The organism is Methylobacterium sp. E-045, assembly GCF_022829685.1.
Lineage (GTDB): Bacteria > Pseudomonadota > Alphaproteobacteria > Rhizobiales > Beijerinckiaceae > Methylobacterium.
Map to the genome: position 1 here is coordinate 1 of NZ_JAKSYE010000094.1, position 57,524 is coordinate 57,524.

At 66.5% G+C, this 57,524-nt stretch carries 44 protein-coding genes and 5 pseudogenes (1 of these 49 running past the window's edge); 17 read left to right on the forward strand and 32 right to left on the reverse strand.

Annotated features, from left to right (window positions below; all coding sequences use genetic code 11):
• A pseudogene (locus MKK51_RS18100) lies at positions 1 to 350 on the forward strand (IS21 family transposase); the annotation flags it as partial.
• Here the strand turns inward: MKK51_RS18100 and MKK51_RS18105 are convergent.
• A pseudogene (locus MKK51_RS18105) lies at positions 335 to 788 on the reverse strand (transposase); the annotation flags it as partial. The pseudogenes MKK51_RS18100 and MKK51_RS18105 overlap by 16 nt on opposite strands.
• 984 nt (positions 789 to 1,772) lie before the next feature.
• Here MKK51_RS18105 and MKK51_RS18110 point away from each other — a divergent pair.
• Positions 1,773 to 3,029, forward strand: coding sequence for a hemolysin family protein (locus MKK51_RS18110; RefSeq protein WP_243979588.1), 1,257 nt, complete (start codon positions 1,773 to 1,775; stop codon positions 3,027 to 3,029).
• Positions 3,030 to 3,524: 495 nt separating this feature from the next.
• On the opposite strand, the gene MKK51_RS18115 is transcribed toward MKK51_RS18110, so the two are convergent.
• On the reverse strand, positions 3,525 to 3,794 hold the full coding sequence (locus tag MKK51_RS18115; RefSeq protein WP_279601207.1) for a hypothetical protein: 270 nt from the start codon (positions 3,792 to 3,794) through the stop codon (positions 3,525 to 3,527).
• Between the two features lie 280 nt (positions 3,795 to 4,074).
• Here MKK51_RS18115 and MKK51_RS18120 point away from each other — a divergent pair, with 280 nt between their 5' ends.
• From MKK51_RS18120 to MKK51_RS18140, 5 genes are read left to right on the forward strand one after another with little or no spacing between them, the layout of a single operon-like run.
• On the forward strand, positions 4,075 to 4,605 hold the full coding sequence (locus MKK51_RS18120) for a sigma-70 family RNA polymerase sigma factor (protein WP_243979324.1): 531 nt from the start codon (positions 4,075 to 4,077) through the stop codon (positions 4,603 to 4,605).
• Complete coding sequence (locus MKK51_RS18125; protein ID WP_243979326.1) at positions 4,602 to 5,393, forward strand: anti-sigma factor family protein; 792 nt, start codon at positions 4,602 to 4,604, stop codon at positions 5,391 to 5,393. Before MKK51_RS18120 ends, MKK51_RS18125 begins: the two co-directional genes overlap by 4 nt.
• Positions 5,394 to 5,402: 9 nt before the next feature.
• The gene (locus MKK51_RS18130; RefSeq protein WP_243979328.1) at positions 5,403 to 6,515 is read left to right on the forward strand and encodes a catalase family peroxidase; all 1,113 of its coding nucleotides are present in this window, start codon (positions 5,403 to 5,405) and stop codon (positions 6,513 to 6,515) included.
• Positions 6,512 to 7,060, forward strand: a complete 549-nt coding sequence (locus tag MKK51_RS18135; protein WP_243979329.1) for a cytochrome b — start codon at positions 6,512 to 6,514, stop codon at positions 7,058 to 7,060. The genes MKK51_RS18130 and MKK51_RS18135 overlap by 4 nt, the downstream gene beginning before the upstream one ends.
• 29 nt (positions 7,061 to 7,089) lie before the next feature.
• Positions 7,090 to 8,223, forward strand: a complete 1,134-nt coding sequence (locus MKK51_RS18140; RefSeq protein ID WP_243979331.1) for an FAD-dependent monooxygenase — start codon at positions 7,090 to 7,092, stop codon at positions 8,221 to 8,223.
• A 201-nt stretch (positions 8,224 to 8,424) separates the two neighbouring features.
• Here MKK51_RS18140 and MKK51_RS18145 read toward each other — a convergent pair.
• Positions 8,425 to 8,523 (reverse strand): annotated as a pseudogene (locus tag MKK51_RS18145) (amine oxidase); the annotation flags it as partial.
• 103 nt (positions 8,524 to 8,626) lie between these two features.
• Here MKK51_RS18145 and MKK51_RS18150 point away from each other — a divergent pair.
• Positions 8,627 to 8,755: pseudogene (locus MKK51_RS18150) on the forward strand (IS481 family transposase); the annotation flags it as partial.
• A 98-nt stretch (positions 8,756 to 8,853) separates the two neighbouring features.
• On the opposite strand, the gene MKK51_RS18155 reads toward MKK51_RS18150, so the two are convergent.
• The 10 genes from MKK51_RS18155 to MKK51_RS18200 form a co-directional block, all read right to left on the reverse strand.
• Complete coding sequence (locus tag MKK51_RS18155; RefSeq protein ID WP_243979333.1) at positions 8,854 to 9,615, reverse strand: SDR family NAD(P)-dependent oxidoreductase; 762 nt, start codon at positions 9,613 to 9,615, stop codon at positions 8,854 to 8,856.
• Between the two features lie 22 nt (positions 9,616 to 9,637).
• Positions 9,638 to 10,801 carry an acetyl-CoA C-acyltransferase gene (locus MKK51_RS18160; protein ID WP_243979335.1) on the reverse strand — a complete coding sequence of 388 codons (1,164 nt, stop codon included), beginning with the start codon at positions 10,799 to 10,801 and terminating at the stop codon, positions 9,638 to 9,640.
• 292 nt (positions 10,802 to 11,093) lie between these two features.
• Positions 11,094 to 12,656 carry an AMP-binding protein gene (locus MKK51_RS18165; RefSeq protein ID WP_243979337.1) on the reverse strand — a complete coding sequence of 521 codons (1,563 nt, stop codon included), beginning with the start codon at positions 12,654 to 12,656 and terminating at the stop codon, positions 11,094 to 11,096.
• Positions 12,657 to 12,750: 94 nt separating this feature from the next.
• Entirely contained in the window at positions 12,751 to 14,238 is a 1,488-nt protein-coding gene (locus MKK51_RS18170) for an aldehyde dehydrogenase family protein (protein ID WP_243979339.1), read from the reverse strand.
• Positions 14,239 to 14,443: 205 nt separating this feature from the next.
• Positions 14,444 to 16,132 (reverse strand): MFS transporter, encoded by a 1,689-nt coding sequence (locus MKK51_RS18175; protein WP_243979590.1) that lies wholly within the window; start codon positions 16,130 to 16,132, stop codon positions 14,444 to 14,446.
• A gap of 169 nt (positions 16,133 to 16,301) precedes the next feature.
• Complete coding sequence (locus tag MKK51_RS18180; RefSeq protein ID WP_243979341.1) at positions 16,302 to 18,026, reverse strand: AMP-binding protein; 1,725 nt, start codon at positions 18,024 to 18,026, stop codon at positions 16,302 to 16,304.
• A gap of 129 nt (positions 18,027 to 18,155) precedes the next feature.
• The gene (locus MKK51_RS18185; RefSeq protein WP_243979343.1) at positions 18,156 to 18,929 is read right to left on the reverse strand and encodes an enoyl-CoA hydratase; all 774 of its coding nucleotides are present in this window, start codon (positions 18,927 to 18,929) and stop codon (positions 18,156 to 18,158) included.
• The gene (gene mmsB / locus MKK51_RS18190) at positions 18,929 to 19,828 is read right to left on the reverse strand and encodes a 3-hydroxyisobutyrate dehydrogenase (RefSeq protein WP_243979352.1); all 900 of its coding nucleotides are present in this window, start codon (positions 19,826 to 19,828) and stop codon (positions 18,929 to 18,931) included. The genes MKK51_RS18185 and mmsB overlap by 1 nt, the downstream gene beginning before the upstream one ends.
• 95 nt (positions 19,829 to 19,923) lie before the next feature.
• Positions 19,924 to 21,003 (reverse strand): enoyl-CoA hydratase/isomerase family protein, encoded by a 1,080-nt coding sequence (locus MKK51_RS18195; RefSeq protein ID WP_243979354.1) that lies wholly within the window; start codon positions 21,001 to 21,003, stop codon positions 19,924 to 19,926.
• Entirely contained in the window at positions 21,003 to 22,145 is a 1,143-nt protein-coding gene (locus MKK51_RS18200) for an acyl-CoA dehydrogenase family protein (protein ID WP_243979356.1), read from the reverse strand. Before MKK51_RS18200 ends, MKK51_RS18195 begins: the two co-directional genes overlap by 1 nt.
• Before the next feature lie 328 nt (positions 22,146 to 22,473).
• Here MKK51_RS18200 and MKK51_RS18205 point away from each other — a divergent pair, with 328 nt between their 5' ends.
• Entirely contained in the window at positions 22,474 to 23,367 is an 894-nt protein-coding gene (locus MKK51_RS18205; protein ID WP_243979358.1) for a LysR family transcriptional regulator, read from the forward strand.
• A 113-nt stretch (positions 23,368 to 23,480) separates the two neighbouring features.
• Here MKK51_RS18205 and MKK51_RS18210 read toward each other — a convergent pair whose 3' ends face one another.
• From MKK51_RS18210 to MKK51_RS18255, 10 genes are all read right to left on the reverse strand, one after another.
• Positions 23,481 to 24,446 (reverse strand): hypothetical protein, encoded by a 966-nt coding sequence (locus MKK51_RS18210; RefSeq protein WP_243979360.1) that lies wholly within the window; start codon positions 24,444 to 24,446, stop codon positions 23,481 to 23,483.
• A gap of 321 nt (positions 24,447 to 24,767) precedes the next feature.
• Positions 24,768 to 26,471 carry a methyl-accepting chemotaxis protein gene (locus MKK51_RS18215; RefSeq protein ID WP_279601208.1) on the reverse strand — a complete coding sequence of 568 codons (1,704 nt, stop codon included), beginning with the start codon at positions 26,469 to 26,471 and terminating at the stop codon, positions 24,768 to 24,770.
• Between the two features lie 507 nt (positions 26,472 to 26,978).
• Positions 26,979 to 28,424, reverse strand: a complete 1,446-nt coding sequence (locus MKK51_RS18220) for a carbohydrate porin (protein ID WP_243979364.1) — start codon at positions 28,422 to 28,424, stop codon at positions 26,979 to 26,981.
• Between the two features lie 73 nt (positions 28,425 to 28,497).
• Entirely contained in the window at positions 28,498 to 28,893 is a 396-nt protein-coding gene (locus MKK51_RS18225) for a YybH family protein (RefSeq protein ID WP_243979366.1), read from the reverse strand.
• Between the two features lie 90 nt (positions 28,894 to 28,983).
• Positions 28,984 to 31,302 carry a LamG domain-containing protein gene (locus MKK51_RS18230; protein ID WP_243979368.1) on the reverse strand — a complete coding sequence of 773 codons (2,319 nt, stop codon included), beginning with the start codon at positions 31,300 to 31,302 and terminating at the stop codon, positions 28,984 to 28,986.
• Between the two features lie 80 nt (positions 31,303 to 31,382).
• Positions 31,383 to 33,020, reverse strand: coding sequence for a branched-chain amino acid ABC transporter permease (locus MKK51_RS18235; RefSeq protein WP_243979370.1), 1,638 nt, complete (start codon positions 33,018 to 33,020; stop codon positions 31,383 to 31,385).
• Positions 33,021 to 33,024: 4 nt separating this feature from the next.
• Positions 33,025 to 33,906: a branched-chain amino acid ABC transporter permease gene (locus MKK51_RS18240; RefSeq protein WP_243979372.1), complete on the reverse strand. Its 882-nt coding sequence runs from the start codon at positions 33,904 to 33,906 to the stop codon at positions 33,025 to 33,027.
• Complete coding sequence (locus MKK51_RS18245; protein WP_243979374.1) at positions 33,903 to 34,640, reverse strand: ABC transporter ATP-binding protein; 738 nt, start codon at positions 34,638 to 34,640, stop codon at positions 33,903 to 33,905. Before MKK51_RS18245 ends, MKK51_RS18240 begins: the two co-directional genes overlap by 4 nt.
• Positions 34,637 to 35,398 carry an ABC transporter ATP-binding protein gene (locus MKK51_RS18250; RefSeq protein WP_243979376.1) on the reverse strand — a complete coding sequence of 254 codons (762 nt, stop codon included), beginning with the start codon at positions 35,396 to 35,398 and terminating at the stop codon, positions 34,637 to 34,639. The genes MKK51_RS18245 and MKK51_RS18250 overlap by 4 nt, the downstream gene beginning before the upstream one ends.
• 4 nt (positions 35,399 to 35,402) lie before the next feature.
• Positions 35,403 to 36,689: an ABC transporter substrate-binding protein gene (locus tag MKK51_RS18255; RefSeq protein WP_243979378.1), complete on the reverse strand. Its 1,287-nt coding sequence runs from the start codon at positions 36,687 to 36,689 to the stop codon at positions 35,403 to 35,405.
• A gap of 516 nt (positions 36,690 to 37,205) precedes the next feature.
• On the opposite strand from MKK51_RS18255, the gene MKK51_RS18260 reads away from it, so the two are divergent.
• The gene (locus MKK51_RS18260; protein ID WP_243979380.1) at positions 37,206 to 38,174 is read left to right on the forward strand and encodes an AraC family transcriptional regulator; all 969 of its coding nucleotides are present in this window, start codon (positions 37,206 to 37,208) and stop codon (positions 38,172 to 38,174) included.
• 244 nt (positions 38,175 to 38,418) lie between these two features.
• Here the strand turns inward: MKK51_RS18260 and MKK51_RS18265 are convergent, their stop codons facing one another.
• The 3 genes from MKK51_RS18265 to MKK51_RS18275 form a co-directional block, all read right to left on the reverse strand.
• The gene (locus MKK51_RS18265) at positions 38,419 to 40,860 is read right to left on the reverse strand and encodes an EAL domain-containing protein (protein WP_243979381.1); all 2,442 of its coding nucleotides are present in this window, start codon (positions 40,858 to 40,860) and stop codon (positions 38,419 to 38,421) included.
• Positions 40,861 to 41,594: 734 nt separating this feature from the next.
• A complete protein-coding gene (locus tag MKK51_RS18270) occupies positions 41,595 to 41,957 on the reverse strand; it encodes a VOC family protein (RefSeq protein ID WP_243979591.1) in 363 nt (120 codons plus the stop codon).
• Between the two features lie 583 nt (positions 41,958 to 42,540).
• Positions 42,541 to 44,229: a methyl-accepting chemotaxis protein gene (locus tag MKK51_RS18275; RefSeq protein WP_243979592.1), complete on the reverse strand. Its 1,689-nt coding sequence runs from the start codon at positions 44,227 to 44,229 to the stop codon at positions 42,541 to 42,543.
• Between the two features lie 703 nt (positions 44,230 to 44,932).
• Between MKK51_RS18275 and MKK51_RS18285 the strand changes: the two genes are divergently transcribed.
• The 3 genes from MKK51_RS18285 to MKK51_RS18295 all read left to right on the forward strand — a co-directional run bounded on the left by MKK51_RS18285 (position 44,933) and on the right by MKK51_RS18295 (position 46,743).
• The gene (locus tag MKK51_RS18285; protein WP_243979383.1) at positions 44,933 to 45,136 is read left to right on the forward strand and encodes a hypothetical protein; all 204 of its coding nucleotides are present in this window, start codon (positions 44,933 to 44,935) and stop codon (positions 45,134 to 45,136) included.
• Positions 45,137 to 45,149: 13 nt separating this feature from the next.
• Positions 45,150 to 45,560 carry a hypothetical protein gene (locus tag MKK51_RS18290; RefSeq protein WP_243979385.1) on the forward strand — a complete coding sequence of 137 codons (411 nt, stop codon included), beginning with the start codon at positions 45,150 to 45,152 and terminating at the stop codon, positions 45,558 to 45,560.
• Between the two features lie 94 nt (positions 45,561 to 45,654).
• On the forward strand, positions 45,655 to 46,743 hold the full coding sequence (locus MKK51_RS18295; RefSeq protein WP_243979387.1) for a UV damage endonuclease UvsE: 1,089 nt from the start codon (positions 45,655 to 45,657) through the stop codon (positions 46,741 to 46,743).
• A 51-nt stretch (positions 46,744 to 46,794) separates the two neighbouring features.
• Here MKK51_RS18295 and MKK51_RS18300 read toward each other — a convergent pair whose 3' ends face one another.
• The 4 genes from MKK51_RS18300 to MKK51_RS18315 form a co-directional block, all read right to left on the reverse strand.
• The gene (locus MKK51_RS18300) at positions 46,795 to 48,951 is read right to left on the reverse strand and encodes a TonB-dependent hemoglobin/transferrin/lactoferrin family receptor (protein WP_243979389.1); all 2,157 of its coding nucleotides are present in this window, start codon (positions 48,949 to 48,951) and stop codon (positions 46,795 to 46,797) included.
• Positions 48,952 to 49,138: 187 nt separating this feature from the next.
• Positions 49,139 to 49,945, reverse strand: a complete 807-nt coding sequence (locus tag MKK51_RS18305) for a heme ABC transporter ATP-binding protein (protein ID WP_243979391.1) — start codon at positions 49,943 to 49,945, stop codon at positions 49,139 to 49,141.
• Positions 49,938 to 51,014 (reverse strand): FecCD family ABC transporter permease, encoded by a 1,077-nt coding sequence (locus tag MKK51_RS18310; RefSeq protein WP_243979393.1) that lies wholly within the window; start codon positions 51,012 to 51,014, stop codon positions 49,938 to 49,940. The genes MKK51_RS18305 and MKK51_RS18310 overlap by 8 nt, the downstream gene beginning before the upstream one ends.
• Entirely contained in the window at positions 51,007 to 51,927 is a 921-nt protein-coding gene (locus MKK51_RS18315) for a hemin ABC transporter substrate-binding protein (RefSeq protein ID WP_243979395.1), read from the reverse strand. The genes MKK51_RS18310 and MKK51_RS18315 overlap by 8 nt, the downstream gene beginning before the upstream one ends.
• A 458-nt stretch (positions 51,928 to 52,385) precedes the next feature.
• Between MKK51_RS18315 and MKK51_RS18320 the strand changes: the two are divergent.
• A pseudogene (locus tag MKK51_RS18320) lies at positions 52,386 to 52,850 on the forward strand (IS1595 family transposase); the annotation flags it as partial.
• Positions 52,851 to 52,873: 23 nt separating this feature from the next.
• Here MKK51_RS18320 and MKK51_RS18325 read toward each other — a convergent pair.
• Entirely contained in the window at positions 52,874 to 53,614 is a 741-nt protein-coding gene (locus MKK51_RS18325; protein WP_243979397.1) for a hypothetical protein, read from the reverse strand.
• 620 nt (positions 53,615 to 54,234) lie between these two features.
• On the opposite strand from MKK51_RS18325, the gene MKK51_RS18330 reads away from it, so the two are divergent.
• Positions 54,235 to 54,423, forward strand: a complete 189-nt coding sequence (locus tag MKK51_RS18330) for a hypothetical protein (RefSeq protein ID WP_243979399.1) — start codon at positions 54,235 to 54,237, stop codon at positions 54,421 to 54,423.
• Between the two features lie 526 nt (positions 54,424 to 54,949).
• Here MKK51_RS18330 and MKK51_RS18335 read toward each other — a convergent pair.
• Complete coding sequence (locus tag MKK51_RS18335) at positions 54,950 to 55,237, reverse strand: hypothetical protein (RefSeq protein WP_243979401.1); 288 nt, start codon at positions 55,235 to 55,237, stop codon at positions 54,950 to 54,952.
• 281 nt (positions 55,238 to 55,518) lie between these two features.
• On the opposite strand from MKK51_RS18335, the gene MKK51_RS18340 reads away from it, so the two are divergent.
• Together MKK51_RS18340 and MKK51_RS18345 are read left to right on the forward strand one after the other, a co-directional pair.
• Positions 55,519 to 57,186: an OFA family MFS transporter gene (locus MKK51_RS18340; RefSeq protein WP_243979403.1), complete on the forward strand. Its 1,668-nt coding sequence runs from the start codon at positions 55,519 to 55,521 to the stop codon at positions 57,184 to 57,186.
• Between the two features lie 182 nt (positions 57,187 to 57,368).
• Positions 57,369 to 57,524, forward strand: the 5' portion of a protein-coding gene (locus tag MKK51_RS18345) for an HdeD family acid-resistance protein (protein ID WP_243979404.1). The gene runs 1,347 nt beyond the window's last position; 156 of the gene's 1,503 nt are visible here — the first part of the coding sequence; it begins with the start codon at positions 57,369 to 57,371; its stop codon lies off the right edge, out of view.

Genomic DNA, 57,524 nt, shown 5'->3' on the forward strand with positions numbered 1-57,524 from the left:
CACCCTCCCTGTGGGCCGGGCCGACCAATTCGACAGCAGCCACCAGGTCTGGCGGACAGGGGGAACGCCCTTCACGGTCTAGGTCTCGCGACTCCGATTCTTGCACACGAGCATGCTGTTTGTGCGGGCCTATCCACGCGAGAGGCAGGAGATGGTGTTCGACCCCAACGATGCGCTCGCACTACCTCGTCGATCCGGTCGCCTGCACGACGGGCTCGGGCTGGGAGAAGGGGCAGGTCGAGAACCAGGTCGGGCTGGTGCGCGAGCGCTTCTTCACCCCGCGTGTCCGGGTAAAGAGCTACGAGGAGCTGAACGCGCTCCTGCTCGATCAGGTGTCTAGGGTGGCACGCACCGGCAGGTGGGATTGCTCAACCAGCCGGATGATCTCCAGCTTCTCGGGGGCCGGGTACCTCATGCCTCGTCGCCCCCAGCCCCGCTCATGCTTTTTTTTAAGCAGACGGTGCTCCAGGACGAGATCGGCTACGACCTCCTTCAAGCGCCCCCGCTTCGCGACGTAGATCCCGCACCTCGTCCGTGGTGGCCGCACGCGCCGTGTCTCCCGACAGGCGCGTCTTACCAGCCTCCAGGAACTCCTTGGACCAGCCGTAGTACGTCGAGGCGGCGATCCCCTCGCGCCGGCACAGTTCGGCGATGCTGTCCTCGCCGCGCAAGCCTTCCAGCACCACGCGGATCTTCTCCTCGGAGGAGAACTGCCGACGTGTGGCCCGACGGATGTCCTTGATCACCGCTTCTGCCGGCATCTTGGCCGGTCCGGATGTCTGCTTCATCTTCGCTCCTTAGGGGCTACGATGAATCAGCCATCCTCCGTTCGTGAAGACCCTCAATCTGTCCCACAGTTGCTGACGTCGGACACAAAGGTCGCCGATACGAACAGACGGTCGCGGCGAGCACGGCGCGGTCGTGGCTCAGGTCTGCGCGGCGGCGCGCACCTCCGCGTCGAGCGGGGTGTCCCGAAGAGCCGAGTCGTTGGCTGGATATGCCGCTATGGTCAAAGGCATCCCCAAGACTCCAATCAGAAACCTTGCCATGCTCGCTGTCGCGCGCCATGTACACGCCAACGTAGCCGACGCGGGTGCGACGCGGGCTACCGGACGTGACGACGCTGTAGCTAGGCGTTATCTGGCGGATTATCCCCCCCTCTCCGCCACTTGCCTGTTTGAGGCGGTTTCCCCCGGACTTTTAGCCATTGTGATCGCTCAACTTTTCCGGCTGAGGCGGTTGACACGGTTTCGCTTAATCCCCTCTGATACCCCCGCACCCGCTGGGGTGAATGCTGGGGGTTTGGCGGACATATAGCTCAGACGGTCAACAAGCTGAACACGCTGACGTCGGTCGCACGACCTCTCCGGGGAAGTACGGCGACGGGGATGGCCGGCCTGCCCCCATGTGGTGGCCCAGGTGCAATTTTAGGGGCAGGGTCTGCATCAATACAGTAACATAAGGGTCGATGATAAATGGATCGGCATTCTAGAGCGTAGAATGTTGGTATGTGAGGGCCGATTTGCCTTTGCGATGGGGCGCTGCCGATTTTTGTGCGATGTCGTGCCGATTCTGGTAACAGGTCACGCACAGGACTACCCTCGGACACGACCGATGGCCCTCGCCGTGCAGCCGCTCCGAATCGGATCTCGCGAAGCGGCAGGCGACGATGGCTTAGCGGCGGTGAATGAAGGCGTCATTCGAGGAGGGTTACGGCGATTTCCGAAGGTGCATGGTCGACCGTGCTGGGACTGGTGGCAGTCCTCGTGCTGGTGTTCGCCAACGGGTTCTTCGTTGCCGCTGAGTTCGCCCTCGTCTCCGTTCGCCGCTCTCGGGTCGCGGAACTCGTCAGCGAACGTCGCGCGCATGCCGGCGCGCTGCAACGGGCGACCGACCGGCTCGATGCCTATCTCGCCGCGACCCAGTTCGGCATCACGTTGTCGTCCCTCGCTTTGGGATGGGTCGGTGAACCGGCCCTTGCCCATCTCGTCGAGCCTGCGCTGACGTGGCTGCCGATCGGGCTCAGTTCGGTCGCCTCCCATACCGTCGCGGTCGTCGTCGCGTTTTCGATCATCACGTCCCTGCACATCGTGCTCGGCGAACTCGCCCCGAAGAGCCTCGCCCTCCAGCGCAGCGAGCGCACGGCGCTGGCCGTCGTCCGCCCCCTCAGCCTTTTCCTCCTCGTCTTCCGGCCTGCGATCCTCCTCCTCAACGCCCTCGGCAATGGGGTGCTGCGCCTCTGCGGCCTCCAACCGGGACATGGCGAGGGATCGCTTCATTCGACGGCCGAGCTCAACCTGCTGATCCAGGCGAGCCAGGAGGCGGGCCTCATCCGCGAGGTTCAGCAGGAGGCCGTCGAGCGCATCTTCGCCATTGGGGAGCGAAAGGTGCGGGACATCATGACCCCACGTCACGAGGTGTTCTGGGTCGATCTGGATGACCCGCGAGACGTGGTTCTCAAGGCGATCCGCGACTGCGACCACGCCCAGGTCGTCATCAGCCGCGGAGAGGTCGATGAACTCGTGGGGATCGTGCGTAAGCAGGACCTGCTCGACCAGGTTCTCGACGGCAAAGCCATCGACCTCGCCGTGGCCACGCAGCCGCCCATCGTCGTGCACGAAAGCATGACGATCCTGGCCGTCCTCGAGACCTTCCAGAGCCAGCCTATGCGCATGGCCGTGGTGGTGGACGAATACGGGACGTTGGAAGGGATCGTCACGCAGACGGATCTCCTGGAAGCGATTGCGGGCGACATCCCCGAGGTGGGCGAAGAGCCCGACGTCGTCGAACGCGCAGACGGTTCGCTTCTGATCGACGGCATGATGCCTGCCCGGCAGGCCTTCGAGCGCCTTGCACTCCCGGAGACGCCTGACAGCGACGATTTCACCACCCTGGCCGGCTACGTCATCTTCCAGCTCGGACGGATCCCCGGCGTCGGCGATGCCTTCGATGCAGGAGGATGGCGCTTCGAGGTGGTCGACATGGACGGGCGTCGCATCGACAAGGTCCTCGCCAGCCGGAGGCACTGACGACGTACGGCAAGCTCCTGACGCAGCGCGCTGGACCCGGCGTGGCATTCGCCGACAGCTAACGGACGCCGTCGTCGAAGGCCGCGGGCGAGGGCCAAGCGGGCGATGGCGAGCAACGGATCGAGATGGCCGGTGGAGGGTGTGGCGGCAAGAAGGGTCTCCTGCGATACCCGTTGCGACGAAGGAGACGTGATGGACGGCCGCACGCGCCGCGCTGACCTTGCGCTCGGCGGTGAATGACCAAATTCCATTCCGTTGCCATCGTCTGGGCCCTGCCGATGAGTGCAGCGTTTCATCGACGCGCGGGAGAGTTACGTCCGTAACTTCGATACGCCGGCCATCCCTCCCCATCGAATCCGCGAGCGGGCGACCGTCGCCGGTTCCTCGCGTGATGACCGTGTCTGGACCACGGTACCGGTCTCAACCCGATGGCCTTGACTGGATGGAGGCGAGAGGTCCCGAGCGCGGGCTCACGCGCGCCCGGGACGAGCCGGTTCAGTTCGGGATGAGTTCCCGAGCGGGACCGCCGGTCTCCTGGCCACGGGCCTGGGCATAGCCCGGCAGAGCGGGGTTCTTGGCATTTCCGCTGTCGGTGTCCGGCCCGCCGAGCCAGTACGCCGACGGCGCCGGCGCCGGGATCGAGCCGGTGATCGCCGGGCTTTCCGTCCGATGCGTGACGGTCCGGGCCTGGGAAGCTCCGGTCAGGGCTGCGAGCGTGCAGGCGGATGCGAAAACGACGGCCGAAACGGTCTTGATTATCGTCATGTCTGGTCTCCGGTGGTTCCTGCTCGATCTGATCTCGTCGAGCAGCGATGCCGGACAGACGACGTCTTCGGCTGCTTATTCCATGCCCTGTCGAAAAATTCCGTCATCATGATCGAGACCCTATCGCCCGAACGAATACTCGATGCCGCGTGCGAAATTTTTCGTGCGGACGCGGAATAATCACGATTTCGTAGCGTCCATGCCTCTGTAGCCGGCCCCGGAGCACGTTCGGTCCGGCGAGCGTACCGACGGGAGCCCCGCCCATGCCAGGAGACAGGAGATGATGGACATGATGCGCCTCATCGAGCCGCTGATCCCGGCCCTGCGCCGCTACGCGCACGCCCTCCTGCGCAATCCCACCGATGCCGACGATCTGGTGCAGGATTGCCTCGAGCGGGCCGTCGCCCGCTGGCACCAGCGCCAGGCCGACGGCGATGCGCGGACCTGGCTCTTCGCCATCCTCCACAATCTCGCCGTGACCCAGATGCGCCAGCGCGCCCGCCGCGGCGCCCACATGCCGATCGAGGACACGGCGGAGGCGAACCTCGCGGTGGCGCCGACGCAGGAGAGCGGCCTGCGCCACCGGGACCTGATGACGGCGCTGGACGCCCTGCCGGAAGAGCAGCGCAGCGTCCTGCTTCTCGTGACGGTGGAGGGTCTGTCCTACGCCGAAGCGGCGGAGGTCCTCGCCATCCCGACCGGAACCGTGATGTCACGCCTGTCCAGGGCCCGGGACCGGATGATCCAGCTCATGGACGGCGCCGAAGCCGCCACTCCTGTCAAACGCCCGCTCCTGCGGAGGGTGAAATGACCATGCGTCCGATCGGTGACGACGATCTCCAGGGCCTCGTGGACGAGCGGCTCGATACGGCGCGGAAGCGCGAGGTCGAGGCCTATCTCGATGCCCATCCCGAGGCGCGGGCGCGGGTCGAGCGCATGGTCACCCTGCGCGAGGAGATGCGGGCCGCCTTCGCGCCCATCGCCGCCGAGCCGGTTCCGGCCCGGCTCAACCTGCCGCGGATCGTCGAGGCGCGCCGCCGGCCGGCCCGGTCGGCTTTGCAGACTCTTCCGATCTGGCGGGCGATGGCGGCGGGGCTTCTGCTCCTCGTCGGAGGCGCCGGTGGCTGGGGCCTGCGCGAAGTGGTGTCGCCCGTGCCCACCGGGATCGAGGCGCTGGCTCAGTCCGCCAGCATGAACTACGCGGTCTACGCGCCCGACCACACCCGCCCCGTCGAACTCGCCGCCGCCGACCGGGACGAACTCGCCGGCTGGTTCTCCGCCCGGATGAAGCGGCCGGTGGCCGTGCCGGATCTGAGCGGCTCCGGCTACCGCCTCATGGGCGGACGTCTCGTCGCCACGCCGCAAGGACCCGCCGGGCTGCTGATGTACGACGATGGGCACGGTGCGCGCTTCGTCATGCTGATGCGGCCCATGAGCGTTCCCGGCGATGCGCCGATGCGCGCCCACACGACGGAGACGTCGAACGGCTACGCCTGGGCCCAGGACGGGCTGGGCTACAGCCTCGTGGGTGCGGCCGACCCCACGATCCTGCACCCGCTCGCCAACGAGATTCGCCGCGCCACCGCGAACGCCGTCTGAAGGCCCGACATGTCCCTCCTGAACGACCTGACCGGGGCCGATCCGGCCTTGAGCCCGCGTGCCGCTTGTCTCCGCCTCGCCGCCATCGGGGTGCTCGTCGCCGGCACGACGGGGGCCTTCGCCTATGCCGGCGGCTGGCTCTCTCCGGGAGACCTGACCCAGGCGCGGATCGTCGACCGCTTCGAGCAGGTGAATGGCCCCCATCCGGGCTTTCGGCGCAATCACGCCAAGGGGCTCTGCCTCGCCGGGCGCTTCGAGAGCAACGGCCGGGGCGCGCGCGTGTCGACGGCGTCGCTCTTCGCTGCGGGACGGGTCACGCCCGTCACCGGCCGCATCGCGCTGGCGGGCGGCCAGCCCTACGCGGCGGACGCGGCCACGACGGTGCGCAGCCTCGCCCTACGCTTCCACCTTCCCGACGGCGAGGAATGGCGCACCGGCAACAACGACATGCCGGTCTTCCCGGTCCGCACCCCGGAGGGGTTCTACGCGCAGCTTCTCGCCGCCAAGCCCGATCCGGCCACGGGCAAGCCCGATCCGGAGGCGCTCAAGGCGTTCTTCGCCGCGCATCCCGAGAGCGCGAAAGCGGCGGCCCTGATCAAGGCGCGAACCATCACCTCAGGCTTTGCCGACGACACCTTCCGGAGCCTGAACGCCTTCCGGTTCATCGCCGCGGACGGGACCCGGACGCCCGTACGCTGGGCGTTCGTGCCGGAGCGGGCCGCGACGGCGGAGAGCCCAGCCCAGAGGGCTCGCGCGGACAAGAACGGTCTGTTCGACGACTTCGACTCTGCCGTCCGCCGGGCGCCCGTGCGGTGGCATCTCGTCGTCACCCTGGGGCAGCCCGGCGACCCCACGGGCGATGCGACCCTGCCCTGGCCGGTCGAGCGGCAGAGCCTCGACGTCGGGACCGTGGTCGTCACGGACACGCAGCCGGAAGCGGATGGCAATTGCCGCGACGTCAATTTCGACCCCCTCGTCCTGCCCGCCGGCATCGTGGGATCGGACGATCCGCTGCTCAACGCCCGCTCGGCGGCCTATGCGCAATCCTTCACGCGCCGCGCCGGCGAACCGAAGGCGCCGAGCGCCGTCCAGAACACGCCTGCAACGGGAGCCGGATTGTGAGCCACACCGCACGCTTTAACCGGCCGGCCCGGCTGCTGCACTGGACCATGGCGGCCCTGATCCTTGCCATGCTGTTCATCGGCGTGGCGATGGTGACCTCGCTGGCGCATTACCACACCCTGGTCGCGCTGCACCGCCCGCTCGGGGTCGGCATCCTGGTTCTCGCGGTGGTGCGCCTGCTCAACCGCTGGCGCCATCCGCCGCCGGAACTGCCCTCGGACCTTCCGGGCTGGCAGCGGCGGGCGGCCCATGTCTCGCACGTCTTACTGTATGGGTTGATGCTCGCTCTACCGCTGGTCGGCTGGGCGATGCTGTCGGCGGCCGGCTATCCGATCGGGCTCGCCGAGTCCCTCGTCCTGCCGCCGATCCTGCCGCGCGATCCCAGCCTCTATGCGTGGCTCCGTCCGCTTCACACAATCCTGGCCTACACCCTGTTCGGTCTCATCCTCGCCCATCTCGGCGCGGCCCTGATGCATGGGCTGATCCGCCGGGATGGGGTCTTCTCCAGCATGGTCGCGCGCCCGACGGCGTCCCGGTCCCGATGACGTCGAGTCAGGCTACGAGGCGAGACACGATGGACGATCGCATGACGGGCAGGGTTCTCATCGCCGGTGGCGGCATCGCGGGCCTCGCCATGCGGCGGGCGCTGCGGCGGCGCGGGCTGCCGTCGCTGACCCTGGAGCGGCGTGGGGAGCCGGCGGATGCGGGCCTCGCCATCAACCTGCCGGGTAACGCGGTCCAGGCTCTCGGCCAACTCGGCCTGGGCGACGCCCTGCGCAGGGTCGGCTCGCCCGTTCACCGGCGCGAATACCGCACCGAGAGCGGGCGTCTCCTCTTCGCCGTCGACGAGACGGCGTTCTGGGGTGAGGAGGTACGGCCTCATTGTCTCCGTCGGGCCGACCTGCTGCGCCTTCTGACGCTCGACCTCGAGCCGGGCGACATCCGACAAGGATGCGAGGTCGCCGCCGTCAGGCAGGGGCCGCACGGCGTCACGGCCGAATGCCTGGACGGGAGTGCGGAGGCCGGGAGACTGCTCGTCGGCGCGGACGGAGTGCATTCGCGGGTGCGACGCAGCGTGTTCGGTGATCGTGCGCCCGACGCGGCGATGCTGGCCCCGGCGAGCTGGCGCTTCATGGCGCCGAATCCGGGCCTCGACGCCTGGACACTCTGGGCGGGATCGGACGGATTGTTCCTGCTCATCCCCGTCGACCGGGGCGAGGTTTATGGCTGGGTCTCCGTCGGCAAGGCTGCCGGACAGGGGCGGGACTTGGCCGCCTCGCGCGCTGCCTTCGCGTCGTTCCCGCGTCTCGTCCGCGACATCCTCGATTCGGTTCTCGCCCAGCCGGGCGCGCTCCATCACTCTCCCCTCGAAGAGGTGCGGATTCCGAGTTGGACCCGGGACCGGGTGGTGCTGGTCGGAGATGCCGCGCATGCGACCGCGCCGGTCTGGGCCCAGGGCGCCGCCCTCGCCCTGGAAGACGCGCTCGTGCTGAGCGCTCTGCTGGCGGAGCGAACCGATTGGGGCACGGTCGGCACGGACTACGACGCGCTGCGCCGGCCCCGCGTGACCCATGTCCAGGCCATGACGGATCGCCTGTCCCGCACCGCGGGGATGCCGGGCTGGGCCAGAAACCTCCTGCTTCCCGTGATCGGGCCGCGCAGCTACCGCGCCACGTACTCTCCGCTCCGCAAACCGGTCTCGGCTTGAGCCTGACTCCGGCGATCCAGCCAATCCTTAAGATCGCAGGGTCGTACCCCTCACCGTGGGAACCATGCGGACAAACCTGGACGGGCCCCGCCGGACAGACGAATCGGATTCCTCCATCACGATGACGAAAGCCGGATCCGCCCATCGACACACGTCCGCTTCGGCGGCGAGCGGGTCTCGTGGCTTGAGACCATGCCCGTCCCGGAGCGCCGCCATTGCGGCGTCGGCGGCCCTTTGTCCGCTGTCATAGGCCTCGTGGGCGGTCGTGAAGTCGAAGGGATGCGTCGCCTCGCCCGCGAATGGGTCGTGTCCCCGGCGGTGGTGTAGCTGGCGGGGGGCATCGGCGATTGCCGGGCGGGGTCGGGTTGCGACGACGGACCCCGAACCCGAGAGTCCCCCCGACAACGACGCGCGTCGGCGGAAGACCCTGCGTGGCCTCACGCCCTGCGACCATATCTTTCTGGCCGGAACGAAAGAGCCCGGACGCTTCAGGATCGACCCGTCGCACCACATCTTGGGGCTATCGTCTTAGAGCGCTCTCCGCCGAAGTGGATGCCGGTTCGGCGAAAAAGAGTGCGACACAACAAAGATCGAGAGGTGTGCCCCGACCCAACGTGGTCGGGCGCAGCTCTAGCGTGCCTGCATGCGCAGGGCGCCGTCGAGGCGGATGGTCTCACCGTTGAGCATCGGGTTCGCCACGATCGCCAGTACGAGCTGCGCATACTCGTCGGGACGCCCGAACCGGGATGGGAACGGGACGGCCGCGCCCAGACTGTCCTGTACCTCCCGGGGCAGCCCCTGGACCATCGGCGTCTCGAACATCCCCGGTGCGATGGCGCAGACCCTGATACCGAGGGGGGCGAGTTCGCGCGCCACCGGCAGGGTCAGGCCGACGATTCCGGCCTTGGATGCGGCATAGGCCGCCTGGCCGACCTGCCCCTCGTAGGCGGCGATGGAGGCCGTCGAGACGATCACGCCGCGTTCCCTGCCCTCCAGCGGATCGAGGCCTGCCGCGCCGGCCGCCACCAGCCGGATCATGTTGAACGTTCCGACCAGATTGATCTGGACGACCCGGGCGAAGGCGTCGAGCGACGCCGGCCCGTTACGGCCGACCACCTTGGCGGCCGGGCAGATGCCGGCGCAGTTGACCAGGATGCGGGCGGCACCGTGCTCGGCCGCGGCGCGGGCGATGGCCGCCTCGGCGCTTCCGGCATCGGCGACGTCGCAGGCCAGTGCGAGGCCGCCGATCTCGCGCGCCGTCGCGGCCGCCGCCTCGACGTTCAGGTCGAGGAGGGCGACCTTGGCGCCCGCTCCCGCCAATGCCCTGGCGGTGGCCGCGCCCAATCCCGAGGCGGCGCCCGTGACGACCGCCGCGATACCTTCACTCTTCACGAAATCCTCCGGGGTGCTGTGATCAGAGACGCTCGACCGCGAGGGCCGTGGCCTCGCCGCCGCCGATGCAGAGAGAAGCGATGCCGCGCCGGCCGCCGGTACGCGCCAGGGCGGCGAGCAACGTCACGACGATGCGTGCCCCGGACGCGCCGATGGGGTGGCCCAGCGCGCAGGCGCCGCCGTGGACGTTGACCTTGTCGTGCGGCAGGTCGAGGTCGCGCATCGCCGCCATGGCGACGACGGCGAAGGCCTCGTTGATCTCGAAGAGGTCCACGTCGCCCATGGCCCAGCCGATCTTCTCGGTCAGCTTGCCGATGGCGCCGATGGGGGCCGTGGAGAACCAGGCCGGGGCGGCGGCGTGGCTGGCATGGCCGCGGATGACCGCGAGCGGGGTGTGGCCGTCGCGCTCGGCCGCGGACATCCGCATCAGCACGAGCGCCGCCGCACCATCGGAGATCGACGAGGCGTTCGCCGCCGTCACGGTCCCGTCCGGGCGGAACGCCGGCTTCAGGGTCGGGATCTTGTCCGGCCGGGCCTTGCGCGGCCCCTCGTCCGAGCGCATCTCGGCGCCGACCGCAACGATCTCACCGTCTAAGGCGCCCACCGCCGCGGCGCGCTGGGCGCGGGCGAGGGATTCCAGGGCGTAGGCGTCCTGGGCGTCACGGGTGAACTGGTAATGCCGCGCGGTATCCTCCGCGAACGTGCCCATGAGGCGGCCGCGATCGTAGGCGTCCTCGAGGCCGTCGAGGAACATGTGGTCGAGGACGCGCCCGTGTCCGAGGCGCTGGCCCGCGCGCGCCTTGTCGAGGAGATAGGGCGCGTTCGACATCGACTCCATGCCGCCGGCGACGACGACCTCGGCCGAGCCCGCCGCGATCATGTCGTGGCCGACCATGATCGCCTTCATGCCGGAGCCGCAGACCTTGTTGAGGGTCGCGCAGGGCGTCGCGTCCGAGAGACCGGCTCCGAGGGCGGCCTGCCGTGCGGGCGCCTGCCCGAGGCCGGCGGGCAGGACACAGCCCATCACGACCTCCGAGACGTCTCCGCCGTCGAGGCCGGCGCGTCCCACCGCCGCGCGGATCGCGGCCGCACCGAGCTCCGTGGCGGCGAGCGTTTTCAATTCCCCCTGGAACGCGCCCATCGGGGTCCGGGCGGCGCTCGCGATGACGATCGGGTCTGCCTTCATCTGTGCGATCCTCTTGGCGATTTGGTTGTACGCCGGACTGGTCGAACGCGCGTGGTCCGGTCGGTCCGTCACGGTCGCGACGGTGCGTCCGGGTCAACGTCGTTTGTGGTCGCGGCCGATGGCATGGCAGCCTCGGCGATCTCCTGATGGCGCAGGATGAAGTCCTGCAGCCTGTCGTCGGGATTTTGGGGAGGGTTGTGGATGACGCGGGATCTCCCGGACGCGTGATTCGATGCTCTGCACGGCGGCATCGAATGGCGGCACATCCCCAAGGACCGGCCGCCGCGTCCGATCAGACCGGCTTCTCGGACAGGCTCGAAGGACGGCTGGACGCAGGGAGACCGGAGCCGCCCTGCAGCAGCGCGGCATGCGTTCGCCGCAACTCGTTCTTCTGGATCTTGCCGAGCGCGTTCCGGGGCAAGCTGTCCATCAGCACGACCGCTTTGGGGAGCTTGTAGCGCGCGAGCTCCCGAGAGAGCGCCTCGACGACCCCCGCCTGCGTCAGGGACTCGTCGCCCGGCCGCCGCTCGATGACGGCGACGACCCCCTCTCCGAAATCGGCATGCGGAAGGCCGATTACGGCGCAGTCGGCGACCCCGTCGAGGCGGGCAAGGACCGCCTCCACCTCCCCGGGATAGACGTTGTAACCGCCGGTGATGATGAGGTCCTTGTTCCTGCCGACGATCGTCAGGCGTCCGTCGGCCTCCATCTTGCCGAGATCGCCGGTCTTGAACGATCCGTCGGCGGTGAATTCGGCGGCCGTGACCTCGGGCAGGCGCCAATATCCGGCGAACACGTTCGGTCCCTGGAGCGCGATCTCTCCGATCTCGCCCCGCGGCCGTTCGCGGCCGGCCTCGTCGATCACCCGGACGGTCACGCCCGGCAGCGCGGAACCGACGGTCCCGGGGACGCGGTGTCCGTGCAGCGGGTTGGTGGTGATGACGATCGTCTCCGTCATCGCATACCGTTCGAGGATGTCGTGACCGGTCCTCGCCCGAAAGGCCTCGAAGGCGGGAACGGACAACGGCGCCGACCCGGAAACGAACAGTCTCACGGACTTGCACAGGGCCTCGTCGACACGGGCGTCGGCGACCATCCGCGCGTAGAAGGTCGGGACTCCCATGAACAGCGTCGAGCGCGGCAACCGGTCGACCACGGCGTCGATGGTGAATTTCGGCAGGAAATGCATCGCTGCGCCGGCCAGCAATGCGGTGTTCAGGGCGATGAACAGGCCGTGCGCGTGGAAGATCGGCAGCGCATGGAGCAGGACGTCCGCGTCGTCGATCTCCCAGGCGTCCTCGAGCGCTTTGGCCGTGAAGATCAGGTTGCCATGCGTGATCATGGCGCCCTTCGCGCGACCGGTCGTCCCTGACGTGTAGAGAAGCGCCGCGAGGTCGTCGGTCGCGCGTGGGACGGTGCCTTCCAGCGGTGCGAGCGCCCTTGCCCGCTCGATCAGGCTTCCGCGCCCGTCCGGCCCGAGCGTGAACGTCTCCGTGTGGGACGCTGCGAGCGGCGCGGGGACGGCCTCCGAGCCTCCGACGAAGGCCTTGGGCTCGGCATCGCCGAGAAAGTGCGCCAACTCGGCGTCGGTGTAGGCGGTGTTCAGGGGGACATAGACGAAGCCGGCCTTCAGACACGCGAGGTACAGGCACACCGCCTCCGGCGACTTCTCCACCTGAACAGCCACCCGGTCCCCGGGCTCCACGCCCGAATTGCGCAGGAGCGCCGCGATCCGGCCGGCGAGCACAGCGATGTCGCCGCGGGTCCATGCGGCATCGGTCTCCGTCGTCAGGACGACCGAAGCGTCCCGCTCGGGGGCTGCCGGCAGCAGGACATCGTACAGATTGTTACTCATGAGGCCTCGTCCCGCAGGTCGTTTTAGGAATCATCGTCGAGGAGACTGGCGATCGCGTCGTCCGGCGCGCCGGACGACGCGATCGCCGCACGTCTCAGCGCGTGAGGTTGACGGTGATGCTTTTCACCTGCGTGAAACTGTCGAGCATCGCCGAGAGGGAGAACTCGCGTCCGAGGCCACTCTGCTTGTAGCCGCCGTAGGAATGCCCCGGCAGCTGCCCGGTCCCCTGGTTGACCTGCACCCATCCGGCCTCGACGTCCCGGGCCGCCCGCAGGGCGCGGCCGATGTCGTGGGTCCAGATGTAGGCGGCCAGACCGTAATGGGAGTCGTTCGCCATCCGGATCACCGCCTCCTCGTCGTCCCACGGGATCGCGACCAGGACCGGCCCGAAGATCTCCTCACGGGCGAGGCGCCACTCGTTCTCGGCCTGGGCGAAGGCGGTCGGCCGCATGAAGTAGCCCTCGCTGAGCGGTCCATCCGTGTCGGGGAGGCCACCCATGACCAGCCGCGAGCCGGCCTGCTCGATCCCGTCCCGCACGTAGCCGCAGACCTTGGTGAACTGGCGCTCGTTGATGATCGCGCCGATATCCGTGGCCTCGTCCAGCGGATCGCCGATCCGAAGCTGGGAGGTCTTGGCGACGAGGCGTTCGAGGAAGCCGTCATAGATCTTGCGATGCAGGAACAGGCGCGATCCGGCGGTGCAGGACTGGCTCTGACGCGTGAAGCGCATCGCCGCGATGATGCCGTCGACCACCCAATCCTCGTCCGCGTCGGGATACACGATGGACGGGCTCTTGCCGCCGAGTTCGAGCGAGACGGGCAGGATCCGCTTGGCCGCCGCCTCCATGACGAGCTTGCCGACGCCGGTCGAGCCGGTGAACGAGAGCTTCGCCACCGACGGGTGATGAAGGAGCGGGGCACCGCATTCCGGCCCGGTTCCGCTCAGCATGTTCAAGACGCCCGGGGGCAGATGCTCCTGGCAGATCTCGGCGAGCATCAGCACGGCGAGCGGGGCGTCTTCCGCGGTCTTCATGACCATGGTGTTGCCGGCGCAGAGGGCCGGCGCGATCTTCACGCTCGCCAGCATGAGGGGGGCGTTCCAGGGAATGACCGCGGCGACGACCCCGAGCGGTTCGCGCTGGGTGAAGCTCAGGAGGTCGTGACCCAGCGGCAGGGTCTCGCCCTTCGTCTCGCCGGCGAGGCCGCCGAAATAGCGGAACATGGCCACGGCGATCTGGACCTCGGGCCTCGCCTGGGTCCGCAGGGCGTTGCCCGTTTCCTCGGCGATGGTCCGCGCGAGCTCCTCGGCCCGCCGGTCGATCGCGTCGGCAATGCGCAGGAGCATCAGGCCGCGATCGCGGGGTTGCGTCTTCTTCCAGGTCGAGAACGCCGTCAGCGCCGCGTCCACGGCGCGATCGACATCCGCCTCGCCTCCGCGCGGGACCTCCGCGATGGCCTGCCGGCGGCCGGGATTCTCGACACTGAGCGTTTCGCCGGAAGCCGCCCACACCCATTGGCCGCCGATCAGCATGGGCTGCCGGCGCAGGCCGGATCCGGCCATCGTGTTCTCTGCTTGGGTCATCGGGATCTCCATTGTCTCGAAGGGGTTGGCGTGGCTCATCGGATCCGTCGGCACGGTGTCTCACCGGGGTTCCGCTCGACGGGTCGGATGAAAGATTCAGCGCGGCGCGCCCGTGAGGCCGGGTCGCGCGGGCGCCGTCCGTGGTGCTCCGCTCACGGGAAACACGTGTTCGTCGCGAAGCCGTCGCGTTTTGTCTTGCGACCGATCAGGTCAGAATGTCCCGATCCTTGGTTTCGGGGACGAAGAGCAGACCGATCACGACGGTGACCAGTGAAACCACGATCGGATACCAGAGCCCGTAGTAGATGTCGCCGGTCTGAGCCACCATCGCGAAGGCGGTGGCCGGCAGGAGGCCGCCGAACCAGCCGTTCCCGATATGGTAGGGCAACGACATCGCGGTGTAGCGGATGCGGGTCGGGAACAGTTCGACCAGAGCCGCGGCGATCGGGCCATAGGCCATCGTGACGAAGATCGCGATGGCGAACAGGATGGCGATGACCGTGAGCTTCTGCCGCGAGAAGATGTCGATCGGGCTTTCCGCCTTGATCACGGTCGGGTTCGCCGCGGTCGAGGGATAGCCGGACGCGGCGAGTGCCGCCGAGACCGCCTTGGCGAAATTCGGATCGGCCACGGCGAAGTCTTGGCCGCTGACGGTGACCACGGTGGGCGTGCCGGCAGGCTGGCTCTCCGTGCGATAGCGCACGGCGGAGCGGGCCAGCAGCGCCTTGGCGACGTCGCATTCCCTGGTGAACTTGGCCGTGCCTACCGGATTGAACTGGAACGAGCACCCGGCAGGGTCCGTCTTGACCACCACCGGCACCGTGGCCTGCGCCCGATGGAGCGCCGGGTTGGCGTTGGCGGTGAGCTGCTCGAACAGCGGGAAGTAGCTGAGCGCCGCCAGCAGGCAGCCGCCGAGGATGACCGGCTTGCGGCCGATCCTGTCGGAGAGCGCCCCGAAGAACAGAAAGCCGCCGGTCACCGCGATCAGCGACCACGCGACCATCACGTTCGCCGTGAACTGATCGACCTTGAGGATACTCTGGAGGAAGAACAGGCAGTAGAACTGGCCCGTATACCACACCACGGCTTGGCCGGCGGTGAGGCCGAAAAGCGCGAGCAGCGCCCATTTGGCGTTGCGCCACTGGCCGAACGCCTCCGAGAGCGGCGCTTTCGAGCGGGTCCCCTCGTCCTTCATCTTCTGGAAGGCCGGGCTCTCGTTCATCTGCAGGCGGATCCAGACCGAGACTCCCAGGAGGACGATGGAGACGAGGAACGGGACGCGCCATCCCCAGACCTGGAAGGCGGTGACGGGATTCGTCGTGCCGTCGGCATTCGTCGCCGTGCCGCCCGGATAGACGCTGTTCACGTAGCTCTGGGTCGACAGGATGATGACCAGCGAGAGCAGCAGGCCCAGGGTCGCCGTCGCCTGAATGAACGAGGTGTAGAAGCCGCGCCGGCCGCGGGGGGCGTGCTCGGCCACGTAGACCGCCGCGCCGCCGTACTCACCGCCCAGCGCGAGCCCCTGGAGCATGCGCAGCGCCAGCAGCGTCACCGGCGCGGCCCAGCCGATGCCGTAGCCGTTCAGCGTATCGTAGGAGGGCAGCAGGCCGACGCAGAAGGTCGAGAGGCCCATGATTAGGATGGTGACGAGGAAGGTGTGCTTGCGACCGACCATGTCGCCGAGCCGCCCGAAAACCAGGGCGCCGAAGGGACGAACGATGAAACCCGCCGCGAAAGCGAGAAGTGCGAAGATGTTGCGGGTCGCTTCCGGATAGGCCGAGAAGAACTGCGCGCCAATGATCGTCGCGAGCGATCCGTACAGGAAAAAGTCGTACCATTCGAAGACGGTGCCGAGGGAGGAGGCGAGGATGACTTTCCTCTCGCCCGGACTCATCGGCGCCGCCGTCATGTCAGGTCCTGGTGCTGCGGCGGAGACTGGCATCTATCCCTCCCTGCTACCGGCGATGGGCTCGTGTTTCTGGAAAGATCGTCCGCTCCGGCGACCATCGGTGCCTGTGCGCGTCGCAGGGACGGTGCCCGACCCGGTCTGACCGGGCACGGCTCTAGGCCTTCGCGCCCTGGTCGGCCGACTTGAGCTCGGGAAAGTCGGACTGGCGGAAGATGGGTCCGCGCTCGGCTGCGTCCGGGCCGCCCTCGACTTCCACACGGCGGAGCTGGACGCGGCGGATCTTGCCCGAGATGGTCTTCGGCAGTTCGGTGACGAATTCCAGGGCGCGGAGGCGCTTGTAGGAAGCCAGCCGGTCGTTCGTGAGGCGGAAGATGTCGAGGGCAGTCTCCCGGTTCGGCGCGACGCCGGACCTCAGCGCGACATAGGCCTTGGGCACGGTGGAACGAACCGGGTCCGGGGCCGGGACCACCGCGGCCTCCGCCACGGCGTCGTGCTCGATGAGAACGCTCTCCAGCTCGAAGGGACTGATCCGGTAGCCCGACGATTTGAACACGTCGTCGGCGCGACCGACGAAGGTGAAGACCCCGTCCGAGTCCCGGAACGCGACGTCGCCGGTGCGATAGACGTCCCCTTCGATCAGCAGCGCGTTGCCGTCGGCGCTCTGATAGCCCTGCATCAGTCCGGCCGGCCTGTCGTCGCCGAGGACGAGGCAGACCTGGCCCTCCTGCGCGGGCTCGTCGTCGGGATCGAGCACCCGGACGCGATAGCCCGGCAGGGGCCGGCCCATGGCGCCGACCTTCATGACCTGTCCCGGGGTGTTCGCGACCTGGGCGGTCGTCTCCGTCTGCCCGTAACCGTCGCGGATCGTGATGCCCCAGGCCTTCCTGATCTGGTCGATCACCTCGGGATTGAGAGGCTCGCCCGCGGCGCAGACCTCCCGCAGCGCCAGGCCCCGCGCGGTGAGATCCTGCTGGATGATCATCCGCCAGACGGTCGGCGGCGCGCACAGAGTGGTAACCCGGCACCGGTCCATGACGTCGATGAGCGCACGGGCGTTGAAGGGCGTCTGATTGAAGACGAAGATCGTCGCGCCGGCGTTCCAGGGTGCGAAGAATGAACTCCAGGCGTGCTTGGCCCAGCCGGGCGACGACACATTGAGATGCACGTCGCCCGGTTGCAGCCCGAGCCAGTACATGGTCGAGAGGGCACCGACCGGGTAGCTCCTGTGGGTATGGCGGACGAGCTTCGGTTTGGCCGTTGTTCCCGACGTGAAGTAGAGGAGCAGCGGATCGTCGGGCAGGGTGGGTCCGTCGGGCGTGAACGCGGCGTCGTGGCCGAACGCCTCGTCGTAGGATCGCCAACCGGGCAGCCCGGCGCCGGTCACGATCCGCACGGTCGATTCGATAGCCGCCGCGTCGAACCGCTCCGCCTGCTCCGGTCCGGCCAGGATCGCCCGCGCCCGGCCGCGTTCGACCCGGTCGGCCAGTTCCTCGGAGGTCAGGAGCGTCGTGGCGGGAATGATGACGAGGCCGAGCTTGATCGCGGCCAGCATCGTCTCCCACAGCGCCTGGTCGTTGCCGAGGATGAGCAGAAGGGTGTCGCCGCGTTTCAGTCCGAGCGATCGCAGATAGTTCGCGACGCGGTTCGAGCGGTCGGACATCTGTGCGAAGCTGATCTTTGTCTCGGCGCCGGTGGCGCCATCGACGATCCAGAGCGCCGGTCGATCGCGGCGGACGGGATCGGCCGCGAGCTGCGCGTCGAACCAATCGAGGGCCCAATTGAAGGGAACGGGGTCCGGCCAGCGGAACCCGCCATACGCCGTCTCATAATCGGTTCGATGGTCTAAGAGAAAATCCCGAGCCTCCCGAAATGTCGGCATTGCCTTCCTCCCTCACTGCGTGGGTTCGTCTGTCTTCGGCGCGGATCTTCGTCCGCGTTTTGATCGAAGGACTCGACTGGTCTCGATTCGAATCTCCCCGCCGGGATGGCTTTCCCGGCGGGGCAGGGCTCAGCGATGCTTGAAATCGGCAGGTCGTTTCTCGACGAAGGCCGTCATGCCTTCCGTCTGGTCTTCGGTGGCGAAGGTGGCGTGGAAGACGCGCCGCTCGAAGCGAAGGCCCTCGGACAGGGTCGTCTCGTAGGCGCGGTTGACCGCCTCCTTGTTCATCATGGCGATCGGCAGCGACATGCCGGCGATGGCCTCGGCCACATTCATCGCCTCGTCGAGGAGCCGGTCGGCGGGGATCACCCGTGAAACCAGACCGGAACGCTCCGCCTCGGCCGCGTCCATCATCCGCCCGGTCAGGCACATCTCCATCGCCTTCGCCTTGCCGACGAGGCGGGTCAGGCGCTGGCTGCCGCCCATGCCCGGCATCACGCCGAGCTTGATCTCGGGCTGGCCGAACTGCGCCGTGTCGGCGGCCAGGATGAAGTCGCACATCATGGCGAGTTCGCAGCCGCCGCCGAGCGCGTAGCCGGCCACCGCCGCGATGATCGGCGTGCGGATCGCGGTGAATCGCTCCCAGTCCCCGAAATGGTCGCTGGCGTACATCTGCGTGTAGGTGGCGGCCTGCATCTCCTTGATGTCCGCCCCGGCCGCGAAGGCCTTGGCCGAGCCGGTCAGGACGATGCAGCCGATCTCCGGATCCGCGTCGGCCCGCGTCGCGGCGGCGATCAGTTCGGCGGTCAGCCGGGCGTTGATGGCGTTCAGCGCCTTCGGCCGGTTGAGGGTGATCAGGAGCACCCGCCCCCTCGTCTCCGCCAGGATCGTTTCGTAGGTCATCAGGCCGCATCTCCCGAATCGGCGCCGCGCAGCATCCGGATGATGCCCGAGAAATCCTCGCCGCCGTGACCGAGGGCCTCGTACAGGGCGTAGAGCTGGGCCGCCTCGGCGCCGAGCGGCGTCGCGGCACCCGCCGCCGCCGCCGCCGCCTGCGCGAGGCGCAGGTCCTTGAGCATCAGGCCCGCGGCGAAGCCCGGACGGTAACCGCTGTTCGCGGGCGAGGTCGGCACCGGGCCGGGGACCGGACAATAGGTGGTCAGCGACCAGCACTGGCCCGACGAGACCGACGCGACGTCGAACAGGGCCTGGCGCGAGAGCCCGAGCTTCTCGCCGAGGGCGAAGGCCTCGCACACGCCGATCATCGAGATACCGAGGATCATGTTGTTGCAGATCTTGGCGGCCTGTCCCGCACCGGCCTCGCCGCAATGGAACACCGCCTTGCCCATCTGCCGCAGGAGTGGCTCGGCCCGGGCGAAGGCCTCCTTTGAACCGCCGGCCATGAAGGTCAGGGTCCCCGCCTTGGCGCCGCCGGTGCCGCCCGAGACCGGCGCGTCGATGGCGGCACATCCACGCTCTCCGGCGCAGGCATGGGCCCGGCGGGCGCTCTCCACGTCGATGGTCGAGGAATCGATGAGAAGCGTCCCGGGCGGGACGGATCCGGAAATCTCGTCCCAGACCTGGACCACGTGTCGGCCGGCGGGCAGCATGGTCACGACGGAATCGGCCCCCTGCACCGCCTCCGCGGCGGAACCCATCACCGCGACGCCGGCCGCCTCGGCGGCCGCGAGCGATGCCGGGGCGAGGTCGAACCCCTGCACCCGGTGCCCCGCCCGCGCGAGATTGGCCGCCATCGGGCCGCCCATGTTGCCGAGTCCGATGAAGCCGATGGTCTGTGGCATCTGATCCTCCCATGTCTTCGGCGAGGTTGCCCCGCTCGATCTTGCGTTCCCCGCTCCCCGCCCGCCTCCCTGGGAGGTTCGGGGAAGAACAGTCTTCAGCCTTGCCGTGTCCGCGACCCGCCAAGGCTCGGGTCGTTCGGGAAGACGGGTGCCGCGCGCGGCTCCAGCCAGCCGGCGATCCGGGCGGGATCGACCTCGGCCAGGGTCGCGGGCGACCAGCGCGGGCGACGATCCTTGTCGATGACCGCGGCGCGGATGCCCTCCCGAAAATCGCCCTCGGCGAGCATGGCGAGCGAGGCGTGGAACTCGCGCTCCAGGCACGCTTCGAGGTCGGGGCCGCTGCGGCCGCGCCGCAGCAGGTCCAGGGTCAGGACGAGGCTCGCCGGCGCTTTCTCGGCGAGCGTCGCCCGGGTGGCCGTGGCGAAATCCGATGGGTCGGCTTCGAGCGCGGACAGGATCCCGGTCATCGCGTCGAAGGCGAAGCAGCGGTCGATGACCGCGCGCTGCGCCTCCAGGCCCGACGGGCCGGGCTCCGCGGCGAGCGCCCGGATGGCGGCGGCGACATCCTCGTCGGTGGCGCCTTCGCGGAGGCCGGACAGGGCCTCGACCAGCGCCGGCAGCGCGGAGACGGGCACCAGCGCATCGGCAAACCCGGCATAGATCGCATCGGCCGCCGCCATCGGCGCACCGGTGAGACCCAGGTAGGTGCCGGTCTCGCCGGGCGCCCGGGGCAGCAGCCAGGTGGCGCCGACATCCGGCAGGTAACCGATGCCGGTCTCCGGCATCGCCACCCGCGAGCGCTCGGTGACGACGCGGTGCCGGGCATGGGCCGAGAGCCCGACGCCCCCGCCCATGGTGATCCCGTCCATGATCGCCACCACGGGTTTCCCGAACCGGGCGATGCGGGCGTCGAGCCGATACTCGTCCCGCCAGAAGCCTTCGGCGAAGGCGGTCCCCTCACTCAGGTAGAGGGAGCGCACGTCGCCACCGGCGCAGAAGCCACGCTCGCCCTCGCCGGTGAGCAGCACGCAGGCGACGCCCGGATCCGCGGCGAATGCGTCGAGGGCCGCATCGATCTGCCCGACCATGCCGTGGGTCAGCGCGTTCAGGGCCTTCGGCCGGTTGAGCCGGATACGGCCGAGCCGACCCGCGCGCTCGACGATGATCTCGTCCATCAGCGGCTCCCGATGAGGGTGCGCGCCACGATCAGACGCATGATCTCGTTGGTGCCTTCCAGGATCTGGTGCACCCGCAGGTCGCGGACGATCTTCTCGATGCCGTATTCGGCCAGGTAGCCGTAGCCGCCGTGGAGTTGCAGGGCGTCGTTGGCGACGTCGAAGGCGGTATCGGTCACGTGGCGCTTGGCCATGGCGCAGAGCCGGGTCGCCTCGGGAGCCTTCGCGTCGAGCGCGGCGGCCGCGTGGCGCAGGAAGGCCCGGGAGACCTCGAGGCCGGTCGCCATGTCGGCGAGGCGGAACTGGAGCGCCTGGAAGTCGGTGAGCACCCGGCCGAAGGCCCGCCGTTCGGCCATGTAGGCGAGGGTGCGGTCGAGGGCGCCCTGCGCTCCCCCCAGGGAACAGGCGGCGATGTTCAGCCGCCCGCCGTCGAGGCCGGCCATGGCCATGCGAAAGCCCTGGCCCTCGGCACCGAGGCGGTGGTCGACCGGAACACGGACATCGTCGAACCGCACCGCCCGGGTCGGCTGGGCGTTCCAGCCCATCTTGCGCTCGTTGGCTCCGAACGAGAGGCCGGGCGTGTCCTTCTCGACGACGATCGCGGAGATGCCGTCCGCGCCCGGGCCGCCGGTTCGGGCCAGCACGATGTAGAGGTCGCTCACCCCCGCACCCGAGATGAACTGCTTCTCGCCGTTGAGGACGTAGTGATCGCCGTCGCGCTCCGCACGGGTGCGCAGGGAAGCGGCGTCCGAGCCCGAGGCGGCCTCGGTGAGGCAGTAGCTGGCGATCGTGTCCATGCCCGTGAGCGCCGGCACCCAGCGGGCCCGCTGGTCCGCATCGCCGTAGGTGTCGACCATCCAGGCGCACATGTTGTGGATCGACAGGAAGGCCGCGACCGTCGGGCAGCCCTTGGCGAGGGCCTCGAAGATCAGGACGGCATCGGCGCGCCCCAGCCCCGACCCGCCATGCTCGGTGTCCACGTAGATGCCGGCCATGCCGAGGGCGGCGGCCGCCCGAAGGGTTTCGACGGGGAAATGTTTGGCCTCGTCCCACGCGAGAGCATGGGGGGCGATATGCTCTGCGGAGAACCCCTCCGCCATCTCGCGGATCGCGATCTGATCCTCAGTGAGAGCGAAACTCATCGCGACAGCCTCGACCGCGGCGTTCCACCGGTCGCCAGCGCCTCACCGCCTCTTGGATGATCGGCCGCCCTGCGCCAATGCGCGGGAGCGATGGTTCCGGCGCGGCGCACGCTTCCACTCGGGAAGCCACACGCGTCTATACAATACCCAGTGCTGCGCATTCGCGCCCGCCTCCAGCAGAATCCTCCCGTCCCGAAGCGCACGTTGGCACCGCGAGTTGGATCTGATCGTACCCTCGAACCTGATCGAGAAAAGGCACATCCATTCACATCATCTGTGCAATAATGCACACCCCCGTGCGTTCGGGACCATCGTGGGGAGTGAGTGGATGAGTGGAAACTGGGACGATTTTCGGTTCTTCCTGGCCGTCGCACGCGCGGGCACCCTGACGGCGGCGGCCCAGCAAACCCGTACCGAGCACACGACGGTGTCCCGACGGATCCATGCCCTGGAGCGGACTCTCAAGCGGACACTGTTCCACCGAAGCCATCTCGGCTACGCGCTCACCGAAGCGGGAGAGAAGCTGCTCGCCACGGCCGAAGCGATGGAGGGGGCTTACCTCGGAACACGCGTGGCGGAGGACGGGGCGACCCCGATCGCGGGTACGGTCCGCATCGGTGCACCGGACGGTCTCGGCAGCGTGTTCCTGGCGCCCCGCCTGCATCTGCTCGCCCATCACCACCCCGACATCGAAGTCGAGATCCTCGCAACGTCGCGCCTTTTCAGTCTCTCGCGCCGCGAGGCCGATATTGCCATCAGCGTCTCGAGTCCGGAGCAGCCGCGGCTGGTCTCGCGCAGGCTGACCGACTACAAGCTGTTCGTCTACGCATCGAAAGACTATCTGGCAAAAACTGGGGGCATATCGAGCGAAGACGTGATGCGATCCCATCCCTTCGTAGGCTACATTGAGGATATGCTGTTCGCGAAGGAGCTGAATTATCTGCAGGAAGTCGGGGCAGACCTGACCTGCCGGTTCAGGAGCACCAATCTGCTCGCCCAGCTCTACGCGACCCTGTCCGGGGCCGGGCTCTGCGTGCTGCCGAACTTCATCGCATCCCTGCACCCGAACCTGGTTCCGATCCTGCCGGACAAGGTGCATTTGAGGCGGTCGTTTTACATGCTGATCCACGAAGACAACCGCAAGGCGCCCCATATCCGGGAAGTCGCATCGTTCATCGTTCGCAACGTAGAAGCCAACAAGTCCTTGTTCATGTCGACTTGACCGGTGTTCTGGACCGAGCCGGGTGAGAGGCCACTGCATGGCCGCCGCGGCCGGAACCGCGACGACGGTGACCCTCCGGGTCGGATGTCGGTACAGCCTCGTCGGGCCGCCGATCAGGTGTGCTTCATCGCCGGCGCGACCGGCATGACGGGCCGCTCGGTGTCGAGGAACCGCGTCAGCAGCCACTTCGTCAGGCCCGGCGCGGTGTACTTGGCGATCATGCTCGAGGCGAGGAAGAGATCGGCCAGGGGCAGGATGGTATCGCCGAGAACCACCCAGGCGAGGGTGATCGTCCGCGTCCCGCTCAGGAGGCCGGCGGTGAGCGCCGCCGTGCGGCCGAACCGCCAGAACAGGCAGCTCCCCACGATCTCCGCGAGGAAGAGGACGCCGTAGGACAGGGCGATGAAGGTGAGCGCGGTGCGGGGCTGGGCGATCAGGTGCGCCTGCATGCCGTGCATCGAGCCCATGCCGGCGAGGAACATCGCCGACACGGCGATGCCGGTGGTGGCCTCGGGGTTGGCCCGGATGAAACCGCCCGCGAAGCGTTTGGCGGCCACCGCCGTCAGGATCGCCCCGCCGATCAGCAGGCCGAGATGCAGGCAGGAGGCGAGCGGATCGACCATCAGCGTGTAGCCGCCGGCGAGCGCCGCGAGGTACGGGATGCTGAGGGGGGACAGCACCGTGCTGGCCACCGTCGCCAGCAGGGCCACGGTGATGTTGAGCCGCAGGATCGCCGCGAAGGCGACGCAGGCCGGACTGACCGGCACCAGAGCCCAGAACAGCAGGCCCTGGGACAGGTCCGGCCCGGGACGCAGCACGCTCAGCGCGGCGATCACCACCAGGGGCACGCCGAGGGTCGCCCACAGGACGATCAGGGCGACGGCGCGCGGATTCTCGATGTCCTTCCGGAGTGCCGACGGATCGAACTTCAGGAACGATCCGAACGTGAACGCGAACATGGCCACCGCCAGGTAGGGGCGCGCCGTATCGGCCAGATGGGGGATGAACAATCCGATCAGGACGCCCGCGATGACCACGAGCGCACCATTCCTGCCGGTCCAATTGAGCAATATTTTCATGTCGCAGTCTCCGCTTTATCGGCAGCGCGTCGCCGGATCGTCACAGGCGTCGAACGATCTGTGCGATTGCTTTTATATCGCATCGCAACAAGTGCATAGCGATGGACATTCACCGAATAATGGAAACTCTAAACTGTCTTAACGAAGACAAAATTGGCAATTTTATCGATTTAATAGCTTTTAATCGAGACGGCGCGTGCGGTGCGGTGCGGTGCGGTCGAGCGCCGCCCCGCCGCAACGGCAAGCACAGGCCCCCTCTCCCTGGACGGAGAGGGGGCCTGCCGCGACGATCCCGGTTGATGCGACGAGGCCGGGGCCAGGTCAGGCCGCGCGCACCGTGTCGAGAAAGCGCGCGATCTCGGCGCTGAGCTGCTGCGATTGCCGCGTGACCTCGACGGCCGACGCCAGGACCTGGGTCGCCGCCGTGCCGGTGACCTCCGCCGCCTGGGACACGTCGACGACCGTCAGGGTCACGGCCCCGGTGCCCTTGGCGGCCCGCCCGATGTTGCGCACGATCTCCTGCGTGGCCGCCCCCTGCTGCGCCACCGCCGTGGCGATGGAGGCCGCGACGGCGCTGATCTCCTGGACCCGGGTGCGGATGCCGGCGATGGCCGAGACCACGCCGACCGTGGAGCCCTGGATGCGGGCGACATGACCCGAGATCTCGTCGGTGGCCCGCGCGGTCTGGCCGGCCAGCTCCTTCACCTCGGTGGCCACCACGGCGAAACCGCGACCGGCCTCCCCGGCCCGCGCCGCCTCGATGGTGGCGTTGAGCGCCAGCAGGTTGGTCTGCCCCGCGATCTGCGAGATCATCGCCACGGCCTCCCCGATGCGTTCGGCGGCCGCGTCCAGCTCGTGCACCAGGGCGGATGTCTGCTCGGCATCCCCCACGGCCGCCTTCGCCAGATCCGCCGAGCCGTTCACCTGGCGACCGATCTCCTCGACGCTGGCGCCCAGCTCCTCGGCGGCGGCGGCCACCGTGTTGACGTTCGTGGCGGTCTCGTTCGCGGCGTCGGCCACGGCCGAGGATTGGCGCGCCGTCGCCGTGGCCGTCAGCGTCATGCCCTGCGCGGTCTCCTGCATGCCGGCGGCCGCCGACTGCACGGCCCCGACGATGCCGCTCACCGCCGCATGGAAACCGTCGGCCATCGCCAGCGTCGCAGCGCGGCGCTCCCGCTCGGCGCCGTTGCGGGCCAGGACGGTGTCGTTCTCCAGGTCGCGGGTCCGCAGGAGGGCAGATCGGAACATCTGCATGGCGCGGGCCATGACGCCGACCTCGTCGCCGCGCTCGGTGGACGGGATGGCCACGGCGAGATCGCCGCTGGCCAGACTGTTCACGGATCGGGTCAGGCCCCGCAGCGCGCGTGCCAGATCGCGGGCCAGGATGAAGGAGAGAAGCGCCGCGATGACCGTCAGGCACGCGGTGAGGCTCAGCGCCCACTTCGCTTCGGACCAGAACAGGGCATCGATATCGGACACGTAGGCCCCGGTACCCACCGCCCAGCCCCAGGGCTCGAAGAGTTTCGAGTAGCCGATCTTGTCCTCCGACAGGCTCTGGCCGGCCCGCGGGATCTGGTAGCGAACCAGCCCCTCCTTCTGATCGCGGGCGATGCCGACGAGCTTGCTGACCATGTCGGCGACGCCCGGGCTCTTCTGGGCATCCGGTCCGGCGATGAAGTTCCGGCCTTCCAGGGCGCGGTTGCCGCCATGGGCGACGCTGGCGCCGGTCATGTCCCAGACGAAGAAGTAGTTCGTCTTGTCGTAGCGCATGCCGCGAAGGGCGCTTTTGGCCGCTTCCTTGGCCGCCTCTTCGGTCATCAGACCCTTGGCCGCACTGTCGTGGTAGCTCGCCACGAGGGTCCAGGCGGCCTCGTCGAGATGCTTGACCTCAGAGGCCCGCGACTCCAACAAAGAATGCCTGAGATTGACCAGCGACTGGATCGACGCAACGACCGGCGTCGCAATACCGATTGCAATAACCAGAAGAAAACGCAGGGAGATGCTTAGACGTCTAATCAAGCGCATGGTCAATTATTTGATTTGTCTGTCTATGGAGTTTCGATGTGACTTAAACGCCAAAAAATTAAATAACTATTGCGTTCCTGGATCAATGTGCTGTCGATGTATTTGTTGTGCACGCCCCTATAGGCTGCCATGAGTTGCCAAGATGTCGCGTGACCTGTTTTAGCACGAGGCAGACGAGATCAAGTAGTGCACCAATTGAACCTATCGACAGGAAGACGGCATGCTGCCGTGCTGTCTCGACATTCAGATTGTCGATCGCCGCATCTCTCGAAGTGGCTTGCGCCTGAATGCTACGCAGGGCGTCCACATCGGCTGATGACGTCCACAGTATCTTCGCCCGGCAGCGCGAGCCGACCACGCCCGTCACCATCCTGACGCCGTAGAGCCTGCGGCTGTGCCGCGAGGCGGTCGCATTGCGTCCGCGACGCGACATCCTGAGCAAGCCCCCCTCATAGAAGGCCAGAACACCAAGTAGCGTAAATACCCATCACACCGATGGATGAGGGCTCAGATCGCCGACAGGCCGAATAGGGCTCCGAGGGGAACGACCAGGACGGTACCGACGTAGAACCCGTCCTTGGGCCGGCGCGCCGTGTACGGATTGAAGAACGACGTTCCGTTGACGAGGTACTGAACCACCGGCTGAAACGCGATTCCCTGTCCGAGCGCGAAATTCGCGTTGGCCTCGAAGATCAGTTTGTCACGTGAGAACGAGGCGCCCGACCCACCCGAGAAGCGGTTCGCGTCGGCAAGGAACGTGGCGTAGGTGTCGTTGATGCGCTGCCAGTTCATCTTGATGCCGTAGCTGTCGCCGGGCCGGCTCTGGTCCGGCGCCGAGAGCGTCGCGCCGATGAAGCTGTTGAAGCGGATCGGGATCGTGCTGTCGAAGGCGTAGCCGGTTCCCGTATAGAGCGAGATCGCCGTCGGGCTGGGATTGACGACACGCCCATGATCGGCACGCCACACCGTCTGGCTGCCGGTCAGGACAACGCCGGAGGTCCCCTCGCGCCGGATGGACGGTGTTCCCGGGTTCAAACCACGGGAGGTGCCGGTGATCGTCCGCAGATTGTCCGCGTGGTCCGACGTGTTGTAGAAGCCCGTGAGCGAGACCCGGCCCGGATAGGCTTCCTGGGTAAAATCGGTCTTGCGTCCGATCTCCGTCATGACCAGGGCGCCGGACAGCGTCTCGTATCCGAAATCATAGCCCGAGAGGGCGTTGGTGCTCGGATTGACGCTGAATGCACCGGCCTGGATGTAGGTCGTGGGCGACAGCTTGTAGGCAAGGTTCGCGCCCCAGACGCCGTAGAGCGGCGATGTGAAGCCGGCGTTGAGATAGAACAGGTCCTGAAAGCAGGAATTGATCGATCCGCAGGGGGGTAAGCCGTAATAGCGGTCGGGATGGGTTCGCCCGACCTCGACGACGAGTCGTTCGTCGAGAAGCTTCTGCTGATACGTCAACAGGGACAGGCGATTGTTGTTGATATTGAACGGCGGCTGATAGCCGATCGTGCTGTCGCCGATGTCGCTGGCGTGATTGGTGTTGCGGACGAAGCCGAAGAAGGATTGCGTGAAGTTGATCGATCCCCCGCTGATGCCGGCGAGTTTTTGCATGTCGGCGCTCATGCTGAGCACGAAATAGGTGCTGTTGGATTGTTCGCCGGTCCGCAGACCGGCGCTGGGATTGGCCTGGTAGAAATTATAGACGTTGACGCCGAAGGTGAGGCCGCGATCGGCCATCGCGGAGGCCCAGGGCGCGAGGGGGCCGGATCGGATGCCGGGCGCCGCCGGCTTGACGACAACCTCCGGGTCGGTGCGGGGCTGTGTCTGGTCGATCAAGGCCCCGATCGGGCTCGATGTCTGCGCGAAGGCGCCGGACACGGCGAGGGAGAGTGCCAGGCCGGTGATCACCGGCGTCCAGGTGTGCTGCCGCGGAATGGTTTGAAGGCCTGACATCGTGTTTCTCCTTGTGCGATCAAAGATGCCCTCAACTATTTAATAAGAATTGTTTCCGCAGAACTCGGTGCGATCATTCCAAATTCGCAACAAGAGCATCGACGGAAACTTGCCAAGAACCGCTGGTCTTCTTCCAGACTACGACGTAGCCGCCGGCATTGCGGGTCGTGACCCCGTCCGACCGGGTCTCGAAGCGGTAGGTGCCGACCTCGAACGCCATCGTTCCGGCGGCATCGACCTCGATCGTCGTCGGGCCGAAGACCAGCGTGCCGGCACTGGCCGCAAGCAGGCCCTGCCAGAAAGCTTCGATGGCGGGTCGGCCGCCGATGACCGGCGAACCCGCCACGAGGATGCGCCCATCCTCGGCGTAGATGCCGGCGATGGACCCGGCATCGCCCGAAGCGACGCTGCCCAACCAGCCGGAGATGACGGCGCGGATCTCGTTTTCCGATTCGGATATGATCGACATGTTCGCGTTCCTCTGATCTAAGGTTTTCAGGTGGGCAAAGCTTCGCCGGCGTCATCGATCGATGGAATCATGCGACGGTGTGCTGCGCGATTATCGGATCTGTTTTTCTTCGAGCGTCCATGCCCAGCCCGGAACCTTGTTCGGGCTCTGGAAGGCATTGACGATGTTCGACAACAGCTTGGCGATGTTGTTGTCGAAGTTGTTGAACGGCAGCGATTGCCCGAACCCGATCGAGCCCGTCGAGAAGACGGCACCGTCATTGGGAGCGGTGAAGAAGACCATGTCGGCCCGGATGCGGTAATCGTGCGATCCGGACAGGCCCGGATACGGGTAGAGGATCTCCTCCGTCACGGTGACGTAGTTGTCGCTGTGGCCGCCCGATGAGGCGACGATGAGCGAATGCGGAGGCGTGCCGAGGGCGAGGTCGTAGCGGTCGATCTCCAGGCCGCCGGCCGCCTCGTGGGCGAGGCCGAAATCGCCCAGGATCTCGCCCTCGATGCCCTCGAACATCCAGTCCGCCCGCCGGTGCCAGCTGTCGGGCATGCGCCGGAACGGGCGGGCGGAATCGAAGCCTTCGGAGATGAAGCCGACGCCGGTGAGCTTCTGCGGCGGCCGGCCGAGATCCTTCCAGATGCCGCTCTTCTGGCCGTTGCTGGCCATGTGGTACTCGCCCGGCCGCGCCTGCCACGCCCGCATGCCGGAATTCAGTTTGCGGACCTCGACGCACCACGGTTCGTCGGTGCGCATGCCGATATTCCAGTAGTAGCCGTTGCCACCCATGTAGATCAGCCGACCGCCTTGCTCGACATAATCCTCGGTGGCGTCCAGCATCGCCTCGGAGACGTATTCCGGGTGCGTGCCGGTGAGAACCAGGCGGTACGGTGTGAGGGCGTCGACACCTTCGAGGTGCAGGTCCTCGTCGGTGAGGACCTCGTAGTCGTAGCCTGCATGTTCCAGCCATGCGATCACCGAGAGATCGGCCGGAAGCTGCCAGGTAACCCCCATCGACGACATGCGGGCCTTCGGGCGCATGTTCAGGATCGGTCGACGATAGGAACTGTAGCAGCAGCCGGCGCCATCGGAATGGGTGTCGTAGAGGGACAGACCGAAGCTCTCGGTCTGATACAGCTCGATGTCGACCTCGGAGAGGATCGGCGACTGGCCGGCCAGGGGCTGCATGATCTCCGCATCGAAGCTGAGATGTTCGTTGGCGTAGGCCAGATAGCTCGCCGTCGGAATGAGGAAGACGATGGGCGCCTTCGGTTGGCGGGCGCGAACGAAGAAGACGATGTATTCCTCGCGGATCCCCGTGCCGTCGCCGATCCGCAGGCGGATCCCGTAGGCGCCGCTGCGCAGCTCAGGGACGGTCCACCTCCGCGTCACCGCCCAGTTGCAGTCGATGATCGCATCGTCGTGGAACTCGATGCCTCCGAATTCATGCGGAGCGACCTGGAAACTATGGCTCTTGCCGTTCCAGTTGAATCCGGTCTGGGCCCGCACCGGGCGATTGTAGCCGACCGCGTGCAAGCCATGCGGCCCGATATCGACGACCGTGTCGCCGATCCCTTCAGCCGTGTAGCCGCTGCTGGTATCCCAAAACGCGACGATCCCGTCGGCCGGGCCCTTGCCGGTCTTGCGGTAGGCGTCGAGTTCCTCGCGGGCCAGAACCCGGTCGTACACGCTCGGCCGGTCGAGCTTGCCGTTCAGGCATTGGGTGACGAAGGTGCCGCGCAGGGTGTGGAAGTCTTGTGCGCCGGCGAGGAGGAAGGGGACCTCCGGCGGGTTCAACGGCCTGAAGCGCAGGGTCTCGCGGACATGGGACCTGTAGTCGATCCCGGCGACCTTGCCGAGCAGGCTGTTGTACCGGTTGGCTGCGCTCTCCTGGTAGAGTGTGGCGACGCCGGTCCTCGCGTCGTATGTCGCGGCGACGAAGTACCAGTGCTGCTTGAGCAACGACACTTCGCCGTCGATATAGTCGACCTCCTTCCCAGTGCCGTACCCGAATTCGAGCAGGCCGGCCGGATTGAGCCAGAGGCCGTAACCGCGGTTGCCGAAGGCGTCCCAGCGCCCGAGCAGGCATTGGCGCAGGCCGTCACCAGGATGGTTGGCGTAGACGAAGGTACAGAGACTGAAGCTGCCGTCGACCGCAAGTCGTGCGAGCGGATCCTCGACAGTGCAGTAGGATCCGACCTGCGTGAACTGCTTCTTGACATCCCAGGCACCATTCAACGGAGAGGGGATGTCCTCCTCCTTGTAACCGGGGCCGGCGGGATGAGCATCGCCGTGGATCAGGCGGACCAGTTGCGCCTGTGCCGTCGATGTCCCGTCGGCGTTGACGTGAAAGGTGATCTCGTCGCCGGGCTTGACGGATATCTTATTGGCGTATCCGAAGATTTTGAGTTCGGCCATCGTCCGCTTCCGAGTGTCGATGAAAGGGCTGAGAGGCAGGATTCCGAAGCTTCGGGATCCGCACAGCGTGGCGTCGTCGATCAGGTTTCGAGCAGGTCCTGGACGCGGCGCAGGAACAGCGCGTGATAGGCCTCGTTAGGGGTCGGGTAGACCTTGTCCTCGACGACGCGGGGGGCGGTGCCGCGGTGACCGGAGAGGGCGACGATCCGATAGGCCTTGAATTCCTCCGTCACGAGGATCGCGTATTTGTCGACCTGTCCCTGACGACGAAAGTAGATCAGCAGCCGGTCGAGCGCCTCGCTGTGCTGCCCGAGGGGGCGCGACCTGTGCTCTTCGATGATCTCGCTGGTGACGAGGCGCTTGATGAAGTCACGCTGCATCTTGTCGAAGCGGCGATAGTAGATCTCATCCTTGTTTTCGGTTTCCGTTGCTTCCTCGGGGAGCATTTCACCACCCTTTTCGGCTCGTGTTGCGCGACGTTCGCTCTTCTTCTTGTCCCGCCAGGCGCGAAACTGCGGTTTGATCCCGAACAGTCCGTCGCGCAGGAACAGGACGACGAAGAGCATGATCAGTCCGATGAGGACGAACCGGAGCGGCCCCCAGTCGATGAGCACGCGGTCGATGAAGACCACGATCGCCGTTCCGGCGACGGCGCCCTCGGAGCGTCCGATCCCGCCGATGACCAGCATCGCCAGGGCCAGCAGGAGGGTGTCGAAGGAAAAGAGGTTGGGGGAGGCTCCCCCGAAATGGCTGGCGTAGAACCCGCCGATGGCCCCGATCGCCGTGGAGGAGAGCAGGAACACCGAGACGCGGGCGCGGCGGAAGTCGACGCCGCAGGCCTCGGCGAAGGCCTCCTTCTTCTCCGGCGCCATGCGCAGAACCCGGCCGAGGCGCTTGCCGTTGACGAAGCGGTAGAGGAACAGCGCCAGAACCATCACGACGAGCGAGGCGTAGTAGCCGTAGAGAAGCTGATCCTGCTGGGACAGGTCGTCGGGAAGGTAGCTCGGCGCTCCGTAGAGACCGCCCGTCGCGGAGCCGAAGACGCGGGACTGGATCACGTAGACCCGACAGAGTTCGACGACGCCGAGGGTGAGCAGGGCGTAGTAGAAGCCATCGAGGCGCATGGCCGGCAGCGCGATGACGACGCCGAAGGCCAGGCCGATGGCCGCTCCCGCGACGGGGAGCATCCACCAGGGGATGCCGGTCAGGATCGCGATGTACGTCGCCCCGTAGGCCGCAGCCCCGACCACCGCGTAGCTCGCCAGCGAGTAGATGCCCGCCGTGCCGATGATGAGCATCCAGCACAGGTTGACCGCGGCGTAGATGCCGAACACGGCCGCGGCCGTCATGATGGTGTTCCGAAGATCGACCGGGACCGCGAAGGGCATCAGGAGGAAGGCCGCGAACGCCATCGTCCACCAGATCGGCCGCTTGTCGAGAATGGTCTTCTCGCGCCGCATGGTCTTCCGGTTGTACCCGCCGGCGATGTTGAGGACCCGACGCCGGGTCGGCCAGTAGCGGGTGCGCGACCACAGACGGCCGCCGTGACCGGGCCATTTGTAGAAGAAGTTCAACCGCCCGACCTTGTACATCGTCGGATTGAAACGGGTGGTCTCGTTCCAGGTCGTCTGCGGCGAGAGGTAATCGTTCGTCGCGACCTCGCGGGGCGCTTTCTCGGGCTCGAAGCCCGAGAGCGGATCGATCCAGGTCCGGCTCATGGGGTCAGGCCTCCCGTGCCTTGTCCAGGATGCCGGCGATGCCACGGGGGCGGATCAGCAGGATCAGGATGATGAGCAGGAACTGGGTGATCAGGACGTATTGACCGCCCAGCAGCGTCGAGGTGAAGGCCTCGTTGATGCCCAGGATGACCGCGCCGATGACCGCGCCCGGGACGCTGCCGAGCCCGCCCATCAGAGCGATGCTGAGCCCTTTCACCATCGGCGTGATGCCGCTGAAGGGAGAGACGTAATAGGTCTGCGCGAGGAGGACGGAGGCCAAGCCGGCAAGGCCGCCGGTGAGAGCCATCACGGAGAAGCTCGTCTGCCGCACGCCGATGCCGACGAGGGAGGCGGCGTGCGGGTTCATCATCATCGCGCGGATCTCAAGCCCACGCCGGCTCGACCGCATCCACATCAGAACGAGCGTCAGAAGCACCACGGCCGAGAGCGAGGCACCGATCTTGTCGGCCGTCATGACGACGCCGAAGATGCTGACGCTTCCCGCCCCGAAGAGCTGCGGCAGGGACTTGGCGCGCGGCCCGAAATTCCACAGCAGCACCTGATTGCCCACGAGGCTGATCGCCAGCGTGGCGATGAGGCCGCGCAATTGATAGTTCGGCTTGTCGTGGATGGGGATGAACGCCAGTGCGTTGACGAAGACGCCCCCGACGGCCCCGGTCAGGATGCCCGCCGTCATGACGACGGGGGTGTAGGGGCCGATATGCTGGCTCGCGAGCCAGGCGCCGTAGCCGGACAGGGCGAAAATGAAGCCGTAGGCCATATTGATGAGGCCGAGGCTCGACCATGTCAGCGAGATGCCGATCGCGAGCGTCCCGTAGATGCAGGCGAGCGTGATCGCGTTGGCGATCACAAAACTCCAGTTCATGCGGCGAGCCCTTTCGAGGAAAGCGGCGATGCGACGGAGGCCTCGCCCTTGAGTTTGCCGGCATGCATGCCGATGATGCGATCGACCCGGCCCTGGAGCAGACCGACGTTCTGCTCCGCGATCACCATCGCCGATCCGCCGAGCTCGACGGCCATGAGTGCGGCGATGACCGACTTGCCGATCTTCGGGGCAAGCCCGAGGGAGGGTTCGTCCACGAGAAAGAGGCTGGCATCGGCCATGAGGCCACGGCCGAGGGACACCATGCGCCGCTCGCCGCCCGAAAGCCGCCCGACGGGGGTCTTCATCAGCGCTGCCAGCGGCGGAAAGATCTTGAGGATGCGCTTCTTGCGCTCGCCGCGTTCCTTCCAGGCCCGCGGCGTGAAGGCCCCGCTGTCGAGGTGCTCCTCGACGGTCAGGCCATGGAAGATCTCGTCGCCCTGGGGCATCAGGGCGAGGCCGCGCCGCACGACGAGATGGGTGTAGCGGCCGGGTCCCTGGCTTCGCGTCCGGCCGACTTCGTGGCCGTCCAGGAGAATCGAGCCGCGCTGCCAGCCGGACAGCCCGGCAATCGCCAGGAAGAGGGTCGATTTGCCGTGCCCGTTCAAGCCGACGAGTCCGACCCGCTCGCCTGAATAGACGTTGAGGTCGAGGTCGTGGATCACCCGCATCGGACCCCAGCCGGCGGACAGGCCGTCGACGCGCAGGACTTCTCGCCGCTCGGATTGCGCTGTCATCGCGACGCCTCCTCGGGATCGTCTTCCGCCGCATCGAAATAGGCTGCGTTGACCTTGGGATCGTGCAGGATGGAAGCGAGATCGCCCGTGGCGATGACGTCGCCCGCATCCATCACCATCACCCGGTCGGCCGTCGTTTCGAGCAGTTCGATCCGGTGCTCGATGAGGATGATGGCGATGTTCAACTCCTTGGCGAGAACCCGCATGATCTCGTCGAGTTCGTCGATCTCGGAGTTGATGAGACCGGCCGCCGGCTCGTCCATCAGAAGCAGGGAGGGCCGGCGCATGAGAAGGCAGGCGAGCAGGAGCTTGCGCCGATGCAGGGTGTCGAGCCGCTCGGCCAGGACGTTGCCGGGCACCCGGAACGTGACCAGCTCCGAACCCCATTCCGAATCGTCCGGGGTGAGATAGGGCTTGTAGGCTTGGCGCGCGGCCTTGAAGATCTCGGCCACCGTCAGGCCTTCCGGGACCACGGGGGTCTGGAAGGTCCGCCCGATTCCCAGGCGCGCCCGTTGGTGCAGAGCCATGCGCGTGACGTCGTGGTTCTTGAACCGGATGGCGCCGGATTTCGGCGACACCCGCCCCGAGAGCACTTCGAACAGGCTGGTCTTCCCGGCCCCGTTCGGGCCGATGATGCCGAGCACTTCTCCCTCGGCGACATCGAGGGAGATCCCTCCGAGGATCGATCGTCCCCCGAGATCGAGGGTGATGTCCCGGGCGGAGAAGAGTGGGGCATGACGTGAGTTCGAGCCCGACATGCTCTTACCACCAGGGAGCTGTCTGGAGCTGTCCTTCGCTCAGGGCATCCGGGTAGATGATCTTGTGCTCGGCGTTCTGGACTTGGTAATAGAGCTGGGCCATGCCCTTCTCGAGGTCCGTCGCCGTCACGTCGTGACCGTTGTCGGGATAGTGCGCCGCCTCCTGATAGCGGTTGTTGAGATCCATCATCCCGTTGACGCCGCGGAACGCATGGGTACGGACCCAATCGTTCACCGCATCGAATCGACTCGGATCGCCGACCGCTTCCCAGGCGGCCTTCAGGTAATAGGCGACGTCGTAACCATTCCCGGTATAGCACATGCCCATGACGCCGGGGAAACGCTTCCTATACTTTGCCCGAAAGTCCTGCCCCTTCTTGTCGGCGTAGACGCCGAGCACGGAACTCCAGACGAACCCGTTGGCTGCCGGACCGGCGAGTTCGAGGAATTCGGGCTGGGACGGACCATACTGGAGATAGATCAGGGCTCCCTTCAGGGGATCCGACTGATACTGTTTCACGAACGCTGCGTATTCCGCCGCGACCCAGTGATCGACCATGACGGCCCCGGCGCCGACTTTCTTGATCTCCTGTATCACCGGCCCCCAATCCTGGACCGGGTATTGGATATCGGTGACGTGAGCGAGCTGAAACTCGCTTTTCGGCAGGACTTCCTGGAGGGACCGGGAGATCGTCTGACAATAGGCGATCTGCTCTTGAATGATGTGAACGCCGTTATTCAGCGGCTTCCAGGTCCCCTGATCCTTCATCGCCTTGAGGAACATCGGGAATGTGAACCCGTAATGCACTTCGGACGGGTCGGTCTGGAAGAGATGGCTATATTTCTTGGGGTTTTTGGCGACGAGTTCGGTGAGATTGCGCTGAGTGGCGCCCCACAGGAACGGCGCACGATACTTCGCCGAGGCATCGGCCGCGGGCACGGGTGTCAGCGAGAAGGCGCAGGAGATGGCGTGGACCTTGGCGTCGATGAGCTTGTTGATCGCGATCTGGCCGCTCTCGGGCGAAAGCGGGTCGATATCCACCACGACCGCCTTGAGGGGCCGCCCCAGCACGCCGCCCGCCGCGTTGATCTCTTCCAGGGCCAGCGTGGTGCCGTTGAGGTAGTCCTGGTGATCGGCAACGCCGGTCTGGGACGTCTGCGCCGTCGGCACGCCGATCAGGATCGGACCGGTGGTGGCTGCCCGCGCCTGCCCGATGAACGGCATCGTCACCGTGGCCGTCCCGATGGACAGCGTCCGGAGAAGAATTCGACGCGTGAGATCTGTCGTCATGTCTGGGACCCTGATCATTGAGGGAAGGTCGACAATCGATGTCCGGCTCAGACCTGACGCTAGGGCGCCGTTTCACCGACGTCTTTTCCAGGGCCGCACGACCTTTTTTCCAGCAATGCACGGCGTCGACGCGGCCCGGCGCCCACGGGTCGGCCCGGTCCGACATCTCGAAGGACCGTGCAACGGCAGGGTTCGGCCGTCGATCCGGCGCCGTCGGTCCTGAACTATTCGGTCTCCGGACTGAGATGATCCATCAGTCATGACGGGTCGCCTGCATCCGGCGAACCAGGATCGACAATCGATCGATATCAACGGCCGGTGTCCTGGCTGGTGAACACTCCGGCGCGATGGATGGGGGCCATTCACACAATGGTCGATTGGCCGGGAGACCGCGCACGGTCTTTAAAAATTAGGGGAAGTCACTCTCATTGATTTGCCCTGGCATAGATTCTGCAATATTCCGGCGGTTGATCGGTCGGCGACTTATCGTTCGGCGATGCACGCAAGGTTCGCGTGATGGATGAGATACGCCGCAGCTTCACAACTGACAGCTCGCCTGACGGAAACCGGACGGAGGCGTGGCAGCGCTACATGTCCGAGGTTTATTACCGGCTCGACATCGATTCGGATCGTTCCAAGGCGATCGATGGATTCTTGCACGAGACGCGTCTTCCGAATTTATGCATCTCCCATTTCGGGGCGACGGCTCAGACCGTCAGTCGGCGGAGTGCGGCGGCGTCACACGACGATTCCGAGGATTACGTTTTTATTCTTCCTCTGCGCGGACGTTTTACATTCAAGCAGCGAGGCCATTCCGGCCTCGTCGAACCGGGAAGTGTCGTGCTGCTAAACTCGTCGGAAGCGTACAGCGTCTCCGTCAGCGACCGCGCCGAGAACGTGACCTTAAAAATATCGGCCGACAAGTTGAGAAACAGAATCTCTTGGATCGATCGTTTTTCAGCGCGACATGATTTCGGCGAGCCGGCGCTTGTTTCGGTCATCAGCCAGCTCTGTCTTCATCTGACCGGCTCTGCCGTCATCCATAATACGGCCCGCATTCAGGAAGTCTGCGTTGATCTTCTTACATTGATAGCAGACACGGCCAACAAGAGCTATTGCGGCGAACTCATACCCGACTCTATGAACCGGAGCCTGTATGATGCCATCAAGGTTTTCATGATACGAAATTTTCGAAATCCCAATATCGGCATAGCGGATGCGGCAAGATTTCTCGGCGTATCCGAACGTCTCGTCTACAAGACGATGCAGCGCTATGACGAGACGTTTCTCGAAGAATTGACTCATGTGAGGTTGCAGGAGGCAAGAACGCTCGTTCGGGCGACGAATAAATCGACCGTATTGAACATGGGTCAGATCGCGTTCGTCTGCGGATTCTCGACGCAGTCCCATTTCTCCGTCAAATACAAGCAGGAGTTCGGGATTTCGCCGAGAGACGACAGGAACGACGTGAACATGAACGATTAGCCTCGGCCCGCGACGCGTCGGCGATCTATGCCGTCGGGAATGTCCGGATTCGGCCCCGTTTCATGCCCGGTTGTCGGATCGCCGTTCGGGGTGAGCGGCGAGCGTCGTCGGCATTGGGAGACTATCCGACGCGCACCCTGGACCGCCGATGTGAACACCCGCTGCCCGTGCCGGCCGCAGCGCGCGAATGAGGCCGGCATTCCGGACGGTCATCATCGCCGGTTTGGCGGAAGACGGCGGGGTCTCATGCTGCCCGCTCTTTCGCGGCAAAGGCGAACTGGAGGGCATCCGGGGCTGAAAGGGGCTTGCTCAGCAGATAGCCCTGAGCCTCGGTGAAGCCCTCTCGACGCACATGCGCGAGCTGAATCTCGTCCTCGACGCCCTCGGCGGTAATGTTCGCCCCGAGCCGTTCGGCGAGACCGACGATGGCGCGCACGATCGCGGCCGTGTCGGCATCGCCGATTTCGTGGATGAAGGAACGGTCGATCTTGATCTTGTCGAAGGGGAAGCGTCGCAGGTAGCTCAAGGATGAGAAGCCCGTGCCGAAATCATCGAGGGCTATGTGCACGCCGAGCCCGCGCAACCGATGCAGGCACGCGATCGCGCTCTCGGTGTCACCCATCAGTACACTTTCGGTGATCTCCAATTCGAGACGATGCGGCGGCAGGCCGGAGGCCGCCAGCGCTGTCACGACAGCATATTCCAAACCGAGTTCGGCGAATTGCACGGTCGAGGCGTTCACCGCGACTCTCAGGTCACCGGGCCATCCCGCCGCCTCACGACAGGCTTCCTTGAGAGCCCAAGCGCCCAAGGGGACAACCAGGCCGATCTCTTCGGCCAGGGGAATGAAGGCTCCGGGCGAGACGAGGCCCCTCGTGGGACTCCTCCAGCGCATGAGCGCCTCGAACCCGCTCAGTCGATCGTTCCTGAGGTCGATGATCGGCTGATAGAACAGCGCGAACTCCCCCAGCCGAACGGCTTCGCGCAGGTCCAGCTCGAGCGCGTTGCGTTCGGCGATCACCGCATCCATGTCGGGCTCGTAGTAGCGGTACGTGCTCCGGCCGGCTGCCTTGGCGCGATAGAGCGCGATGTCGGCATTCTTGAACAACTGATCCGCGTTGCCGCCATCCTGCGGCCCAACCGCGATGCCGATGCTGATCCCAACGCTGACCGTGCGGCCATCCAGATCGACGGGAAGCTGTACCGCGTCGATGACATGCTGCGCCGTGGTACTGGCGTTCTGCGGATGGTCGAGGCCCCTCAGGACGATCGCAAACTCATCGCCTCCGAGGCGAGCGACCGTGTCTCCCTCGCGGATTGCCGCCTTGAGCCTCTCGGCAATCTGGCGCAGGAGGCTGTCGCCCGCCGGGTGGCCCATACTGTCGTTCACGGACTTGAAACGGTCGAGATCGCAGGCCAGCACCGCGAAGAAATGTCCGCGTCGTTCCGCGCTCACCATTTCGCGGTCGAGGCGATCCCAGAACAGGGTGCGGTTGGGCAATCCGGTGAGCGCGTCATACAACGCCAGATACTCGATCTGCTGTTCGGCCTGTTTGCGTACCGCGATGTCGATATGCGTGCCGACGACGCGCAGCGGTGCCCCCGTGGCATCGCGCGTGACGACTTTGCCGCGCGACAGGACCCAGGTGTAGGCGCCGCTCTTGGTCAGGACGCGCTGCTCGCATTCGTAGATCGGCGTCTTCCCTTCGATGTGGTCGGTCAGCAGCCGGCGCGCGCGCGCGACGTCGTCGGGGTGTCTGAGGCGCCGCCACGAGCGCACATGGCCCTCGATCTCGCCCGGCTCGTAGCCGACCATCGTCTGCCAGCGGTCGGAGAACCAGACCTTTCCCGTCGCGACATCCCAGTCCCAAAGGCCATCGCTGCCACTGTCGAGGGCAAGGGCGAGGCGTTCTTCGCTGATCCGCAGCGCGGCTTCGCTGGCGCGCAATGCGCGATTGGCTCGGCGCATGCGACCGGCGAACAGGGCGAGCGCAGCAAAGCCCAGGATGGCAAGCATGACCGCAGCGATGCCGAAGGCGAGTGCGGGACGCGGCAGCCCGGACGCGGACCCTGGTCCCGTTCCGTCCGGGACGATCTCCACCGCGCCCATCGCGGTGAAATGCAGCCCTGCGATCGCGGCGGTCAGAAGCGTTGCGGCGACGGCGTTCGGGTATTTCAGGTCCCGGTGTCTGACAGCGACGAACGCCGCAGCGGAAAAGCTGCAACCGATGAGGATGGAGACAACGACGAGGGGCCGGTCCCAGACAAAAGCTCCGGGAAGCCGAATGCTCGCCATACCGATGAAATGCATGGCCGCCACGCCCAGCCCGAGAACGATCCCGGCACTTGCCGCCATGGCCGAACCGGTCGCCCGACGTGCGAACGTCAGCGCGATCAGCGAGGCCAGTATCGCTGCCATCAAGGACAGCAGCGTCAGCTGCGTATCGTAGCCGACGGCGATTCCCGGGTCATAACCGAGCATGCCGATGAAATGCGTGCTCCAGACCCCGGCTCCGGCTGAAAAGCCCGCTGCCAACAGCCACGCCCAAGGTTCGAGGCCCCGGCTCTTCGATGATTGGCGGGCAAGTCGCAGGGCCGTATGGCTCGACACCCAGCATACGATCGCCGCAAGGGGCAAGACCCAGGCGTCATGCTGCGCGCTCAGGCAGAGAAAGGCGCGGTACATTGACGAATACCCTGTGACGATCCCGTTTCACGCTGCCGTGACGAGGCTTAATGCACTTGAATTATTTATACGAAAAATCGACTAAATCGAGACTTTAAACGCGGGCCGGAGTCCATCCGACGTGGACTTTCAGCCCGCTGCAATCGGCACGGCGCTCACGGCCTAGTTCCGGTTGGGGCGTTCGCCCGAACGGACCGTACGCCCAGTCTCGGCATGTCGATCATGCCTCGGGCCAAGGTTGTTCAGGGTAGCGACAGCGCGTCGAAGGCGGTCGAACCGGCCATCACGCTCTCGCCGCCGAGGTCATGTCCGATCGGAGACGACGCGGTTAGAGCATTTTCAAGCGAGCCGGCATCCACCTCGCTTGAAAATGCTCCAGGCCCTTGTCCGGCCTCCATTTCGGCGGAGAGCGCTCCCGTGGCGGAAATCCGACGCTTGGTACCGATCCCTCAACGTCCGAGAGGGGGGCCGCCCGTCCGCTCCTGAACGGCGGGTGCATTTAAGCGAACATAGCCGTGAAGACCGTTCACGACCGAGACGGTGTGAAAACGCGGATCTGTGCGCGGCAGATAGAAATATCGTCTACGATACCCCTTTTGAGCCGCTGTAGAGGTCATCCAAGGCGATGGATATCAGCCTTCGGTAGAAAACTGCGCTGCTGGGTCTCGACGTTTTCACACGGCCTGGACCCGAACCGGACTCTCCAGACGGCTTTGGTCAGCACCCGGAAGCGGTCATTTGGCATCGCGGGCATGACTCAAGATGTTGACCAGCCGTCCGAAGGGATCGCGGACAAAGAACCGCGTCACGCCCCACGGCTCCGTCACGGGCCCGTGATCGAGCCTATATCCGGCATCGATAGCGCGCTGGAGGACGAGGGATAGATCATCGACCTCCACCGAGAGGTCAGGCACGGGCGTGCCCGAACCACCTTCGGTCGCGACACTGATTTGAGGAGCAGCTAGCCCCGAGCCGACGAAGGTCACGATCCAACCGTGGTCCATCCCGACTGTCATGCCGAGCACATCTTCGTAGAAAGCTCTGGCGGCGTCCATCCGATCGGTGGCGATGTTCGCGACGACACGCCTGACGCCCATGTTACCAGCTCCGTCACGGTCCATCGTCAGCTTATCAGCATGTTCGGCTGAAAGCAGCTCGGCTGGAAATCGCCCCGAGCTGCCTTTGTATGCTCGCTGATTGCGTCGAAGGACTTTGCTTCGCCGACAGTGCCGAAGCGTAGGCCGCTGGCGATACGATGGCCGCTGAGAACGAGTAAGTGTCTCTCGCAAAACTCCCGCTGCGCCGCCGTGCTCGGAGCGAGAACCGAGGGTGACCGGGAGTTTTGTGAGGCACTCTAAGGTTGCAACCACTTGCGGTGCGGCACCATCGACGTGTGATTGGCCTGACCAAGTCGCCTGCCGCTCGACGATGATCCTCTCCTCGGAGAGGGGATGCCAGGACACGGGCTCCAGATGGATCCCGGCACTCGCGATCCATGAGATGAGCGTCTCGACACCGGTCGCCGCGCCGCGTGGGACACCGACCGCCCCGTCGTCGGTCACGATCTCCCGCGCGCCAGCGGTTTCGCGTTCGTTCACGACACGGCGCCATTCCCAAGGGAAACGGACGTCCGTGTCGCGCTCCTGTCCTGTCGCGCGTGCGCGCGGCGACGATGGAAGGTCAGGCGGCGCGGACGGTGTGGAGGAAGCGCACGACTTCAGCGGACAGGTACTCGGACTGACGCGACAGTTCCGACGCTGCGCCCAGGACCTGACTGGCCGCCGCACCGGTCTCTTCGGAGGCGCGTGCCACGCCGGACATGTTGCTCGTCACTTCGGTCGTCCCGGTGGATGCCTGGGCGACGTTGCGCACGATTTCCTGGGTTGCGGCACCCTGCTGCTCGACAGCGGCGGCGATCGAGGTGGCCACATCGTTGATCTCGCGAATGCGCGCCGTCATCGATCCGATGGCGGACACCGCCTGCCCGGTGACGCCCTGGATCTGGCCGATCTGGGTACCGATCTCCTCGGTGGCCCGTGCCGTCTGCGAGGCCAGTTCCTTCACTTCGGTGGCGACCACCGCGAAGCCGCGCCCGGCTTCGCCCGCACGGGCTGCCTCGATGGTGGCGTTGAGGGCCAGGAGGTTGGTCTGGCTCGCGATGTTCGAGATCAGCCCGACCATGTCGCCGATCCGGGCCGAGGCCTGGCTGAGGGCCTGGACCAATTGCAAGGTCTGATCCGCCTCGCCGACGGCCGTCTGGGCGAGGTCGGACGAGCCCGAGACCTGCCGCCCGATCTCCTGAACGGATGATCCGAGCTCCTCCGCGGCGGCAGCCACCGTACTCACGTTCGTGGAAGCCTCTTCCGCCGCTGCGGCGACCGTGCTCGACTGCGCGGCGGTTTCGGCGGCATTCGAACTCATCTGTTGGGCGGTCGCCTGCAACTCGGTGGCGGAAGACGAGACCATTCCGACGATCCCGCCGACTGCCGCCTCGAACCCGTCGGCCAGTTCGATCATGGTCCGTTTGCGTTCCTCAGCGGCCGCTGCATCGGCAACACGCTTGATCTCCGCCTGTTCGGCCGCCTTTGCCGAGACCATGGCCTTGATGCCTTCGACCGCCTTGCCGACGGCCCCGATCTCGTCCCCGCGTCGCGCTTCCGCGATGGATGTGTCGATCTCGCCTTGCGCCATCCGCTCGAGCACCGCCACCAGGCGACGGATCGGTAGAACGATCAAACTAAAGACGAGGCCTGTGAGGAAAACGGCGATGATGACACTGGCAATGCTTCCGATGATATTGGTCAGGTAAGCCGTCGAGAACGAGGTTTTCTGTTCGACCCCTCGCATATGGAGCAGATCGTGCTCGACCTTTGCCATTTCGCCAACGACAGCCCGAATAGCATCCATCGATGCCTTGCCGGCGCCGCTTCCTTCAAGGGCGCGCGCCTGCTCTAAATTCTTCGACTCGACGAGGGCGATTTCCTTAGCCGCAATGTCACTCGACCAAGCCGTGGCAGCACGTTGAAGCGTCGACAGGCGGTCTTGCTGAGAAGCGTTGTCGGAGGTCAGATTTTTCAACCGGCTGAAATTTTCCTGAAAATCGATTTGACCCGATTTGTAGGGCGCGAGAAACTTGGAGTCTCCCGAGATGAGGTAGCCGCGCACGCCGGTCTCTTGATTGACCATAGCCATGTTGATACTATCGAGCGCTTGCAGCACTTTGTATGTATGCTCAGTCTGGCCAATGCTCGTTTCGATCGAGGCGACGCGCGTGTAGCCGAACAAGCTCACACCGATCGTGAGCGCAGACAGAGAAACGAAAGCGACTGCCAGTTTCGTGGTGATCTTGATATCGGAGAGCGCGCGCATGCCGGGAGCCTCGAGCAGATCCACAAGAATCGCGATCTGACTGGTCCAGTATCGGCTACAAGCGTTAATCGAGCGTATAAATTGGCGGGAAAGAAGATAAGGCGGAATTTTCGATGGGCTGCCATCGAGGGTCGCATTGTATCGGTCTGGTTGTTGCTTAAGTACTAAAAATTCGCAGTCCCAGTCGGCATTGTCCAGTTCAGAGGGCTGACGAGCCGTGATGGGCAAGCAAGGCCGTTCGCATCTCAAATGCGTCGAAGGCCGTCCAGGTCATGAACGCATGACGACTTTTGGATGGGACGAGGTGCCCCGGGTTTTTCTCTTTCGAGGGAGATGCCGATGGCTCGATATGCGCTGAGGGTTGGCGAATGGGCGGTGATCGAGCCGGCCCCGCCGACGGACACACGCGGCGTCGAACGGGGGGACGACCGATCGAACCGGCCCTCCTGCGGCCCGGTCGAGGCGAGCACCCGGCTGCCGACCTCGGCGGCCTCCCGGCCCGCGGGCACTCACAGAGTCCCCCGGCACCCTGCCCAAGCGGTGTCAACGCGTCCGAACCTCCACCCCGAAACGAGTTGATCTCTTCTGAAAGGTAAGGAAGAAGAGGGCATCTTTTCCGAGTGCAGGCTCAGCATTGTCTCATGAAATGCTTATTAGCATCTCCTGAGAGCTTCGGCCTCACCCTCATCCGGCTGGTCTGATCATGGGCGAACATCACATCCACGCTTCGGTCGGGGTCGCGCAGGCGATCTTCGACGGGATGGCGTCCGCCGACCGGGCGAAGGTGGAGGCGGAGGCCGCGAGCAAGGGCGTGAGCGCCTTGGAGATCGTGCGCCAATCCCTCGACATCCTGATCGCCGATGCCAAGCCCGCGAACGGGGCCGGCGGAGCGGGTTCGGCGCGGTGAGGGCCGTCGCGTCATGGTTCTGCCCTTCACGATGACGGGCCGCTCCCGCGGCATCGCGGGGTCGCTCCTCCTGCTGTCGGCCCTGTCCTCTCCCGCGCAGGCGCAGCGGGTCGAGGACGGGTCCGACGCCGTCGTCGGCAAGGCCGTGGCGGCGACGATCCTCGCCATGGTGGGCGAGCGTTTCGGCGAGCTCGACCCGAAGGTGACGGCTCTGCGCAGGGCCGAAGGGTCCTGGATCTGCGGTTCGGTCAACGTGAAGAACCGGGACGGGCTCTATATCGGCGAGCGCGGCTTCGTGGCCGATCCGGCGAGCGCGTTCTTCGGCCGCGTCCCGGAGGGGCCGGAGCTCCTCAACCCGCGCGCCGAGGGGTTCCAGGCCCTGGAGCGGATCAGGGCGTTGTATTTCGCCATGTGCCTGGACTGACCCTCGCCCCCTGACACGGCGAAGGGCCGCGGGCGCGCGTTCCGAAACCGCCCGGTCCGGCGACACCAAAGCCGGACGTCGCGGTTATCCCCCCATGATGATGGACACGCCCCGCCTCGGTTTCTGCTGCACCTTCGTGCTCGACGACGATCCCGCCCGCTTCAAGACCCTGAAGGCCGCCCGCGAGGCGACGCTTCACATGAACCTGTCTCACACGACCATGAGCCATCTCGACAAGCTCGCGCCCCCGGCGCGGCGGGCGAAGCTCGAAGGTCTCGTCCGGCACAATCTCGCCGCGCTCGAACGGCAGATCGCCTGGGTGGCGGCCCGGCCTCCCCTGGAGCGGCTCCTGCGCATGGCGAGCAACGTCCTGCCGGGCTACACCCACGAGGTGGCGCGGGCGATCTATGCCGAGCCCGAAATGGTGGCCCTCGTCGAGTCCGGTCTGGCGCGCATCGGCGAGCGGGCGCGGGAAGGCGGAGTCCGTCTCAGCTTCCATCCCGGCCCGTTCTGCGTCATCGCCTCGCGCAACCCCAATGCCGAGCGCAACGGCATCTCCGAACTCGAATACCATGCCGAGCTGATGGCGATGATGGGCTATGGCTCCGGCTGGCATCCGCAGGGCGCCCATATCAACATCCATGTCGGCGCCCGCGATCCGGGCATCGAGGGGTTCCGCGCCAGCCTGCCCAAGCTCTCGCAGACCGCGCGCGACCTCTTGACGGTGGAGAACGACGAGAACGCCTTCGGCCTCGACACGGTGCTCGACTTGGCGGACCAGGTTCCGGTGGTCCTCGACCTGCACCACCACTGGGTCCAGAGCGGCGGCACCTATATCGAACCCGACGACGCGCGGATCGCCCGCATCCGCGACTCCTGGCGCGGCGTGCGACCGATCGCCCATATCAGCCTGTCGCGCGAGGCCCTGCTGGAGGGGCACGACCCGGACACCCTGCCCGATTATGCCGCCCTGGTGGGAGCCGGGCATAACTGGCGGGACATCGCGGCCCATTCGCACCTGATGGGCAACCGGGCGCTCAACGCCCTCGTCGCCCGCCACCTCGCCTGGGCCGATTTCGAGGTCGAGGCGAAGGGCAAGAACCTGGCCTCCACTGGCATCGCCGCCGAGATCACCACCGCGCGTGCGGCCGACCCGTCGCGGGGCGCCGCCTCCGCCGCGTGAGGGGAGCGGCGGCGGGGCGCTGCTCATGTCTTGCGGAAACCCGCGTCCCGCTCACCGCGTCGCGAACTTGATGCTGATCGCGGCCTTCGCCGTCAGTCCCGGGCTCTGCAGCAGGTTGAGGTACTGGGTGTAGCGCTTGTCGAAGGCGTTCTGCAGGATGAAGTCGGCCCGGATCCGGTCGTTGACCCGGTAGGAGGCGAAGACATCCACGAGGCCGTAGGCCTTGGTCGCCAGGATCGTCGCGCCCTCGGGCACGGCGATGCGGCTGTCCACGAAGGTGAGGCGGCTTCCCACCGTGAGGCTGTCGTCGAGGAAGCGCAGGCCGAGCGTGGCGCTGATCCGGTCCGGGGGGATGCTCAGGAGGGTCTCGCGCGTGGCCTTGTCGCGCCCCTCGGTATGGGTGGCCGCCACCGAGACGAAACCGCCGCCCCAATCGTAGGCGCCTTCGAGTTCGACGCCGGAGAGTTCGGCCTGCGCGACGTTGAGGTACTGGAACGACTGGACCGGGATGAAGCACGGGAAACGCCCGGGCCGGCCGACGCAGACCGAGGCCGGAATGCCGGGGATCACCGGCACGAAGTAGGTCGGGCCGACCCCGGCGATGTTGATGTAGTCGTCGATCTCGTTCTGGAAGACGTTGGCCTTGGCGCGCAAGACGTCGCCCGGCCTCAGGACATCGCCGTATTTGAGGTTGATGCCCCCTTCGATGTTGTGCGCCACTTCCGGCTTCACGGCCGCGTTCGGCAGGATGTTGAAGGCCGGGAAGGGATGGATGCCCTGGACCAGGGTCTCGGTGATCGACGGCGCCCGGTAGCCCTCCGCGTAGGTGCCGTAGACCTCGATCCCGGCGAACGGCGAGATTCCCACGGTGATCTTGGGCGACAGGCGGTCGCCGCTCGAATGCGAAGGGCCGCCGGACAGGTCGTAATGGTCGTAGCGCAGGGCCCCGATGACCCGGAGCCAGGAGGCGTAGCGCACCTCGTCCTGGATGAAGGCGCCCGCCAGGGTCCGCTCCCCGGAGGGCGTGAAGGCGGAGCCGAAGCCCCCGGCATTGTCCGTGGTCTTGACCCGGTCGAACACCGCGTCGCCGCCGATGGTCAGGGCGTGGCTTAGGGCCCAGGTGTCGAAACGGGCCGTGTTGTGGACGTCGACGCCCAGCGTCTCGATGTCGTAGTCGATCCTGTTGCCGGCCCGCACGCCGAGATTGCCGTAGAGACCGCTCGCGGTGTCGTCGAGGAAGGTCAGCGTGTTGTGCGTGCTGGTGTAGTACCCCTTCGCGCTGAAATCGATCAGCGGCACGTCGGGCCGGGCGAAGCGATAGCCGAGGGTGTAGGTGTCGGCCTGGACCGCGTTGTTGAAGCGGGCTCCGGCGTTGCTGCTGCCGTTATTGGCGAAGTCGAAGTTCTGCAGGAGGGCCGTGCCGCTGATCTCGTGGCCGTCGGCGGGACGGAGGTTGAACTTGGCGAGGCCCGAGGTCAGTTCGTTGCCGGTGTCGCGCACCAGCGTGCCGAACCCGTCGCGATAGGCGTCGTTGTTGCGGTAGACGAACTGACCGAACACGTCCGCCCCGCTGCCGATGCGGGCGCCCAGCGCCGTCGAGTTCAGGAATGTCTGTCCGTTCGAGCCGAAGCCGAATTTCTGGACCGCGCCCGCCGTCTCGTCCGGCGCCAGGATGTCGTCGATGGAGCGCGTGCGGAAGGCGACCACGCCGCCGATCGCGCCGGAACCGTAGATGGTGGAGGTGGGGCCCCGCGTGATGTCGACGCCGCCGACGAGTTCGGGATCGAGATAGAACACGCCGTTGGCGCTGTGGCCCGAAGTCTGGAAGTTCTGGCGGGCGCCGTCCACCAGGACGTTGACGCGCCCGAAATCCTGCAGCCCGCGGATGTTGATGGCCTGGGCCGGGTCGTTCTGGTTCTCCTGCGTGGTCACGCCGGGGACGTCGCGCAGGACGTCGGAAAGACGGCTCGGCTGCAGGCGGTCGATCTGCGCGCGGGTGACGACGCTGCTCCCGGACAGGGCGTCGATGGCGGGCTCCTCGGTCTTGGTCGCGGTGACCGAGAGGGTGTCGAGGCTCACCGCCATGTGCGGCGCCTGCGCGGCGGGGAGGGCCGGCGCGGTCTGGGCTTGAGCGGCATTCATCGCGATGAGCGAGACGCCGACGAAGGCGCCGGCGCGATGGGGGGTGAGGAGGCGACGGGAAGGCATGACCGGTTCCGCGAGACAGAAGGGCAGCGCTGGGAGGTTGGCTGGCCCGGAATGCTGTTGCTGCTCGATGACTATGCGGTCAACGCGGTCTAGTCTTGGATAGATTGGGGTGAGTCAAAGGACCATCTGAATATGACTGGATCTGTTCCAGTTTGATAGTGTAATCTCATGATCTGTTGCCGCCCGGTCACAGGCGGCGCGGCAGGATGAAGGGCCGGCCGCCCTCGGGAACCCGCCCCACCGGCCAGTTCACCTGGAAGATGTCGGCGATCAGGTCGTCGCGCAGGATCGCGGACGGGGCGCCGCGCGCCACGAGGCGGCCGCCGGCGAGCACCAGCAGGGTGTCGGCATAGGCGGCCGCGAGGTTGAGGTCGTGCAGGATCGCCACCACGCCGACGCCGCGGCCCCGCAGCCCATCCACGGCCTCCAGGATCGCGCTCTGATGGCGCAGATCGAGGCTCGCGGTGGGTTCGTCGAGGAACAGGACCTGTCCGGCGGCGATGGTGCGGCCGGCGGCGAGCTGGCACAGCACGCGTGCGAACTGGACCCGGGCCTGCTCGCCGCCGGAGAGGCTCTGATAGGCACGGCCCGCGAGGGGGAGGATGTCGGCCCGGCCGAGGGCGTCGGCGAGGATCGCCTCGCGGTCGCGCCGGGTGAGGCCCCGGCCGATGCCGTCGAGGCCGATGCGCGCGACGTCCGAGACCGAGAAGGGGAAGGCGAGCCGCGTGGTCTGCGGCAGTACCGCCCGCAGGGCCGCAAGCCGCCACGGCGGGATCTGCGTCACCGGCGTTCCGCCATAGGCCAGCGTGCCGGCGGTGGGGGCGAGCTCGCCGCAGAGGAGGCGCAGCAGGGTGGATTTGCCCGCACCGTTCGGGCCGATGATCACCTGCAGCGATCCCGGCGCCACGTCGAGCGAAACGCCCTCCACGAGGGAGCGCCCGGCCGTGGTGAAGCCGAGGCCGGACGCGGTGAGCAGGGGCACCGCCTCAGACATCGAGGGTCCGGGTCCGCGCCAGCAGGAGCCACAGGAAGACGGGGGCGCCCACGAGCGCCGTGACGATCCCGATCGGCAGTTCGGCCGGGGCCACCACGAGGCGCGCCGCCACATCCGCCAGGACGAGGAGCGCGCCGCCGAGGAGGGCCGAGGCCGGCAGGAGCCGCCGGTGCTCGGGGCCGATCATCAGCCGCAGGGTATGGGGCACCACGAGGCCGACGAAGCCGATTACGCCGGCCGCCGCCACGCCGGCGCCGACCGCGACGGCCACGAGCAGGATCGCCGCCCGCTTGAGCCGCTCGACCGGGATGCCGAGATGGAACGCCTCCGCCTCCCCGAGGACCAGGGCGTTGAGGCCGCGCCCGAGGAACGGCACGGCGATCAGCACCGGCAGGATCGCCGGAGCGGTCGCCGCCACCTTGGTCCAGGTCGATCCCCCGAGGCTGCCCAGGGACCAGAAGGTGAGGTCGCGCAGCTGCCGGTCGTCGCTGGCATAGACGAGGAGCCCGGTCATCGCGCCGCTCAGCGCTCCGAGCGCGATGCCGGCGAGCAGCATCGTCGCCACGGAGGTCCGGCCCGAGCGCGTGGCGACGAGGTAGAGGCCGAGCGTCGCGGCGAGCCCCCCGCAGAAGGCCGCCGCCGGCAGCACCGCGTAGGGGAGCGGCCCCGGCAGGCTGAAGGCCGCGAGGAGCCGGTCGCCGAGGACGATGATACAGGCCGCCGCGAGGCCCGCCCCGGCGGAGACGCCGACCAGGGCCGGATCGGCCAGGGGATTGCGGAACAGCCCCTGCATCAGCGCCCCGGAGACCGCGAGGCCCGCCCCCACCATCAGGCCGAGGAGGGTGCGCGGCAGGCGGATGTTGAGGATGACGAGGCTGTCGCGGGCGAGGCCCGGATCCGCCCCGCCCCGCATCAGTACGTCGAGGATCCGCGACGGCGCGATGGGGATGGCCCCGATTCCGACGGAGAGGAGGCTGACGGCGAGGACGAGGACCACCAGGCCGGCGAAGACCGCGACGTCCCGGCGGCGCGGGTCGGCGAGCCCGTGCCCGCGAGAGGGATCAGCCACGAATGAGGTCGGGGTAGATCGCCCGGATCAGGTCGTGCGCGGCATCCGGGGTGCGCGGGCCGAAGCCGAGGAGATAGAGGCCGTCCATGGCCACGAGGGCGCGCCTGGCCGCCGCCGGCACCTGGCCGAGGGCGGTGCCGGGGGCGAAGGTCGTCTCCGGGTTCGGGGCCTCGGCGCCGTTCTGCATCATCACCACGGCGTCGGGCGCGGCGGCGACGATGGCCTCGTCCGTCATCGGCTTGAACCCCTCGATGCCGGTCGCGGCGTTCTCCACCCCCGCCAGGGCGAGGATGCCGTCCGCCGTGCTGTTGCGGCCCCCGACCATGACGCGGCCGTTGGCCACCGACAGCACGACGAGCGCCCTGGCCGGGCGGGTGATGCGGGCGCGCTGCGCGCTCAGCCCGGCGAATTGCGCGCGCACCTCCCCGGCGAGGGCGGCGGCCTCCCGGTCGAGGCCGGCGAGGCGTCCCACCGTGGCGATCTTGTCGAGGACGCCTTCGGGGGTCGGCGGCTCCTTGACGATGGAGACCGGCACCCCGGCCTCGCGCACGAGGGTCAGCACGTCGGCGGGGCCGGCCCCCTCGGCGGCGATGACGAGGTCGGGGCCGGCCGAGAGCAGCCCCTCCGCCGACAGGGCGCGCAGATAGCCGACATTCGGCTTCTCGCGCAGGACTTGCGCCGGATAGATGCTGGTGGTGTCGACCACCACGATCCGGCCCGCAGCCCCGAGCCGGTAGAGGATCTCGGTGACGGCGCCGCCGAGGGAGGCGATGCGCGCGGCCGGCCCCTCCGCCCGCGCCGGGCCCCCGAAGGCGGCGAGGCCGAGCCCGCCGGCCAGAATCGCGCGGCGGGACGGGCGGAGAGGGGATGGGCGAAGAGGGGAGGGGCGAAGAGGAGAACGGCGGTGCGTCATCTGGTCGGGATCACCCTGTCGTTGGCGGTCGCCCGGAGCCGGTCGCGCCGACAGGGACGCGGAGCGCCTCCCGGCGACCGTCCGTCGGCGTCATGACCTCGACCGGGACACCCGTATCCTGCCGCCTTCATGCTATAGTTTTGAGGAGTGTGCCCGCCGCCGCAGTCCAAGGCAAGATTTAAAAAAATCTCTACTTTTGAATGGATACAGTCTGTTCTTGCCGTTGCTGCGCCGGAGGCTTCCGGAGCGCCGCCGCCGATGGGGCCGGCTCTCAGCAGGTTTTGCGGACGTGGCCCCGGTTCTGCGAGCAAAAGCTGCGAGACATCGAAGAGCCAGGTGACTATGTATTCTGCAAATCCGCTCCTTTGGAGGTACAAACCTGGCAGGAGTTCGCCGATGTCCGTTCTCAGCCAGCCCCAGTTCCGTTGCGAAGAAGCCGCCTGCTCCTGGCTTCAGGCTACGCTCATAAGCACAAGGTGCTGAGCCTCGTCGACCGCGACACGGGACAGAAGCGATCCATGGTCGTCGATGACCTCAGCGCCAAGACCCTGCTCCCGATCCTCAAGGAGAACATCGCCAAGGAAGCCCGCGTGATGACCGGCCAGGCGGGCCAGTATGGCAAGCTCTCTGCGACCTTCACCGGCGGCCACGGCTTCACCCGGCACGGCCAGGGCGGGTACGTCGACCTCGTGGACCGCACGATCCACACGAACACCATTGAGGGCGCGTTCTCCGTCTTCAAGTGCGGCATGAAGGGCGTCTACCAGCACTGCGGCAAGCAGCACCTTCACCGCTACCTCGCCAAGTTCGACTTCCGATACAACAACCGGGTGAAGTTGGGCGTGAACGACGCGGAGCGCACGGAAAAGGCGCTCACCGGCATCTCTGGCAAGCGCCTCACGTATCGACCAGTTGGTGCGTAGGTAGGCCTCGAAGGAGCTATGTACTACTGATCGGTTTCGTTGGCCTCATCGAACGCCTCATCTTCCATCGTTTCATCTATATAATTTTTTTGAGCGTTGAGATAGCCTATAAGCTTATTGATATCCCGGGTCGATTTTAGACTTACATAACCTGATAGCGCCACTCCGTCATAGGCAAGCTTGAACGGGCGCCCGGGAGGCAAAGTCATTGACGTCTGAGGCGGCGCGGCCGGTGCTGCGGCGTGTGAGGACGTGTGCATGGGCTCTTCCTTCGATGGCTCTCTCGAAGGCGAATCATGCCCAATGCGGCCGTCCTGTACGATATCTATTGTCTCGCGATAAAATCGGATGACCTGATCCAGTGCCGCTTCGGAGAAGCCCTTGCGGACCAGATAGGGCTTCAAGCTCTCATCCGAAGGCGGGCGATCCGGCCATTTGTCCTTGATCTCTTGGAACAGCGCAGGACGGAACGCTGCCTCTTCGATCGCCGCCTGCCGTTCACTAGCGTCATGGGGGTAGATGACCCGCATTGCGAGATCGCTAACGCGGGCTTCGCCGTCTCCCGTTGAGTCGATCAGGCCGTACTTCGAGATGGCCGACAGCGCAGTGAGCGACGCGCCATTGAGCGACCCAAATCCCAGGTGCTTGACGATCGCCTCACGGGGGGTCGAGTTGCGACCCTCTACCTTGTGCAGCGTGCGCACGCGCTCGATAGCGGCTGGTAAACTCAGGGCGGGGTAGTTAGGGCTTCGTAGGCGGGCCATTTGCGCTCTCCGGCTGTCCCACGGAAGATAGCGCGAATTCCGCGTAATATCCATATTTATCGTTGAGGACTGACGTCACACGCGATAACGGATTTAACGCACAGCCCGACGAAGCCCCTTGCATCGGGGTTCGGGTCGTTTATGCTGGCGTCGCCAGAAGACGGCTGGAAGGTCGGTATGAAGATACCTGTTCAGCCCCTAGCGCCCCGGTCCTCGGCGCAACGGGGCTAAAACGACGAAAGCCGGCCCTGTGGCGGGGCCGGCTTTCTGAGAGGACCAGTAACCGGGCGGTCGGCCCAGGCTTCTAGTACGCTACACGCCTAGAGTCGCATGTCGGCCGCCCACCCTGCAAGCCTTTTCATCGGAAAGGGTTACGGCCGTGGTGTGGGTGAATGCCTACGTCCGCCGGCGGTTCGGGTCTCTCGAACACGTCTGCGGCCACTTCCGCAGCTTGCCGGCGTAAGCCGCAGCGCGAGTTGCCCAAGGGCGAGCGCGATGCGGTCGGCGGGTGACGCAAACGGTCTCTTGGTAGGCTTTGGCCGTCGGGGTTCACTCCGGCGGCTTTTTGCTGTCTGCGCGCTGCAGGCTTACATTCATCGACTATATCGAGGGCCGCGCCGATGCCAACAGACACACCCGCCAAACCCAAGCCCTCCAAGCTCAGCGCCGAGAAGCCGACGCCAGATGACGGCCTCACTCAATCCGAGCGCTTCATCAAAGCCGCTCAGGAACTTGGGACCGATGATGATCCCGAGCGTTTTAAAGAGACAGTGCGGAAGCTGGCGAAGGCGGATCGATCGCGTGTCTAATCGACGCCGAGCCCGTTGTCTCGACAGAGCTTAGCGATGTCCGGTCGGCCATCCCGCCTGTCAATGAGCGCGAAGCGTGGATTTGCGCCGGCCTAAATCGAAGTCATAAACGGTCTATACTCGGTCAAACCACCGTATCCATCGCGGGAATTAACTGTCGAACATACTGAAATCGGATTCGATCCAGCCCTGTTTGCCTTGAAAGCTCCGAACTGCGCTGTTGGCCCGACTTTGCTGCGGATGAGGACTTTGATAGCTTCTATCTGCGCGTCCGTAAGCTGGACAGGTTCCCGGCCGACCTGATTCGAGGTAGCTTGGCCCTCGCCATAGCTCGGAATTGGCCGTGACATGCATGTGATCGCGGCCAGCGACAAGCAAATCAAACCCAATCGGGCTCCCCAGCCTCTCATGATGCAACCCAGTTCTGCCAAGCTCCCGAAAGCGATCTAAAGCATTGCGGTTTGCAAGCTACATAATCGCCAAAAGCTAAGCAGGGTGAAGCGTTGGCTTGCCGACGCGAACCCGCTCAGCGGCGCGGCCTCTGCATCTTCACCACCGTGCTCTTGGGGCGACCGATCGGCTTCAGGGGCGCCTTGGCCTCCAGGGCGGCGCGGGCGAGGTCCTGGGGGCGCGGCGCCCCGTTCGCGATCCGCATCAGGGCGTCGGCCATCTCCTCGAGGGTCTGGGCCGCTTCGCCCTCCAGCGTCTCTTCGGCCCGGATGCCGGGGAGTTCGGGCGCGATCTCCTCGGCGGCCTCCCGCAATTGTTCGATGAGTTCGGCCGGGGAATAGCGGGAGGGGGGTGCATATGCCATCGGGCGACCATGGCAGCAGCCGGCGGCCCCGACAACCGGCCTGCCGACGCGGGGCTCCGGACATGGGGCCAGTTCCGCGAAGCCGGCCCGGCACCGGATCCGCATGATCCGTCGGAGCACTCCGAGCGGGCCGCGTGTCCTCGCTGCCGCTCGATGTCCGTTCGACGGTTCGCGCATGACGCGAGATAGGCAGGATTACAACATGGCGGCACGAGTGCGAGCGTGCTTTAATCCCTCGGACAACGAGGCCCCAAGAGGCCACCGAGGGAGAGAGGCCTGACATGAACGTTCGCGTCGCTGACGCGTCCACGGCGGACGCGCGTTCTCACGGATGGTTGTCCCGCGAAAACACCGTTGCCAAGCCCGGCTTCAATCGCTGGCTGGTGCCGCCCGCCGCCCTGGCGATTCACCTCTGCATCGGGATGTCCTACGGGCTGTCGGTGTTCTGGCTACCGCTGTCACGGGCGTTGAGCGTCGGCCAGCCGGCGCCGGCGACGTGCCCGGACATGAGTGTCGCCACGGCCCTGTTCACGACGACGTGCGACTGGCGCGTCAGCGACCTCGTGACGGTCTTCTCCATCGGTATCGTCATGCTCGGCCTTGCCGCAGCCGTGTTCGGCGGCTGGCTGGAACGCGCGGGCCCCCGCAAGGCCGGTCTGGCGGCCACGCTCTGCTGGGGGGGCGGCTTCCTGATCGGTGCCCTGGGTGTCTACGTGCATCAGCTCTGGCTGATCTGGCTCGGCATGGGCGTGATCGGAGGCATCGGTCTCGGACTCGGCTACATCTCCCCCGTCTCGACCCTGGTGAAGTGGTTCCCCGACCGGCGCGGCATGGCCACCGGCATGGCCATCATGGGATTCGGCGGCGGCGCCATGATCGGCTCACCGCTGGCCAACATCCTGATCAACACCTTCAAGACCCCGAACTCGGCCGGTGTCTGGCAGACGCTGGCGGTGATGGGCGGCCTGTACCTCGTCGCCATGACCTGCGGCGCCTTCGGCTACCGGGTGCCCCCTGCAGGCTGGCAACCGGAGGGCTGGACCGCACCCGCCTCGAAAAGTGCGATGATCACCGCGGGTCATGTCCATCTCGACAACGCGCACAAGACCCCGCAATTCTGGCTGCTCTGGGCCGCGCTCGCGCTCAACGTCTCGGCGGGCATCGGCGTGCTCGCGCTGGCCTCACCGATGCTGCAGGAGATTTTCGGAGGGGGGCTGATCGGGCAGCCCGGTCTCGGCTTCGCGCAGCTCGACGCCGGCCAGAAGGCCCAGGTCGCCGCCGTGGCGGCCGGCTTCGTCGGGCTGCTCTCGCTGTTCAACATCCTCGGCCGCTTCTTCTGGGCCTCGATGTCGGACAAGATCGGCCGCAAGGTCACCTACGCCACCTTCTTCGCCCTCGGCTGCCTGCTCTACGCGGCGGCGCCCTGGGCGGCCGGCATCGGCTCGAAGGCGCTGTTCGTCCTGTTCTTCTGCGTGATCCTCTCGATGTATGGCGGCGGGTTCTCGACGATCCCGGCCTACCTCGCCGACGTCTTCGGCACGCAGTTCGTGGGGGCCATCCACGGGCGGCTGCTCACGGCCTGGTCGACGGCGGGCGTGGTCGGTCCCTTCGTGGTCACCGCCATCCGGCAGGCTCAGGTCGATGCGGGCATCCAGGGCGCCGAGCTCTACACCCGGACGATGTATATCCTCGCGGCCTTCCTCGCGGCGGGCTTCGTGGCCAACCTCCTCGTCCGCCCGCTGGCGGCGCATTGGTTCATGAGCGATGCGGAGGTCGCCGCGGCGGAAGCCAAGGGCAGTGCGGCCTCGGCACCCCTCCGTTCCGGCTCCCACGGGATCGGGCGGGGCGGTCTCAGCCCCCTTGCGGGTCTGGCCTGGCTGGCGGTGGGGATCCCGATCCTCTGGGGTATCTGGACCACCCTGTCGAAGACGCTGATCTTGTTCAGCTGACGTGTGGTCCGGCCGTCCGGTGACGGCCGAGACCTGTCTCGCAGGTCCGCGTGCCGGGGGGCCGGCTGCGGATCGGGTCGGGGCGGGAAAAGATCGGGTCGATGCGGCTCTTTTAAGCGAACCTTTGCCTTGTTCTGCTCTCTCGGTGATAGGAGACGCCGCGCTGCGGGGGGCGATCACGGGTGACCATACGGCCTCAACCATACCACGACGGCTCCGCGACGGACGCGTCCCGCCCTGACGGCGATCCCGGCCACGGGCGGCCGAGCCCGAAGGGGCAGGGCGTCCTGAACCTCGCTCTGGCCAAGGGAGAGGGCGCTCCCGTCGACGATCTGCTC

Excerpts from the sequence above, each read along its gene's own strand:
- MKK51_RS18235 (WP_243979370.1), bottom strand. The coding sequence starts at position 33,020 with ATGAGCCGGACCTGGATCGATCCGCTCTCGGGCTTCGAGCCCGAGAAA.
- mmsB (WP_243979352.1), bottom strand. The coding sequence starts at position 19,828 with ATGCCACAGACCATCGGCTTCATCGGACTCGGCAACATGGGCGGCCCG.
- MKK51_RS18240 (WP_243979372.1), bottom strand. The coding sequence starts at position 33,906 with ATGAACTGGAGTTTTGTGATCGCCAACGCGATCACGCTCGCCTGCATC.
- MKK51_RS18140 (WP_243979331.1), top strand. The coding sequence starts at position 7,090 with ATGGACGATCGCATGACGGGCAGGGTTCTCATCGCCGGTGGCGGCATC.
- MKK51_RS18325 (WP_243979397.1), bottom strand. The coding sequence starts at position 53,614 with ATGGCCCGCCTACGAAGCCCTAACTACCCCGCCCTGAGTTTACCAGCC.
- MKK51_RS18285 (WP_243979383.1), top strand. The coding sequence starts at position 44,933 with ATGGGCGAACATCACATCCACGCTTCGGTCGGGGTCGCGCAGGCGATC.
- MKK51_RS18165 (WP_243979337.1), bottom strand. The coding sequence starts at position 12,656 with ATGAGTAACAATCTGTACGATGTCCTGCTGCCGGCAGCCCCCGAGCGG.
- MKK51_RS18225 (WP_243979366.1), bottom strand. The coding sequence starts at position 28,893 with ATGTCGATCATATCCGAATCGGAAAACGAGATCCGCGCCGTCATCTCC.
- MKK51_RS18175 (WP_243979590.1), bottom strand. The coding sequence starts at position 16,132 with ATGAGTCCGGGCGAGAGGAAAGTCATCCTCGCCTCCTCCCTCGGCACC.
- MKK51_RS18205 (WP_243979358.1), top strand. The coding sequence starts at position 22,474 with ATGAGTGGAAACTGGGACGATTTTCGGTTCTTCCTGGCCGTCGCACGC.
- MKK51_RS18115 (WP_279601207.1), bottom strand. The coding sequence starts at position 3,794 with ATGACGATAATCAAGACCGTTTCGGCCGTCGTTTTCGCATCCGCCTGC.
- MKK51_RS18255 (WP_243979378.1), bottom strand. The coding sequence starts at position 36,689 with ATGACGACAGATCTCACGCGTCGAATTCTTCTCCGGACGCTGTCCATC.
- MKK51_RS18230 (WP_243979368.1), bottom strand. The coding sequence starts at position 31,302 with ATGGCCGAACTCAAAATCTTCGGATACGCCAATAAGATATCCGTCAAG.
- MKK51_RS18125 (WP_243979326.1), top strand. The coding sequence starts at position 4,602 with ATGACCATGCGTCCGATCGGTGACGACGATCTCCAGGGCCTCGTGGAC.
- MKK51_RS18200 (WP_243979356.1), bottom strand. The coding sequence starts at position 22,145 with ATGAGTTTCGCTCTCACTGAGGATCAGATCGCGATCCGCGAGATGGCG.
- MKK51_RS18335 (WP_243979401.1), bottom strand. The coding sequence starts at position 55,237 with ATGGCATATGCACCCCCCTCCCGCTATTCCCCGGCCGAACTCATCGAA.
- MKK51_RS18260 (WP_243979380.1), top strand. The coding sequence starts at position 37,206 with ATGGATGAGATACGCCGCAGCTTCACAACTGACAGCTCGCCTGACGGA.
- MKK51_RS18340 (WP_243979403.1), top strand. The coding sequence starts at position 55,519 with ATGAACGTTCGCGTCGCTGACGCGTCCACGGCGGACGCGCGTTCTCAC.
- MKK51_RS18270 (WP_243979591.1), bottom strand. The coding sequence starts at position 41,957 with ATGGGCGTCAGGCGTGTCGTCGCGAACATCGCCACCGATCGGATGGAC.
- MKK51_RS18315 (WP_243979395.1), bottom strand. The coding sequence starts at position 51,927 with ATGACGCACCGCCGTTCTCCTCTTCGCCCCTCCCCTCTTCGCCCATCC.
- MKK51_RS18185 (WP_243979343.1), bottom strand. The coding sequence starts at position 18,929 with ATGACCTACGAAACGATCCTGGCGGAGACGAGGGGGCGGGTGCTCCTG.
- MKK51_RS18160 (WP_243979335.1), bottom strand. The coding sequence starts at position 10,801 with ATGAAGGCAGACCCGATCGTCATCGCGAGCGCCGCCCGGACCCCGATG.
- MKK51_RS18210 (WP_243979360.1), bottom strand. The coding sequence starts at position 24,446 with ATGAAAATATTGCTCAATTGGACCGGCAGGAATGGTGCGCTCGTGGTC.
- MKK51_RS18120 (WP_243979324.1), top strand. The coding sequence starts at position 4,075 with ATGATGGACATGATGCGCCTCATCGAGCCGCTGATCCCGGCCCTGCGC.
- MKK51_RS18265 (WP_243979381.1), bottom strand. The coding sequence starts at position 40,860 with ATGTACCGCGCCTTTCTCTGCCTGAGCGCGCAGCATGACGCCTGGGTC.
- MKK51_RS18170 (WP_243979339.1), bottom strand. The coding sequence starts at position 14,238 with ATGACCCAAGCAGAGAACACGATGGCCGGATCCGGCCTGCGCCGGCAG.
- MKK51_RS18130 (WP_243979328.1), top strand. The coding sequence starts at position 5,403 with ATGTCCCTCCTGAACGACCTGACCGGGGCCGATCCGGCCTTGAGCCCG.
- MKK51_RS18250 (WP_243979376.1), bottom strand. The coding sequence starts at position 35,398 with ATGTCGGGCTCGAACTCACGTCATGCCCCACTCTTCTCCGCCCGGGAC.
- MKK51_RS18180 (WP_243979341.1), bottom strand. The coding sequence starts at position 18,026 with ATGCCGACATTTCGGGAGGCTCGGGATTTTCTCTTAGACCATCGAACC.
- MKK51_RS18300 (WP_243979389.1), bottom strand. The coding sequence starts at position 48,951 with ATGCCTTCCCGTCGCCTCCTCACCCCCCATCGCGCCGGCGCCTTCGTC.
- MKK51_RS18220 (WP_243979364.1), bottom strand. The coding sequence starts at position 28,424 with ATGTCAGGCCTTCAAACCATTCCGCGGCAGCACACCTGGACGCCGGTG.
- MKK51_RS18305 (WP_243979391.1), bottom strand. The coding sequence starts at position 49,945 with ATGTCTGAGGCGGTGCCCCTGCTCACCGCGTCCGGCCTCGGCTTCACC.
- MKK51_RS18275 (WP_243979592.1), bottom strand. The coding sequence starts at position 44,229 with ATGCGCGCGCTCTCCGATATCAAGATCACCACGAAACTGGCAGTCGCT.
- MKK51_RS18330 (WP_243979399.1), top strand. The coding sequence starts at position 54,235 with ATGCCAACAGACACACCCGCCAAACCCAAGCCCTCCAAGCTCAGCGCC.
- MKK51_RS18290 (WP_243979385.1), top strand. The coding sequence starts at position 45,150 with ATGGTTCTGCCCTTCACGATGACGGGCCGCTCCCGCGGCATCGCGGGG.
- MKK51_RS18215 (WP_279601208.1), bottom strand. The coding sequence starts at position 26,471 with ATGCGCTTGATTAGACGTCTAAGCATCTCCCTGCGTTTTCTTCTGGTT.
- MKK51_RS18195 (WP_243979354.1), bottom strand. The coding sequence starts at position 21,003 with ATGGACGAGATCATCGTCGAGCGCGCGGGTCGGCTCGGCCGTATCCGG.
- MKK51_RS18245 (WP_243979374.1), bottom strand. The coding sequence starts at position 34,640 with ATGACAGCGCAATCCGAGCGGCGAGAAGTCCTGCGCGTCGACGGCCTG.
- MKK51_RS18295 (WP_243979387.1), top strand. The coding sequence starts at position 45,655 with ATGATGATGGACACGCCCCGCCTCGGTTTCTGCTGCACCTTCGTGCTC.